Source organism: Streptomyces sp. OR43, assembly GCF_008042275.1.
Classification (GTDB): Bacteria; Actinomycetota; Actinomycetes; order Streptomycetales; family Streptomycetaceae; genus Streptomyces.
In genome coordinates, this window is record NZ_RDBK01000043.1 from 2,297,323 (window position 1) to 2,350,859 (window position 53,537).

General features: G+C 71.1%; 45 protein-coding genes and 3 pseudogenes. 29 read left to right on the top strand and 19 right to left on the bottom strand.

Annotated features, from left to right (window positions below):
• The 6 genes from EAO72_RS42570 to EAO72_RS29255 all read right to left on the bottom strand — a co-directional run.
• Positions 1 to 271, bottom strand: a 271-nt coding sequence (locus EAO72_RS42570) for a hypothetical protein (RefSeq protein ID WP_222724129.1), incomplete at its 3' end; no start/stop codon positions are given.
• Positions 261 to 1,175, bottom strand: coding sequence for a hypothetical protein (locus EAO72_RS29235; RefSeq protein WP_148020146.1), 915 nt, complete (start codon positions 1,173 to 1,175; stop codon positions 261 to 263). The genes EAO72_RS29235 and EAO72_RS42570, both read right to left, overlap by 11 nt.
• Before the next feature lie 10 nt (positions 1,176 to 1,185).
• Positions 1,186 to 1,695, bottom strand: coding sequence for a SigE family RNA polymerase sigma factor (locus EAO72_RS29240; protein WP_148020147.1), 510 nt, complete (start codon positions 1,693 to 1,695; stop codon positions 1,186 to 1,188).
• A 125-nt stretch (positions 1,696 to 1,820) separates the two neighbouring features.
• Positions 1,821 to 2,216: a helix-turn-helix domain-containing protein gene (locus EAO72_RS44165; RefSeq protein WP_410090547.1), complete on the bottom strand. Its 396-nt coding sequence runs from the start codon at positions 2,214 to 2,216 to the stop codon at positions 1,821 to 1,823.
• 125 nt (positions 2,217 to 2,341) lie between these two features.
• Positions 2,342 to 3,310 (bottom strand): hypothetical protein, encoded by a 969-nt coding sequence (locus EAO72_RS29250; RefSeq protein ID WP_148020149.1) that lies wholly within the window; start codon positions 3,308 to 3,310, stop codon positions 2,342 to 2,344.
• Between the two features lie 113 nt (positions 3,311 to 3,423).
• Positions 3,424 to 3,849: a peptidase inhibitor family I36 protein gene (locus tag EAO72_RS29255; protein WP_148020150.1), complete on the bottom strand. Its 426-nt coding sequence runs from the start codon at positions 3,847 to 3,849 to the stop codon at positions 3,424 to 3,426.
• Positions 3,850 to 4,113: 264 nt separating this feature from the next.
• On the opposite strand from EAO72_RS29255, the gene EAO72_RS29260 reads away from it, so the two are divergent.
• From EAO72_RS29260 to EAO72_RS29295, 7 genes are all read left to right on the top strand, one after another.
• Positions 4,114 to 4,629: a hypothetical protein gene (locus EAO72_RS29260; RefSeq protein WP_148020151.1), complete on the top strand. Its 516-nt coding sequence runs from the start codon at positions 4,114 to 4,116 to the stop codon at positions 4,627 to 4,629.
• 25 nt (positions 4,630 to 4,654) lie between these two features.
• Positions 4,655 to 6,067 carry a peptidoglycan-binding protein gene (locus EAO72_RS29265; protein ID WP_148020152.1) on the top strand — a complete coding sequence of 471 codons (1,413 nt, stop codon included), beginning with the start codon at positions 4,655 to 4,657 and terminating at the stop codon, positions 6,065 to 6,067.
• Positions 6,064 to 6,756, top strand: a complete 693-nt coding sequence (locus tag EAO72_RS29270) for an ABC transporter ATP-binding protein (RefSeq protein ID WP_148020153.1) — start codon at positions 6,064 to 6,066, stop codon at positions 6,754 to 6,756. Before EAO72_RS29265 ends, EAO72_RS29270 begins: the two co-directional genes overlap by 4 nt.
• Positions 6,753 to 8,003 (top strand): ABC transporter permease, encoded by a 1,251-nt coding sequence (locus tag EAO72_RS29275; protein WP_148020154.1) that lies wholly within the window; start codon positions 6,753 to 6,755, stop codon positions 8,001 to 8,003. The genes EAO72_RS29270 and EAO72_RS29275 overlap by 4 nt, the downstream gene beginning before the upstream one ends.
• Before the next feature lie 70 nt (positions 8,004 to 8,073).
• Complete coding sequence (locus EAO72_RS29280) at positions 8,074 to 8,766, top strand: demethylmenaquinone methyltransferase (RefSeq protein ID WP_148020155.1); 693 nt, start codon at positions 8,074 to 8,076, stop codon at positions 8,764 to 8,766.
• A gap of 186 nt (positions 8,767 to 8,952) precedes the next feature.
• Positions 8,953 to 9,513, top strand: a complete 561-nt coding sequence (locus tag EAO72_RS44170) for a zinc-ribbon domain-containing protein (protein ID WP_410090514.1) — start codon at positions 8,953 to 8,955, stop codon at positions 9,511 to 9,513.
• The gene (locus tag EAO72_RS29295; RefSeq protein ID WP_187285267.1) at positions 9,396 to 11,072 is read left to right on the top strand and encodes a hypothetical protein; all 1,677 of its coding nucleotides are present in this window, start codon (positions 9,396 to 9,398) and stop codon (positions 11,070 to 11,072) included. The genes EAO72_RS44170 and EAO72_RS29295 overlap by 118 nt, the downstream gene beginning before the upstream one ends.
• Here the strand turns inward: EAO72_RS29295 and EAO72_RS29300 are convergent.
• Positions 11,014 to 11,538: a GNAT family N-acetyltransferase gene (locus EAO72_RS29300; RefSeq protein ID WP_148020157.1), complete on the bottom strand. Its 525-nt coding sequence runs from the start codon at positions 11,536 to 11,538 to the stop codon at positions 11,014 to 11,016. The genes EAO72_RS29295 and EAO72_RS29300 overlap by 59 nt on opposite strands.
• Before the next feature lie 97 nt (positions 11,539 to 11,635).
• On the opposite strand from EAO72_RS29300, the gene EAO72_RS29305 reads away from it, so the two are divergent.
• On the top strand, positions 11,636 to 12,919 hold the full coding sequence (locus EAO72_RS29305; protein ID WP_148020158.1) for a geranylgeranyl reductase family protein: 1,284 nt from the start codon (positions 11,636 to 11,638) through the stop codon (positions 12,917 to 12,919).
• Here the strand turns inward: EAO72_RS29305 and EAO72_RS29310 are convergent.
• Complete coding sequence (locus EAO72_RS29310; protein WP_148020159.1) at positions 12,885 to 14,120, bottom strand: MFS transporter; 1,236 nt, start codon at positions 14,118 to 14,120, stop codon at positions 12,885 to 12,887. The genes EAO72_RS29305 and EAO72_RS29310 overlap by 35 nt on opposite strands.
• Before the next feature lie 206 nt (positions 14,121 to 14,326).
• Positions 14,327 to 15,166, bottom strand: a complete 840-nt coding sequence (locus tag EAO72_RS29315) for a C40 family peptidase (RefSeq protein WP_148020160.1) — start codon at positions 15,164 to 15,166, stop codon at positions 14,327 to 14,329.
• A gap of 796 nt (positions 15,167 to 15,962) precedes the next feature.
• Here EAO72_RS29315 and EAO72_RS29320 point away from each other — a divergent pair.
• The 15 genes and pseudogenes from EAO72_RS29320 to recQ form a co-directional block, all read left to right on the top strand.
• The gene (locus EAO72_RS29320) at positions 15,963 to 16,322 is read left to right on the top strand and encodes an NADH-quinone oxidoreductase subunit A (protein ID WP_136328529.1); all 360 of its coding nucleotides are present in this window, start codon (positions 15,963 to 15,965) and stop codon (positions 16,320 to 16,322) included.
• 17 nt (positions 16,323 to 16,339) lie between these two features.
• The gene (locus EAO72_RS29325; protein ID WP_030926341.1) at positions 16,340 to 16,894 is read left to right on the top strand and encodes a NuoB/complex I 20 kDa subunit family protein; all 555 of its coding nucleotides are present in this window, start codon (positions 16,340 to 16,342) and stop codon (positions 16,892 to 16,894) included.
• Positions 16,891 to 17,604 (top strand): NADH-quinone oxidoreductase subunit C, encoded by a 714-nt coding sequence (locus EAO72_RS29330; RefSeq protein ID WP_148020161.1) that lies wholly within the window; start codon positions 16,891 to 16,893, stop codon positions 17,602 to 17,604. Before EAO72_RS29325 ends, EAO72_RS29330 begins: the two co-directional genes overlap by 4 nt.
• The gene (locus EAO72_RS29335; RefSeq protein ID WP_148020162.1) at positions 17,604 to 18,926 is read left to right on the top strand and encodes an NADH-quinone oxidoreductase subunit D; all 1,323 of its coding nucleotides are present in this window, start codon (positions 17,604 to 17,606) and stop codon (positions 18,924 to 18,926) included. The genes EAO72_RS29330 and EAO72_RS29335 overlap by 1 nt, the downstream gene beginning before the upstream one ends.
• 29 nt (positions 18,927 to 18,955) lie before the next feature.
• A complete protein-coding gene (gene nuoE / locus EAO72_RS29340; RefSeq protein WP_148022108.1) occupies positions 18,956 to 19,771 on the top strand; it encodes an NADH-quinone oxidoreductase subunit NuoE in 816 nt (271 codons plus the stop codon).
• Positions 19,768 to 21,135: an NADH-quinone oxidoreductase subunit NuoF gene (nuoF, locus tag EAO72_RS29345; protein WP_187285268.1), complete on the top strand. Its 1,368-nt coding sequence runs from the start codon at positions 19,768 to 19,770 to the stop codon at positions 21,133 to 21,135. Before nuoE ends, nuoF begins: the two co-directional genes overlap by 4 nt.
• On the top strand, positions 21,132 to 23,639 hold the full coding sequence (locus tag EAO72_RS29350) for an NADH-quinone oxidoreductase subunit G (protein WP_148020164.1): 2,508 nt from the start codon (positions 21,132 to 21,134) through the stop codon (positions 23,637 to 23,639). The genes nuoF and EAO72_RS29350 overlap by 4 nt, the downstream gene beginning before the upstream one ends.
• Positions 23,636 to 25,039, top strand: coding sequence for an NADH-quinone oxidoreductase subunit NuoH (nuoH, locus tag EAO72_RS29355; RefSeq protein ID WP_148020165.1), 1,404 nt, complete (start codon positions 23,636 to 23,638; stop codon positions 25,037 to 25,039). The genes EAO72_RS29350 and nuoH overlap by 4 nt, the downstream gene beginning before the upstream one ends.
• On the top strand, positions 25,032 to 25,742 hold the full coding sequence (gene nuoI / locus EAO72_RS29360; RefSeq protein ID WP_148020166.1) for an NADH-quinone oxidoreductase subunit NuoI: 711 nt from the start codon (positions 25,032 to 25,034) through the stop codon (positions 25,740 to 25,742). The genes nuoH and nuoI overlap by 8 nt, the downstream gene beginning before the upstream one ends.
• Positions 25,739 to 26,569 (top strand): NADH-quinone oxidoreductase subunit J, encoded by an 831-nt coding sequence (locus tag EAO72_RS29365; protein WP_148020167.1) that lies wholly within the window; start codon positions 25,739 to 25,741, stop codon positions 26,567 to 26,569. Before nuoI ends, EAO72_RS29365 begins: the two co-directional genes overlap by 4 nt.
• A complete protein-coding gene (gene nuoK, locus EAO72_RS29370) occupies positions 26,566 to 26,865 on the top strand; it encodes an NADH-quinone oxidoreductase subunit NuoK (RefSeq protein ID WP_018101339.1) in 300 nt (99 codons plus the stop codon). Before EAO72_RS29365 ends, nuoK begins: the two co-directional genes overlap by 4 nt.
• 15 nt (positions 26,866 to 26,880) lie before the next feature.
• A complete protein-coding gene (gene nuoL / locus EAO72_RS29375) occupies positions 26,881 to 28,827 on the top strand; it encodes an NADH-quinone oxidoreductase subunit L (protein ID WP_148020168.1) in 1,947 nt (648 codons plus the stop codon).
• Between the two features lie 4 nt (positions 28,828 to 28,831).
• Positions 28,832 to 30,403, top strand: coding sequence for an NADH-quinone oxidoreductase subunit M (locus EAO72_RS29380; RefSeq protein ID WP_148020169.1), 1,572 nt, complete (start codon positions 28,832 to 28,834; stop codon positions 30,401 to 30,403).
• A complete protein-coding gene (nuoN, locus tag EAO72_RS29385) occupies positions 30,400 to 32,064 on the top strand; it encodes an NADH-quinone oxidoreductase subunit NuoN (protein WP_148020170.1) in 1,665 nt (554 codons plus the stop codon). Before EAO72_RS29380 ends, nuoN begins: the two co-directional genes overlap by 4 nt.
• 220 nt (positions 32,065 to 32,284) lie before the next feature.
• Positions 32,285 to 34,075, top strand: a pseudogene (gene recQ / locus EAO72_RS29390) (DNA helicase RecQ); the annotation flags it as partial.
• A gap of 1 nt (position 34,076) precedes the next feature.
• Here the strand turns inward: recQ and EAO72_RS29395 are convergent.
• From EAO72_RS29395 to EAO72_RS29440, 10 genes and pseudogenes are all read right to left on the bottom strand, one after another.
• Entirely contained in the window at positions 34,077 to 36,887 is a 2,811-nt protein-coding gene (locus tag EAO72_RS29395; RefSeq protein ID WP_261991821.1) for a fumarate reductase/succinate dehydrogenase flavoprotein subunit, read from the bottom strand.
• Positions 36,888 to 36,898: 11 nt separating this feature from the next.
• A pseudogene (locus EAO72_RS29400) lies at positions 36,899 to 37,641 on the bottom strand (ABC transporter ATP-binding protein).
• Entirely contained in the window at positions 37,638 to 38,501 is an 864-nt protein-coding gene (locus EAO72_RS29405) for an ABC transporter permease (RefSeq protein WP_148020171.1), read from the bottom strand. Before EAO72_RS29405 ends, EAO72_RS29400 begins: the two are co-directional and overlap by 4 nt.
• Positions 38,498 to 39,865, bottom strand: coding sequence for an ABC transporter substrate-binding protein (locus tag EAO72_RS29410; protein WP_148020172.1), 1,368 nt, complete (start codon positions 39,863 to 39,865; stop codon positions 38,498 to 38,500). Before EAO72_RS29410 ends, EAO72_RS29405 begins: the two co-directional genes overlap by 4 nt.
• 15 nt (positions 39,866 to 39,880) lie before the next feature.
• Positions 39,881 to 40,108 (bottom strand): 4Fe-4S dicluster domain-containing protein, encoded by a 228-nt coding sequence (locus EAO72_RS29415; protein ID WP_099173911.1) that lies wholly within the window; start codon positions 40,106 to 40,108, stop codon positions 39,881 to 39,883.
• A 41-nt stretch (positions 40,109 to 40,149) separates the two neighbouring features.
• Positions 40,150 to 40,920 carry a GntR family transcriptional regulator gene (locus tag EAO72_RS29420; protein ID WP_187285269.1) on the bottom strand — a complete coding sequence of 257 codons (771 nt, stop codon included), beginning with the start codon at positions 40,918 to 40,920 and terminating at the stop codon, positions 40,150 to 40,152.
• 131 nt (positions 40,921 to 41,051) lie between these two features.
• Complete coding sequence (locus tag EAO72_RS29425; RefSeq protein WP_148020174.1) at positions 41,052 to 41,729, bottom strand: GPP34 family phosphoprotein; 678 nt, start codon at positions 41,727 to 41,729, stop codon at positions 41,052 to 41,054.
• The gene (gene fahA / locus EAO72_RS29430; RefSeq protein WP_148020175.1) at positions 41,726 to 42,955 is read right to left on the bottom strand and encodes a fumarylacetoacetase; all 1,230 of its coding nucleotides are present in this window, start codon (positions 42,953 to 42,955) and stop codon (positions 41,726 to 41,728) included. Before fahA ends, EAO72_RS29425 begins: the two co-directional genes overlap by 4 nt.
• A 175-nt stretch (positions 42,956 to 43,130) precedes the next feature.
• Positions 43,131 to 45,125, bottom strand: a complete 1,995-nt coding sequence (locus EAO72_RS29435; protein WP_148020176.1) for a CocE/NonD family hydrolase — start codon at positions 45,123 to 45,125, stop codon at positions 43,131 to 43,133.
• Positions 45,126 to 45,136: 11 nt separating this feature from the next.
• Complete coding sequence (locus tag EAO72_RS29440; protein WP_148020177.1) at positions 45,137 to 46,636, bottom strand: peptide MFS transporter; 1,500 nt, start codon at positions 46,634 to 46,636, stop codon at positions 45,137 to 45,139.
• A 156-nt stretch (positions 46,637 to 46,792) separates the two neighbouring features.
• Between EAO72_RS29440 and EAO72_RS29445 the strand changes: the two genes are divergently transcribed.
• The 6 genes and pseudogenes from EAO72_RS29445 to EAO72_RS29470 form a co-directional block, all read left to right on the top strand.
• A complete protein-coding gene (locus EAO72_RS29445) occupies positions 46,793 to 47,803 on the top strand; it encodes a polyprenyl synthetase family protein (protein WP_148020178.1) in 1,011 nt (336 codons plus the stop codon).
• Positions 47,804 to 48,021: 218 nt separating this feature from the next.
• Complete coding sequence (locus tag EAO72_RS29450; protein WP_148020179.1) at positions 48,022 to 49,281, top strand: LolA family protein; 1,260 nt, start codon at positions 48,022 to 48,024, stop codon at positions 49,279 to 49,281.
• A gap of 104 nt (positions 49,282 to 49,385) precedes the next feature.
• Positions 49,386 to 50,339: an ABC transporter ATP-binding protein gene (locus tag EAO72_RS29455; protein ID WP_148020180.1), complete on the top strand. Its 954-nt coding sequence runs from the start codon at positions 49,386 to 49,388 to the stop codon at positions 50,337 to 50,339.
• Positions 50,326 to 51,243, top strand: coding sequence for an ABC transporter permease (locus EAO72_RS29460; RefSeq protein ID WP_148020181.1), 918 nt, complete (start codon positions 50,326 to 50,328; stop codon positions 51,241 to 51,243). Before EAO72_RS29455 ends, EAO72_RS29460 begins: the two co-directional genes overlap by 14 nt.
• A 216-nt stretch (positions 51,244 to 51,459) precedes the next feature.
• A complete protein-coding gene (locus EAO72_RS29465) occupies positions 51,460 to 52,050 on the top strand; it encodes a TetR/AcrR family transcriptional regulator (RefSeq protein ID WP_148020182.1) in 591 nt (196 codons plus the stop codon).
• Between the two features lie 128 nt (positions 52,051 to 52,178).
• Positions 52,179 to 53,537: pseudogene (locus EAO72_RS29470) on the top strand (PrsW family glutamic-type intramembrane protease); the annotation flags it as partial.

Sequence of the window (53,537 nt, forward strand, 5' to 3'; positions counted from 1 at the left end):
GCTCCCCCGGCAGCTCGGCCCGGTCCGGCCGGTCGATCTGGCCGTCAACCGGTACCAGGCCGGGCGGGACGGCAACACGTTCCCCATCGTCTTCTCCGTACGCCCCAAGGCGGCACCGGGCGGCGCCCCCGCCGATCCGCCGTGCCGGGACGAGTACCGCGGCCAGGACCCGTATCCGGCTGCGGCGCCGGCGCTGCCGTCGCATGTCCCGCCGGTCACCCCGGCCCCGGGCGCGGCGCGGGTCCGGCTTCCTGACTGTCTCAGCCGCCACGAACCGTGCGCTCCTTGTCTTCCATGGGATGTCCGTCCGCGTACCCCACGAGTTCCAGGAGCCTGGAGTCACGGGCGGCGGCGACCAGTTGGTCCGCGGTGACCGGTGCCGACACCATGGAGGAGTCGTCACCGTCGACCGAGATCCGGACGACGCTGTCGCGGTAGACGAAGCCGAGGCTGACGCCCGTGATGGTCTGCGTGCCCCTGGCATTGCCCTCCGCGGTCGTGACGCGGGCCTTGATGCCGCCCGGCAGGACCGCCGCCGCGCACCGGAGGCCCTTCGACGGGATGTCCCGGCACGGCGGATCGGCGGGGGCGCCGCCCGGTGCCGCCTTGGGGCGTACGGAGAAGACGATGGGGAACGTGTTGCCGTCCCGCCCGGCCTGGTACCGGTTGACGGCCAGATCGACCGGCCGGACCGGGCCGAGCTGCCGGGGGAGCAGCTCGTCGAGCAGCGCCGCGGCCTGCTGCTGGAACTGCTTCTGCCGGGCCCGCTCGGCCGGGGGCAGGTCGGCCATGCTCGTCTCGCCGGGCGTCGGCTCGATGTGCACGGGCGCGGGGACGGCCTGGGGGGCCGCGGTCGCGGCCGGGGACGGCGGCGGGCTGACGGTCGTCGTCTGCGAGGCGGCAGACCAGGTCTGCGCCGGCTGCGTACGCCCTTGCGGGCTCCACAGCGAAACCGCCGCGCCGAACACGCCCAGGGCCACCACGCCGGTCACCCCCGCCCCGACCGCCGCACGGGCGCGGTTGCGGCGCCTGCGGCCCTGGACCAGGGCGACGGGCACCAGATCGGGCAGGGCCGGCGCGCCGTCGGCGGCCTGCTCCATGGCCGCCCTGATCAGCAGGTCGTCGGCCTCCGGGTCCGGGCCCCGGCCTGGGGAGCGGTCAGTAAACATGTCCATGACGGTCTCCTCAGCTTCGGGTGGTGTAGAGACGCGCGTCGCCCAGCCGGGTGCGCAGCGTGGCGAGCGAGCGCGAGCACTGGCTCTTCACGGTGGACGGACTGCAGCGCAGCAGCGCGGCAACCGTCTCCACGCTCAGGTCCTCCCAGTACCGCAGGACGACCATGGCCCGGGCGCGGGGCGGCAGTTCGGCGAGCGCGGCCAGCAGCGTGACCGTCAGCTCGGGGCCGACCCCGGGCGCGGGCGTGGCGATCGGCGTGTGGGCACGGAAGTCCCGCAGCCGGCGCCGGCGCTCGGCGATGTAGGTGCGGGTCAGCACCGTGCGGGCGTAGGCGTCCGGATGGTCGGCCGCGCTCGCCCGGCCCCAGTGCTGGAACAGCTTCGCCAGCGTCGTCTGGGTCAGATCACGGGCCGCGTCGGCGTCTCCGCACAGCAGATACGCGGTGCGGTACAGCCGGCGCTGACTCGCGCGGGCGAACTCCTCGAAGCCAGTGGCGTCCGGGCTGCGTCCGGCTGTCATCCGGCCTCCTCTGCGGTCTGTCGGTGGTCACTACGTCTCTTACTGAGTGCCGACGGGCCGGAAAGGTTGAAGCCGGATCGGGATCGGTGCCCGAACGCGGGGCAGGTGCGGCGGGGCAGGTGTGCTCAGGAGCCGGCCTGTCTGCCCGCCAGCTCCCTCGGAACGAGCTCGGGCACGGTGGATTCGGCACCGGACGGCCAGGACGTGAACAGGAGCATGCAGGAATCGCAGAGAGACAGAAGACCTCTGTGGTGGAGAGCGGACAGGAGGCAGAGCTGAAGTCTCGACATTCCGCCGAGCTTCGAACGGATATTGGCGATATGGAACTTCGCGGTCCGTGTGGTGACATGCAGACAGGCCGCGACTTCCTCGTTCGAGGGAGCGCGGTGCAGCGTCGCGAATAGCTGCTCCTCCGTGGGCGTGAGCCGCCGGAGAGACATTTCGGCGAGCTGGTCCTCGGACGGGCCTTCGTGCGGTCCGTCATGGATCGGGGCAGCACAGGCAAGGCAATGAACCGTCATGATTCCCCCCCCAGGGTGCTGGTTCAAGAGCGGCAGGAATCTAGCACGCGGGGGCGGATATTCCGGGAGAGGGCCGCGATGCGGACGGTTCAGGATGTGCGTCGGCGGCAAATGGGGCGGATTGTTCAGGGCGCCGAAATGAGGGAAGCGGTGAGTTTCAGCCGATCCGCCAGTTGCTTCTTTGCCAGGCCGAGCGTCTCGGCATTCTTGTCGATCAGCCGATTCTGGTAGGCGGACTGGACGGCGAAGTAGATGCCGACCAGATTGACCTCCTTCTTGCACCCGACGTCGGCCCTGGCGGCGGTGATGGCGGCGGGGGACGCGAGGGCGTCGTCGGCGATTCCGAGCTCCGCCGTGGCGTTCATGGGGTCCGTCGCGGTGCGGCCACTGCGCGCCATGCAGTCGGACCAGCGCTTGTTGACGGCTTTCGTACGGGAATCCTCGCGCGCCCGGGACTCGGCCTGGGCCTTGAGGTTGAACACGTACATGGCGTCCACGGCGTTCGGCTCGGGGGCGTACAGCTTGAGGAACGCCTCGTGGCCGCAGCCGCCGACCGGTACCGCCTTGCCGTTGATCCGCTCCTTGCCGCCGCCCTTCTTCGTGGCCTCCGTCTGGCTGTTCGGCATGTCGGTGGGCTTCAGATCCGGTGCGCCGTGCAGTGCGAGTTCCTCGGACGCGGTGAGGTTCTGCGGAGTGCGCCGGGACGGTTGTGCGTCCTCGGGAGCGCTGTAGCCGTACCGGGCGGCCTCGTTCGCGTCCACCACGCCGAAGACCAGGGCGTTCTCCCCCCGCGTAGGGGTGGCGGGCCTCGGCGGGAGGCTGTACCGGAAGCCGAAGCGCTCCATGCACCGCGAGATGAGAACGCCCTGGCCCTGCTGGAGCGCGTCGGCCTCCTCCCGGGTGGCGTCGTAGGCGTCCAGGGGGAGTTTCAGGCCCACGGTGGCGGACATCGCGGGCGTGGCCGAGACCTCGGGTTCCGACTTCTCGTCGCTCTGCCCCGTGTCGGCGGAGGAGGAGCAGGCGGCAAGGAGGGCGGCGGCGCAGAGCACACCGAGCGAACGGTGGAGGTGGCGGCGGCCGGAGAGCGGGTGCATGCGGATCCTTCGGGGGACGGCCTGGTCGTACGATGTGGCAGCCGCTGTTCTGCCCGGCGCTTACGGGCAGAACAGCGGTGCTGGTGTGCGGGTGGGGCGAACCGCCCGGACGGTCAGAAGGGGTAGGACGACGAGATCTCGTTCTTGTACGTCGCGGAGGCGTTGCCGTAGTAATTGAGCGGCACGTAACCGTGGATACCCTTGCGGCCGGCGTCGGTGTACACGTCCCAGGCCGTCACATCGCGGTTCCAGTACGAGGCGGTGTTGTCGTTGGTGATCTGGCCCTGGCCCGGGCAGGTCTGGGAGCTCGTCGACGAGATGAAGCGGTTGTCGGCGAAGTTGCCGTCCTCGTTCAGGAGATCGAAGACGCAGCCGGCGTAGTTGGAGTTGTAGTAGAGACCGAACTCTCCGCTCTCCACGTTCCCGTTCTTGTTCGTCGCGGCCGACGCGGTGCCGGCCGTCGTGAGTGTCAGCCCGGTGACCGCGGTCGCGGCCAGGGCGATGCCAGTCAGGCGCCGTATAGCAGTTGAACGGGGCATTATGGTGCTCCTTCGGTTGCTGAACCGGTGAAATGTGGGCCCGTTGGGGCGTGAGCGCCATCCATCCAATGCGTCGTGCACGGATCTGGCTACTGGCCCCGAGGACAGTTGTCCGCCCTTCGGCGGATCGGTAGCGTCGTGCCCCGGCGCCGTCACGTGCTCACGAAAACGCCTACAGGCAGGGCGAGTTGGGCTCCGGCGACCGGCTGGTACGCCAGGCGCGGCGACCGCCTTTCCCTCCGCTGTCCCACCAGGGAGTTCCGTATGCACCGAGTCCCCGCTGTCGCCGCAGCCGCCGCTTCGCTGGTACTGCTCTCGCTGGTGACCGCCGGTTGTTCGGGCCCGGCGGACTCGGGGCAGGCGAAGTCCGGCGTCACGTCGTCACCGGCGCCCACGCAGGGGGCGGACGAGGCCGCGTACTACACGTGCCTGAAGGGCGAGGGGATCCCGTTGGAGACGACGGACGGGGGCGCGTTGCGGGTCGAGAAGGGCAAGGGCAACAACGCGGCCATCCTGACGGCGGAGAAGAAGTGCGTGGGCCTTCTTCCCAGCCCGTCGATGGTGCCCGCGTCGAAGGAGGACATGGCGCGGGCCAGGAAGCTGAGCGCCTGCCTCCGGAAGCACGGTGTGAAGGACTACCCCGACCCCGCCCCGAACGGCGACTTCCCGCTCAGCAACGAGCTGTCCTTCAAGATGAAGACGAACCCCGACTATCGCGCGGCGCGCGAGATCTGTGATCCCAGGCAGCCCGGGGGCGAAGACCTTTCGGCCGGCGGGTGACATGGCCGGACTGGAGAGCTCTTCGATGAGTGACGAGAACAGCGGCACCGACGAGGAACCGGCCGACGGCGGTCTCGGCCGCCGACGGCGATGGGTCGTCGCCGTCGCCGTGGCGGCCCTGCTCCTCGGCGCCGCGGGCGTCGGCGCGTCGATGGTCATCAAGTCACCCGCCCAGGCCGCGGCGGAGGCCGGCGCACCGGCGGAGGACGTACTGACCGCGGCGGTGGAGCACCGTGTCCTGGTGTCGTCCGTGATCACCCGGGGCCAGGTCCGGGCCGGGCAGACGGTGAACGTCTCCCCTCAGGTGTCCGCCGGTGACGAGGGGGCGAGCGGGGCGGTCATCACGAAGTTGGCGGTCGGGCCCCACGACGTCCTGCGCAGCGGCCGGCTGCTGATGGAGGTGTCCGGCAGGCCCGTGTTCGTGCTGCGGGGAGGGCTGCCCGTCTACCGGGACCTGCGGCCCGGCAGCGAGGGGGAGGACGTCGAGCAGCTCCAGAAGGCACTCCGGGAGCTGGGGCACCCCACCACGCCCGACGCGGACGGCACGTTCGGCGCGGGGACCAAGGCGGCGCTGGGCTCCTTCTACGCGTCGATCGGCTACGACCCGCTGCCGGCCCAGGACGACGAGGGCGAGGGGCTTAAGGCCGCCGCGGACGCGGTGCGTTCGGCCGAACGGGCGCTGGAGGACGCCCAGGACTCCCGGTCCGCGGCCAAGGACGACGACGAGGCGCCCGGTGATCCGCGCAAGGCCGTGGAACGCGCCACGGAGGACCTGGACGACGCACGGGCCGTCCACGCCGAGGTCCTGGCGAAGTCGGGCCCGATGCTTCCCGCGGGCGAGGCGGTGTTCCTGAAGAGCTTCCCGGCCCGGGTGAACGCGGTGCAGGGCCTCGTCGGCGCCAAGGTGTCGGGGACGGCCATGACGCTGTCCTCGGGCCGGCTGGTCGTGCAGGCGTACGTCCCCGAGTACCAGAAGGGGCTGCTGCGCGCCGGGCAGGACGTGGAGATCTACTCGGAGGTGTCCGGGGTGTCGGCCGGGGCGAAGGTCTCCCGCGTCGCGGACACGCAGACCGCCCCGGCCGGGGAGAGCGGCACCGCGCCGGGGGCGGAGGCCGGCGGCGCTCCGGCCGCCGGCCCGTCCGGTTATCTGGTGCGGATCACGCCGGACAAGGCGCTCGACGCCCGGCTGAACGGCCAGGACGTCAGGCTCACCATCAAGGCCGCCTCCACCGGCGGCAAGGCCCTCGTGGTCCCGGTCACCGCGATCACCGCGGGTGCGGACGGCCGGACCGTGGTGACCGTATGCGCAGCGTCCGGTGCGCAGAAGCGCGTCGAGATACGTCCGGGGACCTCCGGCGACGGCTTCGTGGCCGTCGTCCCCGTGGTGGAGACCGCCCTGCGCGCGGGCGACCGGGTCGTCACCGGGGTACGGAAATGAGCGCGCCCGTCATCGAGTTCCGGCAGGCTGCCCTGACCTATCCGGGACCACCGCCGGTCGCCGCCCTCCGGCCCTGCGACCTGGTGGTCCGCCGCGGCGAGTTCGTGACCGTCGTCGGACCGTCCGGATCGGGCAAGTCGACGTTCCTCAACATCGCCGGACTGCTGGACGCGCCCACCTCGGGGACGTACCTCCTCGACGGACTGGACACCGGCGCGCTGAAGGACGGCGACCGCACCGCACTGCGCGGACGCAGGATCGGCTTCGTCTTCCAGTCCTTCCATCTGCTGCCGCACCGCAGCGCCCTGGAGAACGTCACGCTGGCCATGGTCTACAGCGGCGTGCCCCGCAAGGAGCGCGGGCGGCGGGCGAAGGAGGCGCTGGTACGGGTCGGACTCGGGCACAGGGTCGCATCCCTGCCCACCACGCTGTCCGGCGGGGAGCGGCAGCGGGTGGCGATCGCCCGGGCGCTGGTGGCCCGGCCCTCCCTGCTGCTGTGCGACGAGCCGACCGGCAACCTCGACACCGCCAACGCGCAGTCCGTGCTGGCCCTGCTCGCGGAACTGCACGCGGATGGGATGACGGTGCTGGTGATCACGCACGACCCGGAAGTGGCGGGGCGCGGCGCGCGGACGGTCACGATCCGCGACGGGGTCCTGGGCGAACGCGCGGGGGCGGCGGCCGGATGATCCGCGGCAGGTTCCCCCGGCGCCGGACGCCCCCGGTGCGGCCCTCCGTGTTCTCCTTCGGCGACCTGCTCGGCGAATCACTCGCCGGCACGCTGCAGCGCCCCGCCCGCTCCGCGCTGACGGCCCTCGGCACGGTCCTGGGCGTCGGCACGTTCGTGGCCATCTTGGGGCTGACCGCCACCGCCTCCTCACAGATCGACGCCCGCTTCGACTCGCTCAGCGCCACGGAGGTGTCGGTCGAGGACAAGGCCTCGGAGCAGAACGAGTTCGCCGGGCCCGCCTTCCCGCCCGACGCCGACGCACGCGTGGAGCGGCTGAACGGCGTCCGCAGCGCCGGGGTCTACTGGCCGGTCCGCCTGGCCGACACCGTCACCGTGCGCTCCGCCCCGGTGGGCGGGGCCGCGGGCGGCGGGAGGACGGAGGTGGTCGCCGCGTCCCCCGGTGTACTGGAGGCGGCCGAGCCCACGCTCTCCCAGGGGCGGATCTACGACGACCTCATGTCCCGCGACGGGGCGTTCGTCGCCGTCATCGGATCGGGCGTCGCGGCCCGGCTCGGCATCACCACCCTGGAGACCCGGCCCGCCGTCTTCGTCGGGGACCAGCCGTTCACCGTCACCGGGATCGTCGAGAACACCGAACGCAAGGCCGACCTGCTCCTGTCGGTCGTCGTCCCGCGCACCACGGCCGAGAAGGTCTGGGGCCCGCCCGAGGGCAGCAGCGCCGCCATGCTGATCTCCACCGACCTGGGCGCCGCCCAGCAGGTCGCCCGGCTGGCACCGACCGCGCTGCGGCCCGACCACCCCGAATACCTCAAGGCCGTGCCGCCGCCGGATCCCCGGGTGCTGCGCTCCGGGGTCAGCGGGGACCTGAGCCAGCTGTTCCTGCTCCTGGCGGGCATCTGTCTGGTCATCGGGGCCGTCGGGATCGCCAACACCACCCTGGTGTCGGTTCTGGAACGCACCGGAGAGATCGGTCTGCGGCGCGCGCTCGGCGCCCGGGCCAGGCACATCACCCTTCAGTTCCTCGCCGAGTCCGGGTTCCTCGGGGCCCTCGGCGGGCTGATCGGGACCTCGCTGGGCGTCGTCACGGTGGTCGGCGTGGCCGTGGCCCGCGACTGGACCCCGGTCGTGCACCCGGCGACGGCCGCGGCGGCACCCGCCATCGGCCTCCTCACCGGGGTCCTGGCCGGGCTGTATCCGGCGTGGCGGGCGTCCCGGATCGAGCCCGCCGAGGCTCTGCGCCGCTGATCGGCGGCGCGGGGCTCCCATGCAGCGGGCCCGCCCCGACGCGGCGGGGCCGGGCTGCTTGAATGGGTGGGTGACCCGAGCCTCCCTGGACAAGCAGCCGCACGAAGTCGCCTCGATGTTCGACGACGTGGCGGCGAACTACGACCTCACCAACGACGTGCTCTCGCTCGGCCAGGCCCGGCTGTGGCGCAAGGAGGTCGCCGCCGCGGTGCGCGCCCGGCCCGCGGAGAAGGTCCTCGACCTCGCCGCCGGGACGGCGACGTCCTCGCTGCCGTTCGCCGCGACCGGTGCGTACGTCGTGCCGTGCGACTTCTCCATCGGCATGCTGCGCGAGGGCAAGAAGCGCAACTCCTGGCTGCCGTTCACCGCGGGCGACGCGACGAAGCTGCCGTTCCGCGACGAGACCTTCGACGCGGTGACCATCTCCTTCGGGCTGCGCAACGTCCAGGACACCGACGCGGCGCTCCGTGAGCTGTACCGGGTGACCAAGCCGGGCGGCCGGGTGGTCATCTGCGAGTTCTCCCAGCCGGTCTGGGCGCCGTTCCGGACCGTCTACACCGAGTACCTGATGCGTGCGCTGCCCCCGGTCGCGCGCGCCGTGTCGTCCAACCCCGACGCGTACGTCTACCTCGCCGAGTCGATCCGCGCCTGGCCCGACCAGGCCGGGCTGGCGGCCAGGCTCCAGCAGGCCGGCTGGTCGAAGGTCGCCTGGCGCAACCTCAGCGGTGGCATCGTCGCGCTGCACCGGGGCGTTCGCACCTGACGGGGTCCGAGGGCGCTCACGGCGGGCGCGCCCGTTGAAAAGCGGTGCTGGAGACCCGAGTTGACGGGAACGGAGTTGACGGGAACCGGGTGACGTGGAAGATGTGTCCGTTGATACGGCACGCGTCCTTCCCGTTCCCCTGCGTCACCGTTCCAGCCGTCCCCGTCTCCCCGTTGCGGAGTCCTCATGCCGTCGTACTGCCCCTTCTGCGGATCCCCGGCGCCGGACGAGGCGCGCTTCTGCATGACGTGCGGGCGTGAGCGCCCACCGGCGCCCGCGTCGCCTCCGCAGGCACCCACCTCGCCTCCCCAGGCCKCCGCCCAGCCGCCGGCCGCGTCCCCCAGGTCGGACAGCCCGAAGCCGCCGTGCTCCGTGCCCGAGCCGAAGAGGTCCGCCTGCCCGCGCAGGTCGTACTCGAAGTGGGCGCCCCAGCTCACGCCGAGCACATGCAGTCCGATGTTGGGCGCTGCAGCGTGCCGGCGAGTGATTCGCCGAGCAGGTCGCCGAAGGAGAACACGGAGGGCCGCACCGGGGGCGTCCGGCGCCGGGGGAACCTGCCGCGGATCATCCGGCCGCCGCCCCCGCGCGTTCGCCCAGGACCCCGTCGCGGATCGTGACCGTCCGCTCCGGTGGCGGAACCGCCGCCCCCGCCCGGGTACGCCCCGATGCCGGTGGTCCCGGCAGGTCCTTCACCGCTCGGTGCCTTCTTCGGACGAGTGTTCCGGGGCGACTGGGCGGGCTCGGTGAAGGCCGCCGCCTGGCCCACCGGACTGATCGTGGCCCTCGCGGTGGCGCTCTCCGTTCCCACGTACGGCCAGGGCGACGACGTCGTCGTCGGCTGGAGCGACCGGCTGCGGATCGCGCTGGCGATGCTGCTCCAGGCGTTCGGCGGCGGCTTCGAGCTGAGCGCGACCGGGCCCGGCCGCCTGAACGGCTCCGACTACGGCAACGGTTACGGCTCCGACTACGGCTCCGGCGGACCGGACTTCGGGTCGGACTTCGGCGGCCTGGGCCCGGGTACCCAGGGCAGCTACACGCTCGCCATCGTCCCGCTCACCGTCACCGTGCTGTGGATCGGCGCCCTGCTCCTCGGCGCCCGGGCGGCCCGCAGACAGGGCGGCGGCCTCGAAGCGGCCGTACGGATCAGCCTCGTGGCCACCGCCGCCGTCCTGGTCCTCGGGCTCTTCGCGCAGCCCGTGATCGAGGACGTCTCGGTCTCGTCCTCCCCGGTCCTCGCCGCCCTCGGCGCGCTCGTGATGGCGCTGCTCGTCACCGGCGGCGTACTGCAACGCGACGCGGCGGCCCAGTGGCTGGCGCAGCGCCCCGGGACGCTGACCCTGGTCCGGGCAGCCGGCACGGCGGTCCGGGCGCTCGGCATCGTGCTGCTGCTGTGCTCGCTGATCGGCATCGTCCTGTACGCCACCGCGGACGACGTCGACGGCGAAGCCCTGCTGATCGCCCTGCCGTTGCTGCCCAACATCGGACTGCATGTGCTCGGCGTGAGCTGGGGCGCCCACTTCGAGTACGACCTGCGCGGGCAGGCGGACCTCTTCGGCTCGGGCACGGAGCACGGCGGCTTCGGGCTGTCCGACCTGGGGGACGCGGCCGGCGGCTGGGCGGTGGCCGGGGCGCTGGCCACCGGCGTCGTCTGCGCGCTGACGATCGGCCTGCTCGCCGCGCGCCGCTCGGCCGGCAGGGGCGAACAGGCCACCGCGGGAGGCCTGTTCCTGCTGCTGGTCCTGGTGACGGCCGCGCTGGGCGGAGTGTCGGCGCAGCTTTCCGGCACCGTCGACGACATGGACGGCCGGGGCACCGTGGAGTTCGCCCTGAGCCTGTCGGAGGTGCTGCTGTTCGGCCTGTTGTGGGTCGGCGGCGCGGTCTTCGTCGCCCCGTACCTGCTGCGGCTGACGGGGCTCGCGCCGGCGGTGCCCGGGGCTTACCCGGCGGCTCCGGGCGCGTACGGCGCCTACGCCCCGTACGCCCCGCAGCCGGCGCCCGCCCCCGAGCCGTCCGGCCGCAAGCGGACCGTCGCCCTCTGGTGCGCGACGCTCGCCGCCGCGCTGCTCGTCGGAGGCGGGGCGACCGCCGGTGTCCTGGCCCTGACGGACCGGGACAGCGGCGACGACAAGCCCGCGCCCGTCCGCAGCACCGAGCCCGCCACGGAACAGTCCGACGCCGACACGTCCACCGACCAGGTCAACGCCCCCGCCGCCCCGGACGCGCCACGTCAACGGCCGGCCGCGCACGTCACCGTCGCAGCTCCAGCCGGAAGCACACCGCCTCCTGGCCCTCACGCGGGGTCGTGAAGCTCTCCGCCCGCTCCATGCCCAGGCGCCGGGCCACCGCGATCGACCGCTCGTTGAGCGCGTCGATCGTCGCCACCACCCGCTCCACCCGGGCCGCGCGCAGCCGCTCCAGCGTGAGGCGCGCGGCCGCGGTCGCGTAGCCGCGGCCCCAGGCCGGACGGGCCAGCCGCCAGCCGATCTCGATCTCGCCCGCGGGGCCGTAGCTACGGTGCGGCCACGGCTGAGCACCCGTGAAGCCGAGCACCTCGCCGTTCCCGTCGAGCACGGTCCACAGGCAGAAGCCCAGCTCCGCGTCGTGTCTGCGCTGGCGGGCGGTCCACTCCTCGTACATGGACAGTTCGGAAGGACGGCCGCCGAAGAACTCCATGACGTCCGGGTCGTCGAAGACGCGGTGCCAGGCCACGGCGTCCTCGTCGGTCGGGACACGCAGCTGTACGACGGGGAGCGCGGGAGGCGCGAGCGACATCGGGGAGCCCTTCGGAGGGTGGGACAACAGGCCCCCATAGACTGCACGGGACATGTGCCGCGCGGCACGCGATTTCGAGTCTTCGGGAGATCCGACCGTGACCGAGCCCCTGTCCGAACACAGCGCGGACGTGATCGTCGTCGGGGCAGGCCCAGCCGGCTCCACCACCGCGTACTACCTCGCCAAGGCCGGACTCGACGTCCTCCTCCTGGAGAAGACCGCCTTCCCGCGCGAGAAGGTCTGCGGCGACGGCCTCACGCCGCGTGCCACCAAGCAGCTCGTCTCCATGGGCATCGACATCTCCGAAGAGGCCGGCTGGCTGCGCAACAAGGGCCTGCGCATCATCGGCGGCGGCGTCCGGCTCCAGCTGGACTGGCCGGATCTCGCCTCGTACCCGGACTACGGACTGGTCCGCAAGCGCGACGACTTCGACGAGCAGCTGGCCCGCCAGGCGCAGAAGGCCGGCGCGCGGCTGTACGAGCGCTGCAACGTCGGCGCCCCCATCAAGGACGAGCGCACCGGCCGCATCACCGGAGTGGAGGCGAAGCTCGGCGAGGAGAAGACCCCGGTCACCTTCCACGCCCCTCTCGTCGTCGCCGCCGACGGCAACTCGACCCGGCTCTCCGTCGCGATGGGCCTGCACCGCCGCGAGGACCGTCCGATGGGTGTCGCGGTCCGTACGTACTTCACCTCGCCGCGCCACGACGACGACTACCTGGAGTCCTGGCTGGAGCTCTGGGACCGTCGCGGGGCCGAGGACCGGCTGCTGCCCGGCTACGGGTGGATCTTCGGCATGGGCGACGGCACCTCCAACGTCGGCCTCGGCATCCTCAACTCCTCCGCCGCCTTCAAGGAGCTCGACTGGCGCGAGGTCCTCAAGGCGTGGTGTGCCTCCATGCCCGAGGACTGGGGCTACACCCCCGAGAACATGACGATGCCGATCCGGGGCGCCGCCCTCCCGATGGCGTTCAACCGCCAGCCGCACTACACCAAGGGCCTGCTGCTCGTCGGTGACGCGGGCGGCATGGTCAACCCGTTCAACGGCGAAGGCATCGCGTACGCCATGGAGTCGGGGCAGATCGCCGCGGACGTCATCGTCCAGGCCCACGCCCGCGCGACCCCGGCCCAGCGCGAGCTGGCCCTGAGCAACTACCCGAAGGTGCTCAAGGAGACCTACGGCGGCTACTACACGATGGGCCGCGCCTTCGTGAAGCTGATCGGCAACCCGAAGGTCATGAAGGTCGCCACCCAGCGCGGTCTCACCCACCCGCTGCTGATGAAGTTCACCCTGAAGATGCTCGCCAACCTCACCGACCCGACGGGCGGCGACGCGATGGACCGCATCATCAACGGTCTGACGAAGGTCGCGCCCCGCGCCTAGGACCTGGGCACTGCCCCGTCCGTACGAAGTGGACCGGGGCCGCGAGCACCACGAGCAGGGCCGTCGCGGCTCCGAGCCACATGACCGCGTGGAGCGAGGCGTGGTCCACGACGTAGCCGCCCGCCAGTGCGCCGACGGCGATCGTCGCCTGGAACGACGCCGTGAACAGGACCGAGGCCGCCTCGGGGGTGCCCGGCGCCGCGCGGGCGAACCAGGTCTGTGAGCAGACCGGGACCGCGCCGTAGCCGAGCCCCCACAGGACGAGGAGTGCGAGCGCGCCCCCCTCGGATGGGCCGAGGACGGGCAGGAGCGCGGTCGCCGCGGCGATCGTGGCGGCGGCGGCCCCGAAGGCGGTGTGCGGCCGGCGCGTCACCAGGGCGCCTCCGAGGAAGTTGCCGGCCACGCCCGCCGCACCGTAGACGAGCAGGAAGCCGGTGATCAGGCCCGGCCCGGCGTGCGTGATCCCGCGCAACAGTGGTGTCACGTAGGTGTACGTGCCGAAATGTGCCAGTACGACGAGGAACGTCATCAGCAGCGCGAACCGGGTGTCCGGGCGGCGCAGCAGAGCGCGGAGCACGGCCGGGCGGGTGACGCGCTCCGGCGGCAGCGCGGGCAGAGACAGGAGCAGCAGGGCCAGCACGGCCGTGGACAGTAGCCCCATCGTAACGAACGCGGTGCGCCAGCCCGCCAGATCGCCGATGAGGGTTCCGGCGGGGACGCCGAGCACGGAGCCGAGGGGGACGGCGGCGAAGACGACCGCGGTCGCCCGGGCGGCGGACGGGGCGGGGACCAGCCGGCCGGCCAGGCCGGCGCCGATCGACCAGAAGCCGCCGATGGTGATGCCGACCAGGACCCGGGCGACGAGCACGACCCCGTAGGCGGTCGCGGCGGCGGTGAGGAAGTTGGCCACGGCGAGGAGCAGGACGAAGGCGGCGAGCATCAGCCGCCGGTCGGCGCGGGCCGTCGCGAGGGTCACCACCGGGGCGGCGACGGCGGCCAGGAGGCCCGGCATCGTCATCATCAGGCCCGCCGTACCGTCCGCGACCGCGAAGTCGGCGCCGATCGGCGTCAGCAGACCGATCGGCAGGATCTCCGTGGTGACGACGGCGAAGATGCCCAGCGTCACGGAGAGGACGGCCAGTCGGCCGCGTAAGGGCGTGGGGGACGCGGCGTCGGTGCGGGGGTCGGTCGTGGTGGACATGGCGGGGCCGTCCTGGGTCCGGTGACGCGGGAGCTGTTCGCTCCAGTTCACAAGCTCCCGGGTACGGAGTCCGGCAGGTTCCCGACGTCACCGTGGACGCCGGGGGTGAGGTCGGAAACCCGCCGGGAACGCCGAAGGGCCGCGGCTCCCGAGCGGGGGAACCGCGGCCCTTCGAAGTGCGCCGAGGCGCTTGTGAATCCGTGAACTCAGAGGACGCGGACCGCGCCCGACGGCGGGTCGTAGTCCAGGGACTTCTGCACCACACCGGTGGAGGAGTTCTGCGCACCGACGAACTGGCCGCCGCCCACGTAGATGCCGACGTGGTACGCGCTGCCCGCGCCGCCCCAGTACAGGATGTCGCCCGGCTGGAGGTTGCTCAGCGAGACCTGGGTGCCCGCGGTCGACTGGCTCTGCGAGACGCGCGGCAGGTCGACGCCCACCGTGCGGAACGCGGCCTGGACGAGGCCGGAGCAGTCCCAGGAGTTGGGGCCGGTGCCGCCGGACACGTATGCGTCGCCGACCTGCGCCTGCGCGAACGCGACGACGGAGGCGGCGGTGCCCGTGGCGGTGGAGGAGTACGACGTCGTCGCGGTCGAGCCGGACGAGGACGAGCCGGAGGACGTGCTGAGCGTCGTGCGCTCGGCGGCGCGGGAGGCGCGCTCGGCGGCCTCCGCCTTGGCTTCGGCTTCGGCCTTCGCCTTGGCTTCGGCCTTCTTCTTGGCCTCGGCCTTGCGGACCGCCTCGGCCTTGGCCTTCTTGGCGTCCTTGGCGGCGGTGGTGGCCGCTGCCTCCTCGTGGGCCTGCGTCTCCAGGTCCAGGGCGACCTGCTGCGTGGCCTCGGCGGACGCCGCGACGGTGGTGGAGAGACCGGCCGTGATGGTCGGCATCTCGATCGTCTGGGTCACCGGCTCGGCCTGGGCCGGACCGGCAGCGCCTGCGACCGCGATGGTGCTGAGGACGCCACCGGCAACTCCGGCCCGCAGCGCCGTCTTCGAGGCGTTTCGGCGGGGCTTCCGGTGGCTGGGTATGAGAGCGGTGTGGGACATGGGTACTAGCGCTATCAGGGCCTCAGGGGTCCCATCAAGAAACGTGTGTTGCGACACAGTTACGTCCGGAATCTGTGAATCCGCTTCCTGAGGGCCTTTATTGACGCCGTAACGGGCATAACGGTCAGGCTCGATCACTGCTGTGATCACGGGTTTTCAGCAATACGCCCGAATTGCCCGTCACTTACCATCCGTTCACACGGTTGGCCAAGCCCGCTTCTCCGGCGGCCTCGCGTGAGTGACGCAGGTCACAGCATGACCTTCGCGTGACGGGCATACGAGGACCTCGCGCGAGGGGTGCCTCGCCGGCGGATGTCCGGGGCCGGGGAACTAGCCGCGCGTCGCGCTTGATTCGCCCGATAGTGGAGTGATGCCGGGATGCGTCCACTTCGTTCCTCCGGGCCCCCCGCGCGGGTGACGCGGCCCCGGACCCAGAGTGGGGCAGATCCCTTTATCACCCGATCGCGTCCATCGCCAATTTGGCACCCGGCACTGTCGCTTGATAGAGCGACACCTCTTTGACCAGCGGTAACGGCGGGAGATGTCACGTCTCGTGATCACTCGGCCGCTTCGTGTACGAAGATCACCGCTCATCCGACTTCATGATCGTTCGTCAGGTGGTGGAGATCACAAAGACGTTGTCGTACCCCGTGTCGCAGATCACAGGACGGCAGGCATAGGATGCGGGGCAGTCGGGCTTGTGAACTGCCTCACATGTGCACGATCTTGGTGAGGTGGCGAGCCAGGTCGCCCGATGCGGTCCAACGGTCAAGGACGACTGGAAGGAGCGAGGAGCGTGAATGCCTACGCGCCCATCCTCGTGCTCGGCGCCCTCGGGGCAGGCTTTGCGATCTTCTCCGTGGTCAGTGCCACGCTTATCGGTCCCAAGCGGTACAACCGGGCGAAGCTCGAAGCGTACGAGTGCGGTATTGAACCCACCCCGACTCCAGCCGGAGGCGGCCGTTTTCCCATCAAGTACTACCTGACGGCGATGCTCTTCATCGTCTTCGACATCGAGATCGTCTTCCTCTATCCCTGGGCGGTCACCTTCGACGCCCTCGGGATCTTCGGGCTCGTCGAGATGCTGATCTTCGTGCTCACCGTCTTCGTCGCCTATGCGTATGTATGGCGTCGCGGCGGCCTGGAATGGGACTGAGGGGCTGAGGGGCACACATGGGACTCGAAGAGAAGCTGCCCAGCGGCTTCGTGCTGACCACTGTCGAGCAGGCCGCCGGCTGGGTACGGAAGTCATCCGTCTTCCCGGCCACCTTCGGCCTCGCCTGCTGCGCCATCGAGATGATGACGACCGGGGCCGGGCGCTACGACCTCGCCCGGTTCGGCATGGAGGTCTTCCGCGGATCGCCGCGGCAGGCGGACCTGATGATCGTGGCGGGACGGGTCAGCCAGAAGATGGCGCCCGTCCTGCGGCAGGTCTACGACCAGATGCCGAACCCCAAGTGGGTCATCTCCATGGGGGTTTGCGCGTCATCGGGCGGAATGTTCAACAATTACGCCATTGTTCAAGGTGTTGATCATATTGTCCCGGTTGATATCTATTTGCCGGGCTGCCCACCGCGGCCCGAGATGCTGATGGACGCGATCCTCAAGCTCCACCAGAAGATCCAGGGCTCCAAGCTCGGGGTCAACGCCGAGGAGGCCGCCCGCGAGGCGGAGGACGCGGCCCTCAAGGCACTGCCCCTGATCGAGATGAAGGGGCTGCTGCGATGAGCGAGAAGGAGCAGGGCGCGAACGGCGTTCCCGCCCCGCGCGACGAGCACGGCGAGGTCATCGGCGTACGCAAGGGCATGTTCGGCGCCGACAACGGCGGCGACACCTCGGGCTACGGCGGCCTCGTCCGCACCGTCGCCCTGCCGGGCGCCACCTCGCGCCCGTACGGCGGCTGGTTCGACGAGGTGGCCGACGAACTCGAAGGCGCCCTGGAGGAACAGGGACTGCTTCCCGAGAACGCCATCGAGAAGACGGTCGTCGACCGCGACGAGCTCACCTTCCACATCGCCCGCGAGCACCTGCCCACCGTCGCTAGAACCCTGCGCGACGACCCGGCACTGCGCTTCGAGCTCTGTACGGGGGTGAGCGGCGTCCACTTCCCCGGAGACAAGGGACGTGAACTGCACGCCGTCTACCACCTGCGCTCGATCACCCACGGCCGGCTCATCCGGCTGGAGGTCTCCGCACCGGACGACGACCGGCACATCCCGTCCCTCGTCGCGGTCTATCCGACCAACGACTGGCACGAGCGCGAGACCTACGACTTCTTCGGGCTCGTCTTCGACGGGCATCCCGCCCTCACCCGGATCATGATGCCGGACGACTGGCAGGGCTTCCCGCAGCGCAAGGACTACCCGCTCGGCGGCATCGCCATCGAGTACAAGGGCGCCCAGATCCCGGCTCCGGACCAGCGGAGGTCGTACTCCTGATGACCACTCCCCACGCGACTCCCCGCGCCACGACCGAGGGGACTGTATATACAGTCACCGGCGGCGACTGGGACGAGGTCGTCGAGTCGGCGGCCAAGTCCGACGACGAGCGCATCATCGTCAACATGGGTCCCCAGCACCCGTCCACGCACGGCGTGCTCCGGCTGATCCTGGAGATCGACGGCGAGACCGTCACCGAGGCCCGCTGCGGCATCGGCTACCTCCACACCGGCATCGAGAAGAACCTCGAATTCCGGAACTGGACACAGGGCACCACCTTCGTCACGCGCATGGACTACCTGACGCCGTTCTTCAACGAGACGGCGTACTGCCTGGGGGTCGAGAAGCTCCTCGGCATCGAGGACCAGATCCCCGACCGGGCCACCGTCCTGCGCGTGCTCCTGATGGAGCTCAACCGGATCTCCTCGCACCTGGTGTGCATCGCCACCGGCGGCATGGAGCTCGGCGCCACGACGATCATGATCTACGGCTTCCGCGATCGTGAACTCGTTCTCGATCTCTTCGAGCTGATCACCGGCCTGCGGATGAACCACGCGTTCGTCCGCCCCGGCGGCCTCGCCCAGGACCTGCCCCCGGGCGCGGTCGACCAACTGCGCGAGTTCGTGAAGACCATGAAGAAGAACCTGCCGGAGTACGACAAGCTCGCCACCGGCAACCCCATCTTCAAGGCCCGCATGCAGGACGTCGGCTACCTCGACCTCACCGGCTGCATGGCGCTCGGCGCCACCGGCCCGGTCCTGCGCTCCGCCGGACTCCCGCACGACCTGCGCAAGACCGATCCCTACTGCGGGTACGAGAACTACGAGTTCGACGTCCCCACGGCCGACAGCTGCGACTCCTACGGACGCTTCCTCATCCGGCTGGAGGAGATGCGCCAGTCGCTGCGGATCATCGAGCAGTGCATCGACCGGCTCGCGCCGGGACCGGTCATGGTCGCCGACAAGAAGATCGCCTGGCCCGCGCAGCTCGCGCTCGGACCGGACGGACTCGGCAACTCGCTCGACCACATCAAGAAGATCATGGGCACCTCCATGGAGGCCCTGATCCACCACTTCAAGCTGGTGACCGAGGGATTCCGGGTCCCGGCCGGGCAGGCGTACACCGCGGTCGAGTCGCCCAAGGGCGAACTCGGCGTGCACGTCGTCTCGGACGGCGGCACCCGCCCCTACCGGGTCCACTTCCGCGACCCGTCCTTCACCAACCTCCAGGCCATGGCGGCGATGTGCGAGGGCGGCCAGGTCGCCGACGTCATCGTCGCCGTCGCATCCATCGACCCCGTGATGGGAGGCGTCGACCGGTGACCGAAGCACGTAGCGAAGTCAGTCTGGGGATGCCGCAGCTCCCCGCCCCCGCCTACCCGGCCGAGGTGCGCGCCAGGCTCGAAGCGGATGCGAAGGAGGTGATCGCCCGCTACCCCGGCAGCCGCTCCGCGCTGCTGCCGCTGCTGCACCTCGTGCAGTCCGAGGAGGGGTACGTCTCGCGTACGGGCATGGCGTTCTGCGCCGAACTGCTCGGCCTCACCACCGCCGAGGTCACCGCGGTCGCCACCTTCTACACGATGTACCGGCGGAAGGCCGGCGGCGACTACCAGGTCGGCGTCTGCACCAACACGCTCTGCGCGGTGATGGGCGGCGACGCGATCTTCGACCGGCTCAAGGACCACCTCGGCGTCGGCAACGACGAGACGACCGAGGACGGCAAGGTCACCCTCGAACACATCGAGTGCAACGCGGCCTGCGACTTCGCGCCCGTCGTGATGGTCAACTGGGAGTTCTTCGACAACCAGACGCCCGAGAGCGCGACGCGGCTCGTCGACGACCTCATCGCCGGGCGCACCGTCGAGCCGACCCGCGGCGCCCCGCTGTGCTCGTACAAGGAGACCGCCCGGATCCTGGCCGGCTTCCCCGACGAGCGCCCCGGCGCCGTCGCGGCGTCCGGCGGCGCTGGTCCCGCCTCGCTCATCGGCCTGAAGCTCGCCAAGGGCGAGGCCGCGCCGCAGGCCCGCGTGGTGGGACCGCGAGGAGAGGCCCCGCGCGACGAACCGCAGAAGGGCGCCGAACACCTCAGCTCCCACGACGCACCACAGCAGACCTCGGCCTCCGACCCGGACCACCCGGCCGGTCCCGCAGCCGAGGAGGGGGAGTGATGACGTTGGCCGCCGAAATCGACAAGAACGGGACCAGTCCCGAGAAGCTTCTCGCGCCTGTCCTGTCCGCCTTCTGGGACCAGCCGGAATCCTGGACCCTGGACACCTACCGACGCCACGAGGGCTACGAGGGACTGCGCAAGGCCCTCGCCATGACCCCCGACGACCTCATCGCGTACGTCAAGGACTCCGGTCTGCGCGGCCGCGGCGGCGCCGGATTCCCCACCGGGATGAAGTGGCAGTTCATCCCGCAGGGCGACGGCAAGCCGCACTACCTGGTGGTCAACGCCGACGAGTCGGAACCCGGGACCTGCAAGGACATCCCGCTCCTCTTCGCCAACCCGCACAGCCTGATCGAAGGCATCGTGATCGCCTGCTACGCGATCCGCTCCTCGCACGCCTTCATCTATCTGCGCGGCGAAGTCGTCCCCGTACTGCGGCGGTTGCACGAGGCCGTACGCGAGGCGTACGAGGCGGGCTATCTCGGTACGAACATCATGGGCTCCGGACTCGATCTGGAACTCACCGTGCACGCGGGCGCCGGTGCGTACATCTGTGGTGAGGAAACCGCGCTGCTCGACTCGCTCGAAGGACGCCGCGGCCAGCCCCGGCTGCGCCCGCCCTTCCCCGCGGTCGCCGGTCTCTACGCCTGCCCCACTGTGGTGAACAACGTCGAGTCCATCGCCTCGGTTCCCGCGATCCTGAACAAGGGCAAGGACTGGTTCAAGTCCATGGGCAGCGAGAAGTCCCCGGGCTTCACGCTGTACTCGCTCAGCGGACACGTCTCGGGCCCCGGCCAGTACGAGGCCCCGCTCGGCATCACGCTGCGCCAGCTCCTCGACATGAGCGGCGGCATGCGCCCCGGCCACCGGCTGAAGTTCTGGACCCCGGGCGGCTCCTCCACCCCCATGTTCACCGAGGAGCACCTCGACGTGCCCCTCGACTACGAGGGCGTCGGCGCCGCCGGATCCATGCTCGGCACCAAGGCACTCCAGTGCTTCGACGAGACCACCTGCGTCGTGCGCGCCGTCACCCGCTGGACCGAGTTCTACGCCCACGAGTCCTGCGGCAAGTGCACGCCATGCCGTGAGGGCACGTACTGGCTCGTCCAGTTGCTGCGCGACATCGAGGCCGGCAAGGGACAGATGTCCGACCTCGACAAGCTGAACGACATCGCCGACAACATCAACGGCAAGTCGTTCTGCGCCCTCGGCGACGGCGCCGCCTCGCCGATCTTCTCCTCGCTGAAGTACTTCCGCGAGGAGTACGAGCAGCACATCACCGGCAAGGGCTGCCCCTTCGATCCCGCCAGGTCGACCGTCTGGGCCGACGACAAGAACGCATCCCAGGGGGTGAACGCATGACAGTCACCACGAGTGCGCCCTCCGGGGGCGGCGAGGCGGCGCTCCCGCCCGAGGACCTGGTCACGCTGACCATCGACGGCATCGAGATCAGCGTGCCCAAGGGCACCCTGGTCATCCGCGCCGCCGAACTCCTCGGCATCGAGATCCCGCGCTTCTGCGACCACCCGCTCCTCGACCCGGCCGGCGCCTGCCGCCAGTGCATCGTCGAGGTCGAGGGCCAGCGCAAGCCGATGGCGTCCTGCACCATCACCTGCACCGACGGCATGGTCGTCAAGTCGCAGATCACCTCGCCCGTCGCCGACAAGGCGCAGCGCGGCGTGATGGAGCTGCTGCTCATCAACCACCCGCTGGACTGTCCGGTCTGCGACAAGGGCGGCGAGTGCCCGCTCCAGAACCAGGCGATGTCGCACGGCGACGCGACCTCCCGCTTCGACGGGAGGAAGCGGACGTACGAGAAGCCCGTCCCGATCTCCACCCAGGTGCTGCTGGACCGTGAGCGGTGCGTGCTCTGCGCGCGCTGCACCCGGTTCTCCAACCAGGTGGCGGGCGACCCGATGATCGAGCTGATCGAGCGCGGCGCGCTCCAGCAGGTCGGCACCGGCGAGGGCGACCCGTTCGAGTCGTACTTCTCCGGCAACACCATCCAGATCTGCCCGGTCGGGGCGCTGACCTCGGCGGCCTACCGGTTCCGCTCCCGCCCCTTCGACCTCGTGTCGACGCCGTCGGTGTGCGAGCACTGCGCGGGCGGCTGCGCCACCCGCACCGACCACCGGCGCGGCAAGGTCATGCGGCGCCTGGCCTCCAACGACCCCGAGGTCAACGAGGAATGGCTCTGCGACAAGGGCCGCTTCGGCTTCCGCTACGCCCAGCAGCGCGACCGGCTCACCACGCCGCTGGTCCGTAACGAGGCGGGCGAGCTGGAACCGGCGAGCTGGCCCGAGGCGCTGGCCGCCGCGGCCGCCGGACTCTCCGCCGCACGCGGCAGGACCGGTGTCCTGACGGGCGGCCGGCTGACCGTCGAGGACGCGTACGCGTACAGCAAGTTCGCCCGGGTCGCCCTGGACACCAACGACATCGACTTCCGGGCCCGGGTCCACAGCGGCGAGGAGGCCGACTTCCTGGCCGCCCGCGTCGCGGGACGCGGCCGTGACCTGGACGGCAGCGGGGTCACGTACACCTCGCTGGAGAAGGCCCCGACCGTGCTGCTGGTCGGGTTCGAGTCCGAGGAGGAGGCGCCCGGCGTCTTCCTGCGGCTGCGCAAGGCGCACCGCAAGCACGGACAGCGGACCTTCTCCGTCGCCTCGCACGCCACCCGCGGCCTCACGAAGGCGGGCGGCACGCTGCTGCCCGCCGCACCCGGTACCGAGACCGAGTGGCTGGACGCCATCGCGGGCGGGGTCGGCCTGGAAGGCGACGGTGCCGTCGCCGCCGAGGCGCTGCGCGGTGCGGGCGCCCTGATCGTGGTCGGCGAGCGGCTGGCCGGAGTGCCCGGCGGGCTGACCGCCGCGGTACGGGCGGCGACCGCGACCGGAGCCACCCTGGTGTGGATCCCGCGCCGGGCCGGCGAGCGCGGCGCGGTGGAGGCGGGCGCGCTCCCGTCGCTGCTGCCCGGCGGCCGGCCGGCCACCGACCCGCGGGCCCGGGAGGAGGTGGCGTCCGTCTGGGGCGTCGCCGAACTCCCGTCCCGCTTCGGCCGCGACACCGGCCAGATCGTCGAGGCCGCGGCCTCCGGCGAACTGGGCGCGCTGCTCGTCGCCGGTGTCGAGGCCGATGACCTGCCCGATCCGGCCCGGGCCCTGGAGGCCCTGGACCAGGTCGGTTTCCTGGTCTCCCTGGAGCTCCGGCCCAGCGAGGTCACCGACCGCGCCGACGTGGTGTTCCCGGTGGCCGCGGTCGCGGAGAAGTCCGGCACCTTCCTCAACTGGGAGGGCAGGGCGCGGATGTTCGAGGCCGCGCTGAAGCCCGAGCAGATGACGCGGAACCTCGCGCCGGGCGACGCCCGGGTGCTGCACATGCTGGCGGACGCCCTCGACGTCCACTTCGCGCTGCCGGACCTGAAGTCCGTACGCCGTGAGCTGGACCGGCTCGGCGGCTGGCAGGGCGCGCACGCGGACGACCCGCGCGCCTCGGCCCAGCCGCTGCCCCGGCCCGGCGACGGTGAGGCCATCCTCGCGGGCCACCGGATGCTGCTCGACCTGGGCCGGCTCCAGGAGGGCGATACGGCGCTGGCCGGGACGCGGCACGCCGCTGTCGCCCGCCTCTCCGCCGCCACCGCCGCCGAGACCGGCGTCAAGGACGGCGATCTGCTGGCCGTCTCCGGCCCGGCGGGCAGCGTCGAACTGCCGCTCCGGGTCACCGAGATGCCGGACCGCGTGGTCTGGGTGCCGCTGAACTCCGTCGGGCGCGGTGTGCCGGCCGACACCGGTGCCCGCCCCGGCGGCCCGGTCCGGATCGGCCCCGCCGCACCCGGCATTTCCGACGTCACACCGGAGGTGGGGGCGTGAGTGCCTTCGCTCAACTGGCCACGGCCCCGCACGGCGCCGTGCTCGCCGCCGAGGACCTGTCGATGTTCGGCACCGACCCGTGGTGGCTCGTCGTCATCAAGGCGGTCTTCTGCTTCGCGTTCCTGATGGTGACCGTGCTCTTCTCCATCGTGTGGGAGCGCAAGGTCGTCGCCTGGATGCAGCTGCGCATCGGCCCCAACCGGCACGGCCCCTGGGGCATGCTCCAGTCGCTCGCCGACGGCATCAAGCTGATGCTGAAGGAAGACGTCATCGTCAAGCGGGCGGACAAGGTCGTCTACGTCCTCGCCCCGATCATCGCGGCGATCCCGGCGTTCATGGCGATCGCGGTCATCCCGTTCGGACCGTCCGGCAACGAGGTCTCGATCTTCGGGCACCGTACGGCGATGCAGCTCACCGACCTGCCGATCGCGATGCTCTACATCCTCGCGGTCGCCTCGGTCGGGATCTACGGCATCGTGCTGGCGGGCTGGTCCTCCGGATCGACGTACCCGCTGCTCGGCGGGCTCCGCTCCTGCGCCCAGATGATCAGCTACGAGATCGCGATGGGCGCCGCGTTCGCCTCGGTCTTCCTCTACTCCGGGTCGATGTCGACGTCGAAGATCGTGGAGGCGCAGGAGGACCGCTGGTTCATCATCCTGCTGCCGGTCTCCTTCATCATCTACATCATCACGATGGTCGGCGAGACCAACCGCGCCCCGTTCGACATGCCGGAGTCCGAGGGCGACCTGGTCGGCGGCTTCAACACCGAGTACTCGTCGATCAAGTTCGCGATGTTCATGCTCGCCGAGTACGTCAACATGGTCACCGTCTCCGCCGTCTCCGTGACCCTGTTCCTGGGCGGCTGGCGGGCCCCGTGGCCGATCAGCACCTTCTGGGAGGGCGCGAACCACGGCTGGTGGCCGATGCTCTGGTTCGTCCTCAAGGTCCAGCTGCTGCTGTTCTTCTTCATCTGGCTGCGCGGCACACTGCCCCGTGTCCGCTACGACCAGCTGATGAAGCTCGGCTGGAAGGTCCTGATCCCGGTCTCCGTCGTCTGGCTGATGATGGTCGCGACCGTACGGGCGCTGCGCAACGAGGGCTACGACTTCTCGAGGATCCTGCTCTACGTGGCCGGGGCCGTGATCGCGGTCCTGCTGATCTCCTTCGTGGTCGACATCTTCCGCGACAAGAAGGGCCGGGCCGCCGAGGCCCACGCGGAACCGGAGCCGGCGTTCGACCCGATGGCGGGTGGGTTCCCGGTGCCGCCGCTGCCCGGACAGACCCTGCCGCCCGTGCCCCGGCGCAGGCCGCGCCGCGAGCGGGAGCTCGTTGTCAGTGGCGGCGTGGATACTCAGAGTGACGGAAATCCGAGTGACGGAAAGGAGGCCGGCGGTGTCTGAACTGTCTGAGTCGCCAGGGTCCAAGAGGCCGGCGAAGTCCACGCAGGCTTCCGGCTCCTCGGAATCCCCGGGATCTTCGCGGTCCTCGGATTCCTCGGAGGACAAGTTCCTCAATCCGGTGGCCGGCTTCGGCGTGACCTTCAAGGCCATGTTCAAGAAGCGGCTGACCGAGCAGTATCCGGAGACGCCGAAGGTCACGGCGCCGCGCTTCCACGGCCGGCACCAGCTCAACCGCCACCCGGACGGGCTGGAGAAGTGCGTCGGCTGCGAGCTGTGCGCCTGGGCCTGCCCGGCGGACGCGATCTACGTCGAGGGCGCGGACAACACCGACGAGGAGCGCTACTCCCCGGGGGAGCGCTACGGCCGCGTCTACCAGATCAACTACGCGCGCTGCATCCTCTGCGGACTGTGCATCGAGGCCTGCCCGACCCGGGCGCTGACGATGACCAACGAGTTCGAGCTCGCCAACACCACCCGCGAGAGCCTCATCTACACCAAGGACGAGCTGCTCGCGGGCCTGGAGGAAGGCATGGTCGACAGCCCGCACGCGATCTTCCCCGGCATGGACGAACAGGACTACTACCGGGGCCTGGTGACCGAGGCCGCCCCCGGTACGGAACGTCAGCTCGCCGTCTCCAAGGGCGAGAAGCCGGACGACGGGGACAACGAGAGCAACGGCGCCGCACAGGAGGTGGACGCATGACCGGCCTGGCCGCAGCGGCCTCCCAGACCTCTACCGGCGAGGCCTTCCAGTTCTGGGTGCTCGGCACGGTCGCCGTCATCGGCGCCCTGGCCACCGTGCTCATGAAGCGGGCGGTGCACAGTGCGCTGAGCCTCGCCGGAACCATGATCATCCTGGCGGTCTTCTACCTCGCCAACGGTGCCTACTTCCTGGGCATCGTCCAGGTCGTCGTCTACACCGGCGCGATCATGATGCTGTTCCTCTTCGTGGTCATGCTCGTCGGTGTCACGGCGGCGGACTCGCTGAAGGAGACCCTCAAGGGCCAGCGCTGGCTGGCCGCGGGATGCGGGCTCGGTTTCGGCGTCCTCCTGATCGCCGGGATCGGCAACGCCTCGCTGAACAGCTTCAACGGACTCGGTACGGCCAACGCCGCGCACGGCGGAAACGTGGAGGGGCTCGCCAGCCTCATCTTCACCAAGTACGTCTTCGCCTTCGAGATCACCGGCGCCCTGCTGATCACCGCCACGGTCGGCGCGATGGTGCTCACGCACCGCGAGCGCACCGAACGGGCCAAGAACCAGCGGGAGATGTCCGAGGACCGCGTGCGCGGCAACCACTTGCCGCCGCTGCCCGCACCCGGCGTCTACGCCCGGCACAACGCCGTGGACATCGCCGGACTCCTCCCGGACGGCACACCGTCCGAACTCACCGTCATGCAGACGCTGCGCAAGCGCGGCCAGATGCGCGATGTGTCCCACGAGTCGCTGGCTGGCCTCAAGGCACTGGAGCAGCGCTCCGGTGAGCGGCTCGGCCGGGACACCGCAGAAGAAGAGGAGGTCGCCAAGTGAATCCGGTCAACTACCTCTATCTCGCCGCTCTGCTGTTCACCATCGGCGCGGCCGGGGTGCTGATCAGGCGGAACGCGATCGTGGTGTTCATGTGCGTGGAGCTGATGCTCAACGCCTGCAACCTCGCGTTCGTGACCTTCTCCCGGATGCACGGCAATCTCGACGGCCAGATCATCGCCTTCTTCACGATGGTCGTCGCCGCCGCGGAGGTCGTGGTCGGGCTCGCGATCATCGTGTCGCTGTTCCGTTCCCGCCACTCGGCCTCGGTCGACGACGCCAGCCTGATGAAGCTGTAGAGGGGCGCTTGAACTGTGGAGAACTTGATTGCGCTGCTCGTCGCGGCGCCCCTGCTCGGAGCGGCGGTGCTGCTCTGCGGCGGCCGCCGGCTGGACCGCGTGGGCCACTGGCTCGGCACCGCGCTCGCCGGTGCCTCCTTCGTCGTCGCGGTGGTGCTCTTCGCCGACATGCTCGGCAGGAGCGCCGACGACCGCGCGCTGCACCAGAAGCTGTTCAGCTGGATTCCGGTCGAGGGCTTCCAGGCCGATGTGGCCTTCCAGCTCGACCAGCTGTCGATGACCTTCGTCCTGCTGATCACCGGTGTGGGCACGCTGATCCACATCTACTCGATCGGCTACATGGAGCACGACGAGCGCCGGCGCCGCTTCTTCGGCTATCTGAACCTGTTCCTCGCGGCGATGCTGATCCTGGTCATCGCCGACAACTACCTGCTGCTGTACGTCGGGTGGGAGGGCGTCGGTCTGGCGTCGTACCTGCTCATCGGCTTCTGGCAGCACAAGCCCAGCGCGGCCACCGCCGCGAAGAAGGCGTTCCTGGTCAACCGGGTCGGCGACATGGGCCTGTCGATCGCGATCATGCTGATGTTCACCACCTTCGGCACGTTCGCCTTCGGCCCCGTCCTCGAAGCGAGCGGGGAGACGAGCGAGGGCAAGCTGACGGCGATCGGCCTGATGCTGCTCCTCGCCGCCTGCGGCAAGTCCGCCCAGGTGCCGCTGCAGTCCTGGCTCGGTGACGCGATGGAGGGCCCGACCCCGGTCTCGGCCCTGATCCACGCGGCCACCATGGTCACCGCCGGGGTCTACCTGATCGTCCGCTCCGGCGCGATCTTCAACGGCGCTCCCGACGCCCAGCTGGTCGTCGTGGTCGTCGGAGCGGTCACGCTGCTCTTCGGTGCGATCGTCGGTTGCGCGAAGGACGACATCAAGAAGGCGCTCGCCGGGTCGACGATGTCGCAGATCGGCTACATGATCCTGGCCGCCGGGCTCGGCCCGATCGGCTACGTCTTCGCGATCATGCACCTGGTCACGCACGGCTTCTTCAAGGCCGGGCTCTTCCTCGGCGCCGGTTCGGTCATGCACGGCATGAACGACGAGGTGGACATGCGGAGGTACGGGGGCCTGCGGAAGTACATGCCGGTCACCTTCGTCACCTTCGGCCTCGGCTACCTCGCGATCATCGGCTTCCCCGGTCTGTCCGGCTTCTTCTCCAAGGACAAGATCATCGAGGCGGCCTTCGCCAAGGGCGGCACCGAGGGCTGGATCCTCGGCGCGGTCACGCTGCTGGGCGCCGCGATCACCGCGTTCTACATGACGCGCGTGATGCTGATGACGTTCTTCGGCGAGGAGCGCTGGCGCAGCGCGCCGACCCCGTCGCCCGCCGCGCCCGACGTGGAGCCCGCGGCCGAGACGCGCGGCGAGTACTCCGTGCCGCACCCGCACGAGTCCCCGAAGTCCATGACCATCCCCATGATCGTCCTGGCGTTCGGCTCGGTCTTCGCCGGAGGGTTCTTCTCCATCGGCGACCGCTTCCTGCACTGGCTGGAGCCCGTCACGGGCCACAGCCACGGGGACGCCCCGGTCAGTGCGACCACCGTCACGGCCGCCACCATGGTGGTGCTCGTCATCGGGGTCGCCATCGCCTGGGCGATGTACGGACGCAAGGCCGTGCCCGCGGTGGCCCCGCGCGGCTCGCTGCTCACCCGGGCGGCCCGCCGCGATCTCCTCCAGGACGACTTCAACCACGTGGTCCTGGTCCGCGGCGGCGAGCACCTCACCCGCTCGCTGGTCTACGTCGACCACTCCCTGGTCGACGGCGTCGTCAACGGCACGGCCGCCTCCATGGGCGGGCTCTCCGGCCGGCTGCGCAAACTGCAGAACGGCTACGCCCGTACCTACGCGGTCTCGATGTTCGGCGGTACGGCGGTCGTCATCGCCGCGACCCTGCTGATGAGGGCGGTCTGATCACATGTCCTTTCCTCTCCTGACAGCGACGGCGGCGCTCCCGGCGATCGGCGCGGTCGCCACCGCCGCCGTCCCGGCAGCCCGGCGCACCGCCGCCAAATGGCTGGCGCTCGCCTTCTCGCTGGGCACCCTCGTGCTGGCGGGCATCGCGCTCGCCCGCTTCGAACCCGGCGGCAGCCGCTACCAGCTCACCGAATCGCACGCCTGGATCAAGGACTTCGGCGTGCGGTACGAGCTGGGGGTGGACGGCATCGGGCTGGCGCTCATGGCGCTCACCGCCCTGCTGATCCCCTTCGTCATCCTGGCCGGCTGGCACGACGCCGACCCCCTGGAGACGAACTCCTCCCGCTGGCGCCCCACCCAGGGCTTCTTCGCCCTGATCCTGATGGTGGAAGCGATGGTGGTCCTCTCCTTCGTGGCCACCGACGTCTTCCTCTTCTACATCCTGTTCGAAGCCATGCTCATCCCGATGTACTTCCTCATCGGCGGCTTCGGGGACCGGGCCCACTCCGGGAGCGACGAGAACGCGGCGGCCCAACGCTCGTACGCCGCCGTCAAGTTCCTCCTCTACAACCTGGTCGGCGGCCTCATCATGCTGGCCGCGGTGATCGGGCTCTACGTGGTCACGGGGACGTTCTCGCTCTCCGAGATCGCCGCGGCCCGGGCCGACGGCTCGCTGACCATGGCGACGAGCACCGAACGCTGGCTCTTCCTCGGGTTCTTCTTCGCCTTCGCGGTGAAGGCCCCGCTGTGGCCGCTGCACACCTGGCTGCCCAACGCCATGGGTGAGGCGACGACCCCGGTCGCCGTGCTGATCACCGCGGTCGTCGACAAGGTCGGCACCTTCGCGATGCTGCGCTTCTGCCTCCAGCTCTTCCCGGAGGCCAGCAAGTGGGCCACGCCGGTGGTCCTGGTCCTGGCTCTGATCAGCATCGTCTACGGGGCGCTGCTCGCCGTCGGCCAGCGCGACATCAAGAGGCTGATCGCCTACGCGTCGATCTCGCACTTCGGCTTCATCATCCTGGGCATCTTCGCGATGACCAGTCAGGGCCAGTCGGGCGCGACTCTCTACATGGTCAACCACGGCATCTCGACCGCCGCGCTGATGCTGGTGGCGGGCTTCCTGATCACCCGGCGCGGTTCGCGGCTCATCGCCGACTACGGCGGAGTGCAGAAGGTGGCGCCGGTCCTGGCCGGCACCTTCCTGATCGGGGGCCTCGCCACGCTGTCGCTGCCGGGGCTCGCCCCGTTCGTCAGTGAGTTCCTCGTCCTGGTCGGCGCGTTCGCCGCCTATCCGGCGGTCGGCATCATCGCCACCACCGGGATCGTGCTCGCCGCGATCTACGTCCTCGTCCTCTACCAGCGGACGATGACGGGACCGGTCAAGGCCGAGGTCCAGGGCATGGCGGACCTCAAGGTCCGTGAGCTGGTGGTGGTCGTCCCGCTGATCGCGCTGCTGATCTTCCTGGGCGTCTACCCGAAGCCGCTGACGGAGATCGTCAACCCGGCGGTGCAGCACACCATGTCGGACGTACAGAAGAAGGACCCCCAGCCCGAGGTGGAGGCCGCCAAGTGAGCGCAACAGCTGTCCACAGCCTGTGGACCATGGCGGGCGGGGTGACATCGGCCGCCCCGGACGAGAAGTTCAAGGCCCCCGTCATCGAGTACACCCAGCTGACGCCGGTCCTGATCGTCATCGCCGTCGCCGTCCTGGGCGTGCTCGTCGAGGCCTTCGTGCCGCGCCGGGCCCGCTACTACACCCAGGTCTTCCTGACCGTCGCCGCCCTGGTCGCGGCGTTCGCCGCGGTGATCGGCCTGGCCGCCGCCGGATACGGCACGACCAAGGCACACATCGCCGCGATGGGCGCCGTCGCGATCGACGGACCCGCGCTGTTCCTCCAGGGCGTCATCCTGCTGACGTCGCTGGTCGCCGTCTTCACCTTCGCCGAGCGGCGCCTCGACCCCGAGTCGCACGGCAGCCGCGTCGACTCGTTCGCCGCACAGGCCGCCTCGGTCCCCGGCAGCGACAGCGAGAAGGCCGCGGTCAAGGCCGGGTTCACCACCACCGAGGTCTTCCCGCTGCTCCTCTTCGCGGTGGCGGGCATGCTGGTCTTCCCGGCGGCCAACGACCTGCTGACGCTCTTCGTGGCCCTGGAAGTCTTCTCGCTCCCGCTCTACCTCCTGTGCGCCGTCGCCCGCCGCAAGCGGCTGATGTCGCAGGAGGCCGCGGTGAAGTACTTCCTGCTCGGCGCCTTCTCCTCGGCGTTCCTGCTCTTCGGGATCGCCCTGCTCTACGGGTACGCGGGCTCCGTCTCGTACGCGCAGATCGCCACCGTCGTCGACGGCTCGATCCAGCAGATCGACCCGGCGCTCGCCGACACCATGGGCAACGACGTGCTGCTGCTGATCGGCGGCGCGATGCTCCTGACCGGCCTGCTCTTCAAGGTCGGCGCCGTGCCGTTCCACATGTGGACCCCGGACGTCTACCAGGGCGCCCCGACCCCGGTCACCGGCTTCATGGCCGCGGCCACGAAGGTCGCCGCGTTCGGTGCGCTGCTGCGCCTGCTGTACGTGGTGCTGCCGGGCCTCACCTGGGACCTGCGCCCGGTCATGTGGGGCATCGCCATCGTCACGATGGTGGGCGGCGCGGTCGTCGCCATCACCCAGACCGACATCAAGCGGCTGCTGGCCTACTCCTCGATCGCGCACGCCGGCTTCATCCTCGCCGGTGTCATCGCGGCCACCCCGCAGGGCATCTCCTCGGTGCTCTTCTACCTGGCCACGTACTCCTTCGTGACGGTCGGCGCCTTCGCCGTCGTCACGCTGGTGCGCGACGCGGGCGGCGAGGCGACGCACCTGTCGAAGTGGGCCGGGCTCGGCCGGCGCTCCCCGCTGGTCGCCGCGGTCTTCGCGGTGTTCCTGCTGGCGTTCGCCGGTATCCCGCTCACCTCGGGCTTCTCCGGAAAGTTCGCGGTGTTCAAGGCCGCGGCCGAGGGCGGCGCGAGCGGCCTCGTCGTCGTCGGTGTGATCTCCTCGGCGATCGCCGCGTTCTTCTACATCCGCGTCATCGTGCTGATGTTCTTCAGCGAGCCGAAGGCGGACGGCCCCACGGTCGCCGTCCCGTCCCCGCTGACGATGACGACGATCGCGGTCGGCGTCGCGGTCACCCTGGTGCTGGGCCTGGCCCCGCAGTACTTCCTGGACCTGGCGAGCCAGGCGGGAGTGTTCGTGAGGTAGCCGCACGCACCACCGCGTGACCAGCGCCGGACGGGCTTGGAAGTCAAGCCCGTCCGGCGCTGTCGTAGGCGGCGCCTATCGTGGCAGGGGAGAGCGCAGGGACAGAAGCGGGACAGCCGGTCGGGGGAACAGCGCAATGAGCAGGACGGGCGGAACAGGCGTGACGGACATGACCACGGACGACATGACCACGGACGTGAGCACGGGCATGGCCTCGGACATGACCACGGACGTGAGCGGGGACGTCACCGAGAGCGCCGCGCGGCAGACGCTCCACCGGGTCTTCGGATACGAGACGTTCCGCGGCGAGCAGGAAGCGGTCGTCGACCACGTGGTGGCCGGTGGGGACGCCGTCGTGCTCATGCCGACCGGCGGCGGCAAGTCCCTCTGTTACCAGATCCCGTCCCTGGTCAGGCGGGGTACGGGCATCGTCATCTCCCCGCTGATCGCCCTGATGCAGGACCAGGTCGACGCGCTGCGGGCCCTCGGTGTGCGGGCCGGGTTCATCAACTCCACGCAGGACTTCGACGAGCGCCGCTCGATGGAGGCCCAGTTCGTGGCGGGCGAGCTGGACCTGCTCTACCTCGCCCCCGAGCGGCTCCGCCTGGACTCCACGCTCGGGCTGCTGTCCCGGGGCGAGATCTCCGTCTTCGCGATCGACGAGGCGCACTGCGTCGCCCAGTGGGGCCACGACTTCCGGCCCGACTACCTGGCCCTGTCCGTGCTGGGCGAGCGCTGGCCCGACGTCCCGCGCATCGCCCTGACGGCCACGGCGACGGGCGCCACGCACCGCGAGATCACCCAGCGCCTCGGCATGCCCGACGCCAAGCACTTCGTGGCCAGCTTCGACCGGCCCAACATCCAGTACCGCATCGTGGGGAAGTCGGACCCGAAGAAGCAGCTGCTCTCCTTCCTGAAGGAGGAGCACGCGGGCGACGCCGGCATCGTCTACTGCCTCTCGCGCAACTCCACCGAGAAGACCGCCGAGTACCTCTGCCGCAACGGCATCGAGGCCGTCCCGTACCACGCGGGCCTGGACGCCGGGACCCGCGCGACCCACCAGTCCCGCTTCCTGCGTGAGGAGGGTCTCGTGGTCGTCGCGACGATCGCCTTCGGCATGGGAATCGACAAGCCGGACGTCCGCTTCGTCGCCCACCTCGACCTGCCGAAGTCCGTCGAGGGCTACTACCAGGAGACCGGCCGCGCCGGCCGTGACGGAGCCCCGTCGACGGCGTGGATGGCGTACGGCCTCCAGGACGTCGTCCAGCAGCGCAAGCTCATCCAGGGCGGAGAGGGCGACGAGGCCTTCCGCCGCAGGGCCGCCGCGCACCTGGACTCCATGCTCGCGCTCTGCGAGACCGTCCAGTGCCGCCGGGCCCAGCTGCTCACCTACTTCGGCCAGGACCCCACCGCCTCCTCCTGCGGCAACTGCGACACCTGCCTGAACCCGCCCGAGACCTGGGACGGCACCGTGGTCTCCCAGAAGCTGCTGTCCACGGTGGTCCGGCTGAGGCGGGAGCGCGGCCAGAAGTTCGGCGCCGGCCAGATCATCGACATCCTGCTGGGCCGCAAGACCGCGAAGGTCATCCAGTTCGACCACGACCAGCTCTCGGTGTTCGGCATCGGCGAGGAACTGGCCGAGGCGGAATGGCGCGGCGTGGTCCGCCAGCTGCTGGCCCAGGGCCTGATCGCGGTCGAGGGCGAGTACGGCACGCTGGTGCTCACGGAGGAGAGCGGCACGGTGCTCGGCCGGGAGCGCGAGGTGCTGCTGCGCAAGGAGGCCCCGAAACCCGCCTCCCGCTCCTCCTCGTCGAAGGGCGAGCGCAAGGCGAAGTCCTCGGCCGCAGCGGCCGAGCTCCCGGCGGAGGCGCTCCCGGTCTTCGAGGCACTCCGCGCCTGGCGCGGCGCCCAGGCCAAGGAGCTGGGCCTCCCGGCGTATGTGATCTTCCACGACGCCACGCTCCGCGAGATCGCGACCCTGCGTCCCTCGTCGCTCGGCGAGCTGGGCGGGGTCAGCGGCCTGGGCGAGAAGAAGCTGGCGACGTACGGGGAGGGTGTGCTGGCGGTGCTGGCGGGGCTCCCGGGCGAGGCGGAACCCGCGGCCCGGGCGGAGGCGGCCGCCCCGGCCCGGGCCGCGACCACGGCCGCCCCGGCCCAGGCCTCGACCGGTACTGGCCCGTGTACATCAGAAGCGCGGTGTCGAGTACATCGAGTACCTGCCCGCGCTCGGCCCGGCGGCGGTCCGCGTCGTACTTCTGCGTTCGTTTCGGGTCCGAGGTCTCGGTCGCCTCCTCCGGGTCCGCCGAGGAGAGCGCCGTCGCCGCGCCCGCGCGGACCTGCCAGGCCCGGTCCGCCAGGGCGGCCACCGCCCGCTCGGCGTACGCGGGCGGGCACCCCGTCCCCGCGAGCGCGGCCAGGGCCGCCGCGCGGACCAGCGCGTCCGGGTCGTCCAGCAGTGGGGCGAGCGGGCCCGGCGCGGGGGAGCGGACGGCGGCCAGCCCCTTCGCCACCGCCACCCGCACCTCGCGTGCCGTGTCGGAGGCGGCCAGCACCAGACCGTCCACCGCGTCCACGGACACCAGGGCCCGCACGGTCTCGACCCGCACATCGAGATCGGGGTCGTCCAGCGTGCCGGCGAACAGCTCCGCGTCCCCCAGCCGCAGTGCCCGCAGGGTGTCGAGGGCGGCGGCGCGGACCACCGGGTCGGCCGAGGACAGCGCGGTGACCAGGGGCGTGCGCAGGGCGGGCGAGGCTTCCAGCACCTCGACCAGTTCCCGAAGGGACGCGGCGACGGCCGCGCGGACGACGGCGGCCGGGTCGGCGAGCGCGGCCGCCAGGGCGGGACCGGCACCCGGCGGGGTCGACTCCGTGAGCGCGGCGACGGCGGCGCGGCGGACAGCGGGGTCGGGATCGTCCAGGTACGGGGCGAGGACGGCCAGGTCCGGTTCGCCCTCCGCGAGGGCCAGCAGTTCCAGAATGCGCGGGGAGGTGGAGGAGACCGCGTCGGCCACCGTGGGAGAGGCGGCACGCGCGGATGTGGACACCGGCGCCGCGTCGCGCGGGCCCGCCGTTCCCACCCCCTCGGGCTCCACCTCGCCGATCCGCCGCGCCGGCCCCCCGGCCGGGACGAACCCCTCCACCGGGACCAGGTACGGCGCCACCGGCCGGGCCGTGAACTGCATCGCCCCGGAAGCCGACTTGTACAGGTCCAGGTGGTGGAACCAGTCCGTGTCGTCCCGCTCCGGATGGTCCGTGCGCTCGTGGTAGAGGCCCCAGCGGGACTCCGTACGGGCGAGCGACGAGCGGGCCGCCATCTCCGCGCAGTCGCGGATGAACGACACCTCCGCGCACCGCATCAGTTCGTGGGGCGTCTTCGCGCCCATCTCGGCGAGGTCGGTGCGCATCCGCTCGAACGACTCCAGGGCGATCGACAGCCGGGCGCCGGACTTCGGCGGCGCCACGTAGTCGTTCACGAAGCGGCGCAGCTTGTACTCGACCTGGGGCTGCGGCGGCCCGTCCGGGTTGCGCAGCGGCCGGTAGATCAGTTCGTGCGCCGCCCGCAGCTGGTCGGCCGGCAACTCGCCCTCGTACGCCGTGAACCGGGCCGCGTCCGCACCCGCCAGGTCACCGAAGACGAACGCGCCGATCATGTAGTTGTGCGGGACGCAGGCGAGGTCCCCGGCGGCGTAGAGCCGGTCCACCGTGGTGCGGGCGTGGTCGTCGACGCGGACGCCGGAGGCCGAGTGGCCGCCGCACAGGCCGATCTCGGAGATGTGCATCTCGATGTCATGGGTGCGGTAGTCGTGGCCGCGTCCGGCGTGGAAGGTGCCGCGGGTCGGCCGCTCGGTGGAGTGCAGGATCGTCTCCAGCGCGCTGACGGACTCCTCCGGCAGATGGCTCAGCTTCAGATAGACCGGCCCCCGGTCGGAGGCGACCTCCGCCGCGAACTCCGCCATCATCTGGCCCGACCAGTAGTCGGAGTCCACGAAGCGTTCGCCGTGCCGGTTGACCTGGTAGCCGCCGAAGGGGTTGGCGACGTAGGCGCAGGCAGGGCCGTTGTAGTCCTTGATCAGCGGGTTGATCTGGAAGCACTCGATGCCGGTCAGCTCCGCGCCCGCGTGGTACGCCATGGCGTAGCCGTCACCGGCGTTGGTGGGGTTCTCGTACGTGCCGTAGAGGTAGCCGGAGGCCGGCAGGCCGAGCCGGCCGCACGGTCCCGTGGCGAGGACGACGGCGCCCGCGCGGACCGTGACGAACTGCCCCGTGCGGGTGTTGAAGGCGGCCGCGCCGATCGCCCGTCCGTCGTCGCCGGTCAGGATGCGCACGGGCATGACGCGGTTCTCGATCCGGATGCGTTCGCGCATCTCGCGGCGGCGCAGCTGCCGGTAGAGGACCTTCTTCACGTCCTTGCCCTCGGGCATCGGCAGGACGTACGAGCCGGAGCGGTGGACCTGGCGCACCGCGTACTCGCCGTGCTCGTCCTTCTCGAACTTCACTCCGTACGACTCCAGCCGCCGCACCATCGCGTAGCCGCGCGTGGCGGTCTGGCGGACGGTGGACTGGTCGACGATGCCGTCGTTGGCGCGGGTGATCTCGGCGACGTAGTCGTCGGGTTCGGCGCGGCCCGGGATCACGGCGTTGTTCACGCCGTCCATGCCCATGGCGAGGGCGCCTGAGTGGCGGACGTGCGCCTTCTCCAGCAGCAGGACGGAGGCGCCGCGCTCGGCGGCGGTGAGGGCCGCCATCGTGCCGGCCGTGCCGCCGCCGACGACCAGCACGTCGCAGGAGAGTTCCTCGGCGTCGGTGAGGGCGGGGATCTGCACGGGGGTGCCTTTCACGAGAGGGTGGTGAGGGATTCCAGGACCTCGCGGCGCAGCGCGACCGTCGCCGGATCGGCGTGGGCGGCGCGTTCGCGCGGGCGCGGCACGGGCAGCACCCGGCCGGTGGAGAGCAGCGCGACGCGGTCGCCGAGAAACAGCGCCTCGTCCACGTCGTGCGTGACGAAGACGACCGTGGCGCCGGTGCCCGGAGCACGTCGACGAGCAGTTGCTGCATTCCGGCCCTGGTCTGGGCGTCCAGCGCGCCGAACGGCTCGTCCATCAGGACCGCGCGGGGGCCGGCCGCGAGGGCGCGGGCCAGCTGGACGCGCTGGCGCTGGCCGCCCGAGATCCGGTGCGGGAGCTTCGTCGCGTGCTCCTCCAGACCGACCCGGGCCAGCCAGTCCGCGGCGCGCTCCCGCCGTTCGGCGCGGGCCACCCCCTGGATGGCCAGGGGCAGTTCGACGTTGGCGCGGACCGTGCGCCAGGGCAGCAGCGCGTCGTCCTGGAAGACGAGCGCCCGTTCGGCGCGGGGCGCGGTGACGGGTTCGCCGTCCTGGTTCACCTCGCCACCGAGCGCCGGAAGGAGGCCCGCCAGGGTGCGCAGCAGTGTCGACTTCCCGCAGCCGGACGGGCCGACGACGGTGAGGATCTCGCCGGGGACGACATCGAGGTCGACCCCGTCCAGCACCGGCACACCGGCCCGGCCGAGCGTGGCGCCGCGCAGGGTGAGGCGGACGCCGCGAGTCTTCGTGGTCATGAGCGCACCCGTTCCTGTGCCGTACGGATCGTGGGGGCGGCGGCGGTCGCCGGTGAGGCGGGTCCCCGTCGTACGGGAGCGGCCGGACGGTTCTCCGTACGCGGCAGCCACCGGGTCAGCCGGCGGCCCAGGAGTTCGACGGCCGTCGAGGTAAGCCAGCCGAGCAGACCGATGGTGGCCATGCCGACGAAGACGCCCGGATAGTCGACGACCGTGTAGTCCTGCCAGGTCCGGTAGCCGACCCCGTACTCGCCGGAGATCATCTCCGCCGAGATCACGCAGATCCACGACACCCCGATGCCGACGGACAGCCCGCCGAGGATGCCGGGCAGCGCCCCGGGCAGCACCACGGACCACAGGATCCGCCACCGCCCGCCGCCCATCGTCAGGACGGCCTCCTCCCACACCGGGGTCAGCGCCCGGACCGCGTGCCGGGTGGAGACCATGACGGGGAAGAACGCCGCGGTGCAGGTGATGAAGACGATGCCCTGCTCGTTGCTGGGGAACAGCAGGATCGCCACCGGCACGAGCGCGATGGCCGGGACCGGGCGCAGCACCTCCAGGACCGGGCCCAGCAGGTCGGCGGCGAGCCGGGAGCGGGCGATCGCCGTGCCTACGGTGACGCCGAGGACGGCGGCGAGCGTGAACCCGGTGACGATCCTGGTCAGGCTGTCGGTGAGGTCCTGCCAGTACGCGTCGCCCGAGACCCGGTCCGCATAGGCGCGGGCCACCTCCGTGACCGTCGGGAACTGCTCGAAGCGCAGCCACAGACTGATGTCGTAGGAGGTCAGCGCCTGCCACAGACCGAGTGCCGCGACGAGCGAGAGCGCCCGGCGCAGGAACGACCACGGGCGGCTCATGAGGCGGCCCGGGCCAGATCCAGCGCCGTGGAGTAGGAGACCGTACGGGCGCCGGGACGGGCCGCCGCATCCGCGCGGGCGGCGGACGCGGTGACGTGCGGCCGCAGTTCGTCCCCGTCCGCGACCCACACCGCCCGGTCCGCGAACCACAGGGTGCCGGTGGACGCGTCGGGGACATATGCCACCCGGACCGCGTCCCGGTGCGCGGCGACGTACCGCAGCAGTGCGGCGGAGGTGGTGAACGCCTTCGTGGTGTCCTTGCCCTTCAGCCACACCTCGCCGCCGCGCCGGGCGGGCGGGCCGGCGGCGAGGGCCTTCGCGTAGCCGGAGCCGTACACCCGCTTGAGGTAGCTGTCGTCGACGAACGCGTCCACGTCGACGTCGCCGACGAGCTTCGCCGAGCGCAGCACCGGAACGTCCTTCTTCAGCGCCGCGATCAGGGCGGGCTTCAGCGTGGTGTCGAAGGTGGCGATGCCCTGGGAGCCGTTGTAGAGGTGGACGACCTCGGCGGGCAGACCGGTGGCCTTCGCGACGGATTCGGACGCCGCCACCGGGTGCTGGTGCAGGTAGTCGGTCGCCCGGCCCTGGGCGCGCAGGAAGTCCTCCACCACCGCCGGCCGCTTCTTCGCGAAGTCCTGGCGGACGGTGACCCCGTGGAAGGTCGGCAGCTTCAGCTCGGCGCCGTCGTACAGCGCCTTCGCCCGGCCCTGGAACGCAAGCAGTCCGGGCCAGGCCACGAACTGGGAGAGGGCGTCCGCGCTGCCCGCCTGGAGTGCCGAAGCGCCCACCGCGGGCTGCTGGTTGAGCTTGCGGATGTCCTTCTCCGGGTCGATTCCGGCTTGCTGGAGGGCGCGGACGAGGGTGCCGTCCGCTGCCGATCCGACGCTCGTGGAGACCTTCTTGCCGCGCAGGTCGGCGAGCGAGTCCAGCGTCGAGTCCGGGGCTGTGACCACCGTGTTGAGGCCGCCCGCCAGGTTGTAGCCGGTGACGGAGACGAGCCGGGTGGGGCGGTCGAGCTGGGTGCCGCGGGCCGCGTTGATCAGCAGCGGGAAGTCCCCCATCGAACCGATGTCGATCTTTCCCGCGGTCATCTGCGCGGTGATCGGGGCGCCGGTGGCGTAGTCCTGCCACTTCACCTTGTACGTGACACCGTCCCGCTCACCGCGGCTGCGCAGCTCGTCCTCGAAGTAGCCGAGGGAACGCAGCAGGGTGCCGGCCGTGACCGTGTTGATCGTCCGGGACTGGTAGCCGACGGTCACCGTGACCGTGCCGCTGTCGTCGGCGCTCGCCCCGCCACCGCAGCCCGCGGTGAGGGGGACGAGCAGCGCGGCACCCGCCAGGGCGCCGAATGCCTTGCTTCGCATGGGAGTCGGGGCCTTTCAGCGCAGGAGGTAGGGCATGTTGACGGTCACGGCGTCGGTGGGGCACCGGGCCGCGCACGGGCCGCAGTACCAGCACTCGTCCACATGCATGAACGCCTTGCCGCTGTCCGGGTGGATGGCGAGGGAGTCGAGCGGGCACATGTCGACGCAGAGCGTGCATCCGTCGATGCACTTCGACTCGTCGATGGTCACGGGCACGTCGGCCCGCTGGGGCGCCAGAGGCATGGCGGGGCTCCAGGGAAGGGGTGGGGAGTGAGGGAGGCGGGTCAGCAGGAGCGGTGCAGCAGGGCGTTCATGCTGATGCGGTCGCCGCGGAACCGGATGAACTCCAGGTCGACGGGGCGTCCGTCGGCGAGATGGGTGAGGCGCTCCAGCATCAGGACGGCGGAGCCGCGCGGGATCTCCAGGACGGCGGCGGAGTGCGCGTCGGCGTTGACGGCCTCCAGGGTGATGTCGGCGCTGCCCAGCGGCTGCCCGGCCAGGGACTCCAGCAGCCGGAACACGTCGGTGTTCTCCAGGTCGGCGCCGAGGAGCCCGGTCCCGAGGTCCATCGGGACGTAGGTGAGGTCGAGGGAGAGCGGCAGCCCGTTCAGCAGCCGGCGGCGCTCGATGTAGAGCACGTCGGTGTGCTCGGCCACGCCGAGCCGCCGGGCGACGGGGGCGGGTGCGGGGACCGGTCCGACGGTACGGACCTCGTTGGTGACCCTGCCGTGTTCGTGCAGGGTCTCGGCCAGCCCCTGGAGCCGGTCCAGGGCGTGCGGGTACCGCTCGCCGACGACGACGGTGCCGACGCCCGGCTGCCGTTCGACGATTCCCTCGCCGCGCAGCAGATCGAGGGCCTGGCGGACGGTGTTGCGCGAGACGCGGTAGTCGGTGCCGATGGTGTCCTCGTACGGCAGGACGCCACCCGGGAACGCGCCCGTGCGCACCTGGTGGCGCAGCAGGTCGGCGAGGAGCCGGGCGCCGTCCGCACGCAGCCGGCGCCGGCGGGCGGCGGCGACGGGCACGGTGTGCTCACGGATGCGTTCGGCTGGCATGCGGTGGACCATACCGACGCCTTGGCGGAGATGGTGTTGCCACAGTGTTGCGCCACTTGGGGGCCGTTACGGAACGGCTGTGACCTGCGCGGATGTGGTCCGCAGCGGGAAGATCTGCCACCGGTGGGGGATCAGGATCCGCTGCCGGAGTTCATCCCCGCCTGCGCGGCCCGCCTCCTGGACCGATCCGACGCGTCCCGGCGGACGTTGCGGTACACCGCGTAGGCCGGCCACAGCTCGTGGACGAGCGTCCGCATCGCGGAACGGGACGCCAGTCCCGCTCCCGGCACATGCGGATCGAGGCCGGCCGCCGCCACGAGCGCGGCCAGGGCGCGGCTGCGGTGATCCGGGAGGCCGGCGCGCTCGGCCGCCGCGTACCGCTCCCGGACGTGGACCGCGTAGCCCTGCGGTCCCGCCGGGTGGCGGTGGTAGGGCACCAGGCCGAGGAAGCGGCGGGTCTCCCGGAGCAGCACACCGCGCTGCACCGCGGCCTCCAGATACATGCCCCCGACCGGCTGCCCGGCGCGCCGGACCCAGCCCTGGGCAGCGACGCCCGAGCGGCCCTTGCCCGGAGCGGGCAGGCTCCTCATCAGCGCGGCCAGGAGCGGGTCCGGCGGCTCCAGCGGGTTGACCACCTGGATCTCGCCGCGCTGTCCGGTGACGCGTCCCTGCAGTTCCAGTTCCGCCAGGGCCGCCCCGGCCAGCGCGTACTCGAGGACCCGGTTGCGGCAGTACGGTGTGCCGCGTTGCGGGTCCAGTGCGAGCAGCAGCAGTTCCTCGGGCAGCGTGGGGCCGGGGGGATGGGTCATGGCGCGGAGACGATGCGTCCGGTGACCTCGCCGAGGCCGACGCGGGTGCCGTCCGGGCCCGGGGCCCAGGCCGTCAGCGTCACCGTGTCGCCGTCCTCCAGGAACGTCCGCTTGCCCTCCGGGAGTTCCAGCGGGTCGCGGCCGTTCCAGGTGAGTTCGAGCAGCGAGCCACGCTGGGCCGGCTCGGCGCCGCTGATGGTGCCGGAGCCGTACAGGTCGCCGCTGCGCAGCGAGGCACCGTTGACCGTCATCTGGGCCAGCTGCTGGGCCGCCGTCCAGTACATGGTGGAGAACGGCGGCTCCGAGACGACCTGGCCGTTGATCGCGACGGAGAGCCGCAGGTCGAAGCCGCCGGGCTCCTCCTCGTCCGCGTCGTCGAGGTAGGGCAGCAGCGGGAGGTCCCGGGCGGGCGGGGCGGTGCGGGCCGCGTCCAGGGCCTCCAGCGGGGTCACCCAGGCCGCGACCGAGGTGGCGAAGGACTTGCCGAGGAACGGGCCCAGCGGGACGTACTCCCAGGCCTGGATGTCCCGCGCCGACCAGTCGTTGAGCAGCGACAGTCCGAAGACGTGGTCGCGGAAGTCGGCCAGCGGCACCGGCCGGCCCTGCTCCGAACCGACGCCGACGACGAAGCCGACCTCGGCCTCGATGTCCAGCTTGACCGACGGGCCGAAGACGGGAGCCGGGTCGGCGGGGGCCTTGCGCTGTCCCGACGGGCGCACGACGTCCGTACCGGAGACCACGACCGTGCCGGCCCTGCCGTGGTAACCGATCGGCAGGTGCTTCCAGTTGGGCGTGAGCGCGTCGCCGTCCGGGCGGAAGATCCGGCCGACGTTGGTGGCGTGGTGCTCGCTGGCGTAGAAGTCCACGTAGTCCGCGACCCGGTAGGGCAGATGGAGCGTCACGGAGTCGACGGGGTGCAGCAGCGGCTCGATGGCCGCGCGGTGCGCGGGGACCGTCACCCAGGCGGTCAGTGCGCGGCGCACATCGCTCCAGGCGGTGCGGCCGGCCGCGAACAGGGCCATCAGGTCGGGCTGGGCCAGCAGTTGCGCATAGGGCGAGCCCAGCGCGTGCGCGGCCGCCCCGGCATCCAGTACATGGCCGCCGATGCGGACGCCGACCCGCCGCTCGCCGGGCCGGTCGGTGGTGGAGAAGACACCGTACGGAAGGTGGTGCGGGCCGAAGGGATCGCCCTCGGCCACGTCGAGCGGGCTGCTCTGCTCGGGCATCTGTTGCTGCCTCGCTTTCCAGGTCGCTGTGGGGGACACGTTACGTGGGGGACATCCCCCAGCGGCAGTGCCTCAATCATCCCCAATGCCCGGAAAGCGGTGCTGTATCCGTTATCCCCGTGCCCCGTATCGCTGCGAACCGGGGCACGCGAACACGAGGACCCGGCGGCGGCGCTCACCCCGCCGTGCGCGGAATCCGCTTCTCCCAGGTCCGGTGGAAGACGACCTCGCCGCCCTCCTTGCAGACGACCTCGTTGGAGGTGATGAAGTCGCCCGCGTCGGCGGAGATCTCGGAGCGCGTCTCGACCAGCACGTCCCAGGACATCTCCGGCCGGTGCAGCCGGATCGTCCAGTCGGAGCGGGTGCGCGCGGAGAGCGGGTCGCTCTCCTGGATCGTGTACGTCTCCACCGCGTCCTCGGTGAACTCCAGACCGTCCGGGTAGACGCGTGTGCCGCCGTAGCGGGGGTCGACCTCCATCCGCCACTCGCCCTTGGCGACGTCGCGGATCACCAGCCGCTCGGGGCGCTGTTCGTCGAGCGTGACCGGGAAGACGACGCCGAGCGGCTCGGACTGCTCGGGTTCCTCGAAGCGGATCGAGGGGTCCTCGGTGTGCCGGCGTACCGGGAGTTCGACGAAGCTGCCGTCGGCGTCCAGGGTGAAGCCCTTCGAACCGGCCTGCGGCCAGATCCACGGCCAGTACGACGAGGAGACGGCCAGCCTGATCCGGTGGCCGGGCGGGAAGGTGTGCCCGATGCCGTTCAGGTCGAAGGTGACGTCCTCGGTCTCGCCGACGGGCCAGTCCTCGGTGACGTCCCTGCCGTCGCGGGCGGCGAGGTTGAGGACGCCGCGGGTGACGAGGGTGGAGGAGCCGTCGGGGGCGACGTCGCAGAGCCGGGCGACGGCCTGGCCGCGCGGGACGTCCATCCGGATCCGCAGCTTCACGCGGGGGCGGCCGAGGATCTCGATCGGGGCGGCCTCCACGGGGAACTCGAAGCAGACCGACTTGGCGTCCTCGTCCCGCTGGTCGGGCGGCAGGTCGGCGTCGTTGCCGAACGGGAAGAACCGCCCGGCGTCCAGCCCGGTCTGCTGCGGCGAGTCGACGATCTGAGGCCCGCCCTGGAGGGCGTACGCGACCGGCGCCACGTTCTCCGAGGGCCAGCTGGTCTCCCCGACCCAGCGGCCGGGCAGCGTCTCGTAGACCGTGGCCGGCCGGTGCGATTCGCTGATCCAGGACCGCAGCAGGGGTTCCGCCATGATCCCGGTGTCCTTGTCCTTCAGGTGCTGGTCCCACCAGCGCAGCGTCTCCTGGAGGAAGCCGATGCCGGGACCGGGCGGCAGTCCGCGGTCGGGGTACTGGTGCGACCAGGGCCCGATCAGCCCGCGGACCTTCGCCGGGTCCAGGTGCTCGACGAGCCGGAGCACGGTGTCGCGGTACGGGTCGTGCCAGCCGCCGACCGCCAGCACGTTCGCCTCGATGGCGGAGTAGTCCTCGCAGACGCTGCCGTGCTTCCAGTAGTCGTCGCGCGTCTGATGAGCCAGCCAGGTGTGGATGAAGGGGTCCACGGCTTCGAGCCGGTCCAGCCACATCTGCCGCCAGTCGTCGCCGACGTCCGCCGGGTCCGGCGGCCGGCAGACGAAGGCCAGCATGGTGGCCGCCCAGGCGTGCATGTCCACGGCGAGGACGGAGCCGCCCATGTAGTGGACGTCGTTGTCGTAGCGGTCGTCGGCCGAGCACACCGTGACGATGGCCTTCAGCGGCTCCGGGGCGAGTGCGGCGATCTGGAGCGAGTTGAAGCCGCCCCACGAGATGCCGAACATGCCGACCCGGCCCGAGCACCACTCCTGCCGGGCCAGCCAGTGGATGACGGCGACCCCGTCCGCGAGCTCCGTCGCGTCGTACTCGTCGCCCGGCATGCCCTCGCTGTTGCCGTGCCCGCGGACGTCGACCCGGACCGAGGCGTAGCCGTGGCCCGCGTACCAGGGGTGGCGCTGCCAGTCCCGCGGCGCGGTCCAGTCGCTCAGCCGGTACGGCAGGTACTCCAGCAGCGCGGGCACGGGCTCGTCGGTGACCGGCCGCCAGATCCGGGCGTACAGCTGGGTGCCGTCCGGCAGCGGGATGTAGAGGTCCTCGCGGGTCGTCTCGTACGGGAAGGCGGTCTGGATGTGCATGGGGGGCTACCTCAGTGGACGGGGTGCATGGTGCGCCTGAGCCAGGGGGCGGCGGCGATGACGGCCACACCGGCCGCTACCGCGATGGCGCCATTGACACCGAAGTAGGCGGGGTTGGAGACCTCGCCGTACAGCTTCACGATCTGTGCCTGGATGCCGTTGGCGAGCGCCAGGGAGAGGAACCAGAGCGCCATCGTCTGGCTGGCGAACGCCCTCGGGGCGAGCTTCGTGGTCGCGGACATGCCGGAGGTCTCCAGCAGGATGTCGCCGAGCCCGAGCAGCAGGTACGAGCCGACGATCCACCAGGCGGCCATCTTGTACGTGTCGTCGGCGTGCCCGGAGGTGGGCAGCACCATCAGCAGGAAGGAGAGCCCGCCGAGGATCACCCCGATCGCGATCTTGTTGGACGCGTGCGGCTGGCGCGGCCCCATTTTCGCCCAGACGGCCGCGACCACCGGAGCGAGTGCCACCTCGAAGGCGCCGAGCGCGGAGGCGTACCAGCTGGCCGGGAAGTGGAAGCCGAAGATCTCGGTACGGGCGTTGGTCGACGCGAGCAGCATCATCGTCGAGTACGCCTGGAAGAGGATGAAGTTGAACACGACGGAGGCCAGGAACAGCACCACGTACGGGCGCAGCCTGCCGCGCTCCTCCGCGGTGACCCGGGGGCTCCGGAACATCACCGCGAAGTACACGACCGGCGCGATCACGGAGATGAGGGTGAGCAGGTCGACGAAGCGGTCCATCGTCAGCCAGCCCGCCAGGGCCAGCGCGGTCGCGACGGCGGCGACCACGACGACACCGATGACGATGAGCCGGACCGCCCGGCGCATGGGTCCGGGGGCCAGCGCGAATTCGGCGGTGTTCTTACGCCCGGCCAGGTGACGGCGGCCCAGCACGTACTGGATCAGGCCGAGCGTCATACCGAACGCGGCGGCCGAGAACCCCCAGTGCCAGCTCGCGTGGTCACCCAGCCAGCCGGTGATCAGCGGGCCGAGGAACGCGCCGATGTTGATGCCCATGTAGTAGAGGGCGAAGCCGGCGTCGCGGCGCTCGTCGTCGGTGCGGTAGAGCTTGCCGACCATGGTGGCGACATTGGGCTTGAGCAGGCCCGTTCCGGCACTGATCAGCCCGAGGCCGACCCAGGTCATGGCGTCGGTGGGCACCGCCATGGAGTAGTGGCCGATGGCGATGAGGATCCCGCCGTACAGGACGGCGCGGTACGAGCCGAGGATCCGGTCCGCCAGCCAGCCGCCGGCCACGGAGACCAGGTAGACGAGGGTCCCGTAGGCGGCGGAGACGGAGGCGGCGGTGCCGGCCTCCATCCCCATGCCGCCGTTGCTGACGGCGTCGGCGAAGTAGAGGACCAGGATCGCCTGCATGCCGAGGAACGAGAACCGCTCCCAGACCTCCAGGCCGGACAGGGTCATCAGCCCCCGTGGCTGGCCGAAAAAGGCATGGTCGTCGCCCGGCGGGGGCTGGGCGGCTTCGGTGTCTGCGGCGGTGTGGGACAAAGGGGTGACTCCTGATCGTATGAGCTGATCCCGAACATACCGGCGGTGGCGGGAAGGCGCCCACGGTGATCCAAAGGGGACCGGATACGCTGACTTGAGTGATGGCAGCGACACATCGACATTCCGTGTGATCGTCAGCAGACAGGAGATCCCCTCGTGACCGTCGTCGGGCCGTTCGGACTGAGCGTGCGGGACCAGGCTCTTGAGGCCGGTGTCCAGGCCGGTTTGGCTGCTGTCGAGTCGGGGCTGCTCGATGCCACCAAGAGCGAGGTCCCCTTCATCACGGAGGCCGCGCAGCACCTGGTGCGGGCGGGTGGCAAACGGTTCCGGCCCCTGCTGGCGATGCTCGCCGCCCAGTTCGGTGACGCCGACGCCCCGGGCGTGGTGCCCGCCGCCGTGGTCGTCGAGCTGACCCACCTCGCGACGCTGTACCACGACGACGTGATGGATGAGGCCGACGTACGCCGCGGAGTCGACAGCGCCAATTCCCGCTGGGGCAACTCGGTGGCCGTGCTGACCGGCGACTTCCTCTTCGCGCGCGCGTCGCACATCCTGGCCGACCTCGGCCCCGAGGCCGTCCGTATCCAGGCCGAGGCGTTCGAGCGCCTGGTCACCGGCCAGATCCTGGAGACCGCCGGACCGCGCGACGGGCGCGACCCCGTCGAGCACTACCTCGACGTGATGCGCGGCAAGACCGGCTCGCTGATCGCCGTGGCCTGCCGCTTCGGGGCGATGATGTCCGGCGCCGACGAGTCGACGACCGACATCCTCACCCAGTACGGCGAGCGCCTCGGCGTCGCCTTCCAGCTCGCCGACGACGTCCTCGACATCGCGTCCGACTCCCACGAGTCCGGCAAGACCCCCGGCACCGACCTCCTCGAAGGCATCCCGACCCTGCCGGTACTCCATCTGAGGGCGCAGGCCGCGGCCGACGGCAAGCCGGACGACCTGGAGCTCGTCGAACTGCTGGACGGCGACCTGAACGAGCCCGGCAGGCTCGACGAGGCACTGCGCCTGCTGCGCGCCCACCCGGCGCTCGACCAGGCACGACGCGACACGGTCCGGTACGCGCAGSAGGCGCGGGCCACGCTGAAGCCGCTGCCCTCGTGCTACGCCAAGGACGCGCTGGAAGAGATGTGCGACGCCGTGGTGCACCGCGCGGGCTGAACGCCCCTCGCCCCGACCCCTACTGGTTGGCGGAGGAACCGCTCCTCGGTGTCATCCCGGAGAGGTAGGCGGAGTTGCTCCCGCGGGCTGACGCCTGAAGCCGCCCGATTTGGTCAGATGGAGAACAACCACTCCTGACCAGAACGGGCGAGAATGGCGGCACTGGAGTGGACGAGTGCATCCGGACGGAAGCCGCCGACCACGGAGGTAGGGCACACATGGCACCGAACGACAGCGCGGACACCAACGGCTCGGCAGCGCAGGGCACCAAGGGCGCCGGCGCGGGCCGCCGGAAGGCGGCGCGCTACATCGTCCCCGTAGCGGTGGCGGGGGTGGCGGCCGCGACGATCGGGCTGGTCCCGGCGCTCGCGAGCTCGGGGGACCCCGATCTGCCGAAGATCACCGCGCAGGAGCTCATCGAGAAGATCGCCGCATCGGACACGCAGCAGCTCTCCGGCACGGTGAAGATCAGCACCGACCTCGGGATCCCGTCGATGGGCGGCCTGACCGGCTCCCTCGTCCCCGACGGCGCGGCCGGCCAGGGCTCGGCGAGCGCCGACCCGCAGCAGAAGCTCACGGAACTGGCCTCGGGCACGCACACCCTCCGGGTGGCCGCCGACGGCCCCGACAAGCAGCGCCTGTCCATCCTGGACGACGCGTCCGAGTACAGCCTGATCCACAACGGGGACCAGGTCTGGGCGTACGACAGCAAGTCCAACGCGGTCTACCACGCGAAGAACGCGAAGAACGCGAAGAACGCCGGGAGCGCACACGACCGGACCGGCCGGAGCAAGGAGCGGCAGGCCGCCCCCGACGGCGTACCCACCACGCCGAAAGCCCTGGCCGAGCAGGCCCTGAAGGCCGCCGACGGCACGACGTCCGTCACGGTCGACGGCACCGCGCAGGTCGCCGGGCGCGACGCGTACCGGCTGGTCATCAAGCCCGAGCAGAGCGGCTCCACGATCGGCTCGATCACCGTCGCGGTGGACGCGGAGAACGGCGTACCGCTCAAGTTCACCCTGCGGCCCAGCAGCGGCGGCAAGGCGGCGGTCGACGCCGGGTTCACCACGGTCGACTTCGGCAAGCCCGACGCGTCCTCGTTCTCCTTCACGCCGCCCAAGGGCGCCGAGGTGACCGAGGCGGACGAGGCGGAGGGCCACGGGAAGGCCGAGGCCGACAGGGCGAAGGGCGACCTGAGCGCCTTCGAGGGCATGAACGTGATCGGCAAGGGCTGGAACACCGTCGCCGAGATCAAGACCCCCGGCGGGACGGCCCTCCCGTCGGCGGAATCGGGCGAGGTACCGGCCGGGGCGCAGCAGTTCCTCGACGCCCTCGGCGACAAGGTCACCGGGAAGTTCGGCTCGGGCACGGTCTTCAAGACCCGCCTGGTCAACGCCCTGATGACGGACGACGGCCGTGTCTACGTCGGCGCGGTCACCAAGGACGCGCTGGTGAACGCGGCGAACCAGGCCGGCTGACACCACGCCGTACGCCGTTTCGCACCGGCGCCGCCCCGTCCCGCCGTAGCCTCCGTACGGTGGGACGGGGCGGACGCGGCCCGGGCGACCTGTGGGGAGCACATATGACTGGGGCCGGCACCGTGCCCGTGATCGAGACCCGGGGTCTCACCAAGCGCTACCGGGGCGGCCAGCTCGCCGTCGACGGGCTCGACCTCGCCGTCCCGGGCGGCAGCGTCTTCGGTTTCCTCGGTCCCAACGGCTCGGGCAAGACCACGACCATCCGGATGCTGATGGGCCTGATCGACCCGACGTCCGGCACCGCGCGCGTCCTGGGCCGCCCCATGCCGGGCGCGGCCCGCACCGTACTGCCCCAGGTCGGGGCACTGATCGAAGGCCCCGCGCTGTACGGGTTCCTGAGCGGCCGGGACAACCTCGTGCGCTTCGACCGCGCCGACCCCACCGCCGACCCGCGCACCCGTGGCGCCCGCGTCGGCGACGCCCTGGAGCGCGTCGGTCTCGCCGCCGCCGCCGGCAAGAAGGCCCGGGCCTACTCGCTCGGCATGAAGCAGCGGCTCGGCCTCGCCGCCGCCCTGCTCCGGCCCCGCCGGCTGCTCGTCCTGGACGAGCCGACCAATGGCCTGGACCCGCAGGGCATGCGGGAGATCCGCGCCCTGATCCGGGAACTGGCCGCCGAGGGCACCACGGTGTTCCTCTCCTCCCACCTCCTCGACGAGATCGAGCAGGTCTGCACGCATGCCGCGGTCATGGCCCGGGGCCGCCTGATCACCCAGGGCCCCGTCGCCGACCTCGCCGCGGGCTCCCTCGGCCGGCTCGCCGTCACCACACCGGACCCCGCCGACGCCGCGCGCGTCCTCAAGGAGCACGGCATCACCGGCATCACCCTCGACGGCGACCGGGTCCGGGCCGACGCCCCGGCCGGCACCGTCGAACTCGCGGACCTGAACGCGGCCCTGGTCCACGCCGGTATCCGGGTCCGTTCCTTCGGCGTCGAACGGGCCTCGCTGGAGGACGCGTTCGTCGCACTCACCGGAGAGGGATTCGATGTCGCAGGCTGAACCCGCACCGGCCGGGACCACCGGGACCACCGGGACCACCGGGACCACCACGGACCGGCGGAACCCGCTGTGGACGCTCGGCCTCCTGCGCTCCGAACTGACCACCACGCTGCGCCGTTGGCGCACCGTCGCCCTGCTCGGTGTGCTGGCCGCCGTCCCCGTCCTGATCGGGATCGCGGTCCGCATCGAGACGGCCGACGGATCGTCGGCCGGTCCCGGCGGGGGCGGCGCGGGCCCCGCGTTCCTCTCCCAGGTGACCAACAACGGCCTCTTCCTGGTCTTCGCCTCCCTCGCCGCGGTCCTCCCGGTCTTCCTCCCGATGGCGGTGGGCGTCATCGCGGGCGACTCCGTAGCGGGCGAGGCCGGTGCGGGAACGCTGCGCTACCTCCTGGTCGCACCGGCCGGCCGGACCCGGCTGCTCCTCGCCAAGTACGCCTCCACCCTGGTCTTCTGCCTGATCGCGACCCTCGTCGTCGCCGCCTCCGCGCTGGCCGTGGGCGCGCTGCTCTTCCCCGTGGACGACCTCACGACGATCTCCGGGACCCGGATCAGCTTCGGCGAGGGGCTGCTCCGGGCGGGCCTCGTCGCGGTGGCGGTCGCGGCGTCACTGATCGGCTTCGCGGCCCTCGGGCTCTTCGTGTCGACCCTCACCAACAGCGGGATCGCGGCCATGGCGGCGACGGTCGGGGTCCTGATCACCGTGCAGATCCTGGACGCCATCCCGCAGCTGAGCGGGATCGCCCCGTACCTCTTCTCGCACTACTGGCTGTCCTTCTCGGACCTGCTGCGCGAGCCGTTCTACTGGGACGAGGTGCTGAAGAACCTGGAGCTGCAGGCGCTGTACGCGGCGGTGTTCGGCTCGGCGGCCTGGGCCCGGTTCACGGCGAAGGACATCACGGCCTGAGAAGAACCGCCCGAGGAAATCGGCCCGGCTCCGGCACCCGTACCGTCGGCCGGCGAGCCGTCCCCCGATCGGCTCGTCGCGGCACGAACGGCACGAACGGTGCGAAAGGCAAGGAACGAGCCGACACGGTACGTTCCGTTTCCCGCATGGGCATTGTTCGACTTCTGGCGACGGGCTGTCAACAAGGATGTGCTCGAACGGACCTATGCTCACCGAATGATCACATCGCCGAGTTCGCTGCGCCGGAGCGAGAGCTCACGCAGGGCGACGCTGGAGGCCGCCCTCGGCCTCTGTACGGAGAAGGGGTACGGCCGCGTCACGGTCGAGGCCATCGCGGCCCGGGCCGGCGTCAGCAAGAAGACGATCTACCGGTGGTGGCCGTCGAAGAGCGCGGTGCTGCTGGAGGCGTTCACGGAGGCCCTGGTCACCGCCACCCCGTTCGCCGACACGGGCGACATCGCCGTGGATCTGCGCACCCATGTGACGGCCGCGGTGAGGTTCCTCGCCGAACCGCCCTTCGGTCCCGCGTACGCCGGCATACTCTCCGAACTCCACCACGACGACGCCCTGGCCGAAACGGTCCGCACCCAACTGATCGACCCCCGCTTCGAAGCCGCCGTCGACCGCCTGCGCGGCGCCCAGCAACAGGGCCAGATCCCGCCGGACGCCGATCTGCGCCTGGCGGTGGAGATGCTCTACGGCCCGGTCTACTACCGCCACGTCCTGCGCAAGCCGATGCAGGACGCGGAGACGGTGGCCTCCCTGGTCGGGCACGTGCTGCGGTCGCTGAGGGCGGGGGTCAGCTGACGGGCGACGCCCTCGCCGCATTCACTCCCTGTGCGTGAGCACAGCCATGCCTGGAACACCCTTGTGTGCAAACGATGTTTGCTCTAGCTTTTGCATGCGCGTTTGCAAATTGCACCTGGGGGGTGGGCATGGCGTTCTGGATGGCGGCCGCGTCGGTGTGGGGGGTGCTGCAGCTGCTGCTGCTCACCTCGCCGGTGCGCACGGTGCGCTGGCCGACGGTGTTCCTGGCCTTCGGGGTGGGGGCGTACGGCTGTGGCGTGGCGTCGATGCTGGTGGAGCTGGTGACCGCACGGCAACTGGCTGCCGCACGGCACGAGTCCGTCAGCGCCGTGCTGGACACCGTGTCGTGGACGACGGCCCCGGTCGCGGAGGAGCTGATCAAGATCGCTCCGCTGCTGCTGGCGGGGTGGGCGCTGCGCGGCCGTTTGCAGTGGGGGCTTGCGGACTTCGCGGTGCTGGGCGGAGCTCTGGGGGCGGGCTTCAGCCTGCTGGAAGAGCTGCTGATGTACGCCGGGTCGGGAGCGAAGGCGGTACCCCGGGAATCCGGCGGCTGGCAGATTCCAGCGAGTCTGATGTCCCAGGTCTACGTTCCGGGCCCGGGCGATGTGCTGGGGCACTGGTTCCCGGCGCCGACCGGAGTGGCAGAGACCGGCGGCCTGGTGGTGCGGATGCCGTACGACATGCACGTCTTCGCCAGCGTGCTGGCGGGTGCCGGGGTGGGACTGCTGCTGTGCGGGGCGAGCCGGCTGGTGCGGGCCTGCGCCGCGCTCCCGGTCGCCGGCGCGGTGGCCGTTCACTGGGTGCACAACTACGCGGCCGTCTTTCCGGGCAACGAGACGGCAGGAGCGTGGCGGGAACGTCTCACCGGATCGTGGGGCCTGTGGATCATCCTGGGATGCCTGGCGCTCGCCTGGGGGTGGAGCGTCCGAGCCGTCCGGCTCGGCGTACGGCGCGAGAGCGGCGTCCGGCTCGATGGGGAGCAGCAGGGCCGCGGAAGCGCGCAGGTGCTGTTCGCCTTCGCTCTGCTGAAGCCCCCGGCGACCTGGCTCATCGCGCTGGAGTACGCACGGCAGCGTCGTGCCCTGCTGTACGCGGCGGCCCACCCGCGTACCCGTCCCGAAAAGCTGGAGCCGCTGCGGACGGTGGTGGTCGAACGGACGCGGCAGCTGAATCAGGTGAACGACGAGGCGGCCTGGCGCGGCCTGTCCCTGGGACGGTTGTGGCGCGATGCCCGTCSGCAGCGGCCAGGGCTCCCGGCCCACGAGAAGGTCCTGCTCTGCCTGACGCTGCTCCTCGCGGTTCCGTCCGCGCTCTATCTGGCGGTCGGCTCGTTTCCGTCCGCTCACAGCCTGCAGGCGTACTTCGCGGACGGCGCCGGGTTACGGCTGCTGATCGGATGCGCTCTGGCGGGGATGGCACTCACCGCTTGGCGCCTGTGGGCGGCGGCGTACGGGTACCGGGCGGCGGCCCGGCGGCCGTTGGCAGAG

Coding starts and splice junctions, on each gene's coding strand:
- EAO72_RS29275 (WP_148020154.1), top strand. CDS start 6,753: ATGATCCGCGGCAGGTTCCCCCGGCGCCGGACGCCCCCGGTGCGGCCC.
- EAO72_RS29330 (WP_148020161.1), top strand. CDS start 16,891: ATGAGCGAGAAGGAGCAGGGCGCGAACGGCGTTCCCGCCCCGCGCGAC.
- EAO72_RS29240 (WP_148020147.1), bottom strand. CDS start 1,695: ATGACAGCCGGACGCAGCCCGGACGCCACTGGCTTCGAGGAGTTCGCC.
- EAO72_RS29260 (WP_148020151.1), top strand. CDS start 4,114: ATGCACCGAGTCCCCGCTGTCGCCGCAGCCGCCGCTTCGCTGGTACTG.
- EAO72_RS29235 (WP_148020146.1), bottom strand. CDS start 1,175: ATGGACATGTTTACTGACCGCTCCCCAGGCCGGGGCCCGGACCCGGAG.
- EAO72_RS29420 (WP_187285269.1), bottom strand. CDS start 40,920: ATGCCAGCCGAACGCATCCGTGAGCACACCGTGCCCGTCGCCGCCGCC.
- EAO72_RS29300 (WP_148020157.1), bottom strand. CDS start 11,538: ATGTCGCTCGCGCCTCCCGCGCTCCCCGTCGTACAGCTGCGTGTCCCG.
- EAO72_RS29380 (WP_148020169.1), top strand. CDS start 28,832: ATGTCCTTTCCTCTCCTGACAGCGACGGCGGCGCTCCCGGCGATCGGC.
- EAO72_RS29435 (WP_148020176.1), bottom strand. CDS start 45,125: ATGCACATCCAGACCGCCTTCCCGTACGAGACGACCCGCGAGGACCTC.
- EAO72_RS29460 (WP_148020181.1), top strand. CDS start 50,326: ATGTCGCAGGCTGAACCCGCACCGGCCGGGACCACCGGGACCACCGGG.
- EAO72_RS29450 (WP_148020179.1), top strand. CDS start 48,022: ATGGCACCGAACGACAGCGCGGACACCAACGGCTCGGCAGCGCAGGGC.
- EAO72_RS29250 (WP_148020149.1), bottom strand. CDS start 3,310: ATGCACCCGCTCTCCGGCCGCCGCCACCTCCACCGTTCGCTCGGTGTG.
- EAO72_RS29415 (WP_099173911.1), bottom strand. CDS start 40,108: ATGCCTCTGGCGCCCCAGCGGGCCGACGTGCCCGTGACCATCGACGAG.
- EAO72_RS44165 (WP_410090547.1), bottom strand. CDS start 2,216: ATGACGGTTCATTGCCTTGCCTGTGCTGCCCCGATCCATGACGGACCG.
- EAO72_RS29350 (WP_148020164.1), top strand. CDS start 21,132: ATGACAGTCACCACGAGTGCGCCCTCCGGGGGCGGCGAGGCGGCGCTC.
- nuoE (WP_148022108.1), top strand. CDS start 18,956: ATGCCGCAGCTCCCCGCCCCCGCCTACCCGGCCGAGGTGCGCGCCAGG.
- EAO72_RS29310 (WP_148020159.1), bottom strand. CDS start 14,120: ATGTCCACCACGACCGACCCCCGCACCGACGCCGCGTCCCCCACGCCC.
- EAO72_RS29410 (WP_148020172.1), bottom strand. CDS start 39,865: ATGCGAAGCAAGGCATTCGGCGCCCTGGCGGGTGCCGCGCTGCTCGTC.
- EAO72_RS29365 (WP_148020167.1), top strand. CDS start 25,739: ATGACCGGCCTGGCCGCAGCGGCCTCCCAGACCTCTACCGGCGAGGCC.
- EAO72_RS29270 (WP_148020153.1), top strand. CDS start 6,064: ATGAGCGCGCCCGTCATCGAGTTCCGGCAGGCTGCCCTGACCTATCCG.
- EAO72_RS29335 (WP_148020162.1), top strand. CDS start 17,604: ATGACCACTCCCCACGCGACTCCCCGCGCCACGACCGAGGGGACTGTA.
- EAO72_RS29255 (WP_148020150.1), bottom strand. CDS start 3,849: ATGCCCCGTTCAACTGCTATACGGCGCCTGACTGGCATCGCCCTGGCC.
- EAO72_RS29315 (WP_148020160.1), bottom strand. CDS start 15,166: ATGTCCCACACCGCTCTCATACCCAGCCACCGGAAGCCCCGCCGAAAC.
- fahA (WP_148020175.1), bottom strand. CDS start 42,955: ATGCCCGAGCAGAGCAGCCCGCTCGACGTGGCCGAGGGCGATCCCTTC.
- EAO72_RS29465 (WP_148020182.1), top strand. CDS start 51,460: ATGATCACATCGCCGAGTTCGCTGCGCCGGAGCGAGAGCTCACGCAGG.
- EAO72_RS29405 (WP_148020171.1), bottom strand. CDS start 38,501: ATGAGCCGCCCGTGGTCGTTCCTGCGCCGGGCGCTCTCGCTCGTCGCG.
- EAO72_RS29325 (WP_030926341.1), top strand. CDS start 16,340: ATGGGACTCGAAGAGAAGCTGCCCAGCGGCTTCGTGCTGACCACTGTC.
- EAO72_RS29265 (WP_148020152.1), top strand. CDS start 4,655: ATGAGTGACGAGAACAGCGGCACCGACGAGGAACCGGCCGACGGCGGT.
- EAO72_RS29425 (WP_148020174.1), bottom strand. CDS start 41,729: ATGACCCATCCCCCCGGCCCCACGCTGCCCGAGGAACTGCTGCTGCTC.
- EAO72_RS29455 (WP_148020180.1), top strand. CDS start 49,386: ATGACTGGGGCCGGCACCGTGCCCGTGATCGAGACCCGGGGTCTCACC.